A 57,671-nucleotide genomic window follows, 5' to 3' on the forward strand; every position below is an offset into this window, starting at 1 on the left:
AAACGAACAGGCTGGCATATCGAAGGTTTTCGGCTGCCATTACGTGAAAGTAAAGAACTTGAAGCCCATGTGCAATTGGTTGAATTAAAAGACATTCATTTAGTTGGTATGACTCATCGTTATACTCAAGGTATTAATGAATGGAATTTAAAAACTGAGGAATTACGACGTCAGTATTGGAAAAACTTTTTAGATAAAAATAAGCTTGTAGCCCAAAATTTATATGCTATCCATGGCGTTGACACAACTTCTGATGAAGAAGGTCGCTTTCTCTATTCCACGGCATTTGAAGAAAATGCTCTTGAAGTCATACCGCCATTGACTAAAAAACTCATGGTTCCCGCAGGGAATTACTTGCAGATTAAATTTAAAGGCAGCCTTCAAGGTACTGACTACAATGACATTATCTATACTGTTTATGGAAAAGTGCTGGCAGAAATGGACATCGCCCGAGGTTTAGGGGCTGATATTGAACACTATGCGTTAAAATCAGCGCCGACTTATGAGGATTTTGTTAGCTACCCTCATGATTACATCCAAGAACTTAATTACTATATTCCTGTTATCGTATAGAAAATCATAATCTATTTGACTAACAACCCGTTTTTACACGGGTTGTTAATTTAATGATGCATCACTAAGTCGATTAGAACGTCACGTTTAATTTCCCCCAAAACGTTCTACCTGGCTCATTAACAGGGCTATTGGATGAGTACCCAAACCCACTATTTCCCGCCAAGTTCAAATGCTCGCTGTAGGTTTTATCAAAGAGATTATCGACACCTGTGCTTAATTTCATATTTTCATTGATACGATACGCTGCATTCATCGAAAAGACGGTGAACCCAGCACTTTCACTAAAGTCTTTACCGACGACGTTACCTTCATTGATTGCAACTCGATCCTGACGGCTAACCATACGAACTAACCCAGTCGTCGTCCAATCCCCCTTTTCCCATGTTAAACCTAACCGGCTTTCCAAAGGTGGCATTTGAGGCAACGCACGCCCATCCGTTCTATTTCTCCCCCATGAGTATGCAAGGCTAGCGTCCGCTTTCCATTCATCACTCAATTGGTAAGCCATGCCCATCTCACCGCCCATGATCATGGCATTAACGTTCTCGACTTGGCTCATTCTGGCGTTTGTTGGACTATAACGGAATAAAATAAAGTCATCCACACGACCTATATAAGCAGAGACCCATGCATTAGCTTTCTCATCACTGTATTTAGCGCCGATATCTAGCTGAGTTGTTTTTTCTGTTTTGACGTTATCAAAAACATTTTTGTCACCATTGGGTCCCATTTTAGGTGAGAAGAGCTCCCAATAATCAGGGAATCTTTCCGTATATCCCACGCCGGCATACAACATCACCGGGGTCTTCGGTAAGGCATGCTCATAACGAACAAAACCTGCTGGCATAACGGTATTACGACCTGAAGAGCCCACTCCAGTATAATTATCAACCAGCATTCGGTCTAAACGCCCACCCCCGATCACTTTACCTTGCTCACTCGCGACCCAAGTCACTTCACTAAAGAGACCATAGTCTTGGAATTCAGCGTCTTTTTTCCAGCGATTATTGTTATTTTTTCGGTGCTTATTGGTTTGCATGTCAGCGCCAGCGCGCAGTTCATAGTCGCTCCACAACCACGTCCCCATCACACGGCCTCCCATGGTTTCACGATCAACACGCATTTTCATTGGCATGTTCATCATCATTCCATGACCGCCATGCCCACCTCCCATGTGTCCACCACCTGAACCCATACCACTTGTTGGGCTACGTAATGAATAGTTATCCATAATATGGTCTGCGTAGTTGTAATAGACATTCCCTTCGACTTTATCGAGCACATCACCAATGTTGCTCTTTTCAAAACGCAGCCCTAAGCTTTCGCGTTTAAATTGGGAGCCATCCATTCCACGCCCTGCATAGCGTGCTTCACCATCGCCTTTCCCTGCAGAAAGTTCGAGTAGCGTATACTCATCAGGAGTCCAACCCATGGCGACATCTGCGTTCCATTTATCCCATTTCGATGGCACTTTATCCCCATTTCCATCCTTATAGTCATCAGAACGAGATTTATTGCCAATCAGACGTACATAACCCTTTTCATTTCCAAAGCTAATATCCGCGTTGCCATCCCAACGGTGGTTTGATGCGGTTAACGCACTGGCATTACCTTGAATCCCCGCCGCTGTAAAAATAGGTTTTTCACGTTCAAAGCGCACCGTACCTGCAGAGTTTCCAGGTCCCCATAAAACTGTTTGTGGTCCTTTCACCATGGTTAGCAAATCGAAGTTTTCTGGAGAAATATAGGATGTAGGTGCATCCATACGAGAAGGACACGCACCCAACATTTCACTGTCATTTGTCATAATTTTAAGGCGAGAGCCAAACATACCTCGGAAAACAGGGTCACCATTCGTGCCACCATTACGAATTTGAGAAAAGCCGGGGATAGTTTTCAAATAGTCAGAACCATCACTCGCAGGTACGGGCTGTCTTGGTGTTTTTGGCGAGGTTGAAATCATTAAGGGTGAATCCACAGGCGCAGTCACAATCATCACAGAACTATTACTGATAGACGATTGTTTCTCTTCTTCTTTTGCAAAAGTCGATGTGGAAGTGATAGCCGTGACCACCAATACTGCGACAGGTGAAAATTTATAATTCATTGAGTTCATTTTTTGCCTATTTTTATCTGTTTCTGGCCGCTTTTAATTCAATGTACACGTCATCATTAGCTATTTTTTGGCAATAGCTTAACCTCCTGAAAATGAAGCTCAAATTTCAAGATCGGTAACGTGACTTTATGCATTGAAAGCAAAAGCAGTTTTAAATTACGTTAAATAAAGAAATGAAAAATTAATAAGCAGTAGGTGGAGCACGAGCTAAATGTAATGACCACGGACGAAAAAGTCGTAATTGGATACAACGTTCGAAAGGAATAAAGATGGTGAGTGTCGCTAATTGGCGAATTATCGCAGCAACAAATAGAACTAAAAATGGGAAGTGAACTAATAACTGGCAATAACCACAAGCAATATCTTCCATAGGTGATTGCCCGACCCCCGTCATCAGCATGTGATTCATTGCACCACTGTCTTCACAACCTTCAGACAACGGCATTTCATGATGCTGATGCATCGAATGCTCGGCCATTTCCCCCTGCCTCACCGTGCAACTGTTCATCTGTGACATTGATTTTGAAATCAATGGTGCAACAAATAACATCGCAATAGCGAGTAAAGCAAGATAAGCGGCAAATTGTCGAATAACGTGACGTAAATGCAACGGTTTTCCGGTATTTCACAACCAATAGATGGGCGCAGATTGTATCTTAATTGGAGGTCTATTGTTATTATTTTTTGCCATTATTGTTAAGGCGAAACAGAGCTCTCAATTCATATGAAAAAACTAACTTCACCGAGTTAAGAACTGCCCTCTAAGCATCCGTTAGTTTTTATCTATGTGTCATCCAACTCGTTATTTACTTACCGACACACCACCGTCCACATATAATGCCCCCCCTGTCATGAAGCATGCTGCCCCACAGATCGCAACCATATCCGTATTACACCCTAAAGAAAAATGCCAACCCGTATCACTGATTGGCATTTCTCGATCTGACCAAACATTGAACATCGTTAATCATCAATGCCCAAGTGCTTCATTACTTTCCTTCTGGCGCATCTTTCTTCTCATGCAACATCATTAAAGATTGCTCGATACTTTTCTCAATAATGCCTCGGCGCTGATCATTTTCAGGCAGTAGCTTTAACATCATTTGCCAAGCGGAAATCGCTTCAGGGTAACGTGCTTGCTCAAATGCATTGAAAGCAAACAAGCTCAACGCTTTGACGTTAGTCCGGTTTTTAGCAATCAGCTTTTTGAGCAATTCATTGCCTTCTTGGTTATCACTTTGATCAGAAGAACGGGTTAATACCTCAGCATAACCAAGCGCTACGGCATCATCGTCTGGTGATAAACGATAAGCACGACCATAAGCATCGGTTGCCATGGTGGCATTACCTAGCACCATCCCGATACGCCCTAACATCACCCACCCTTCAATATTTTGCGGGTCTTCCTGTAAACGCGTACGCAGCCCAAGAGCCAAACGCTCCATTTCTTCATTATTCAGGGGAAGCTCATTGGCATTTAACGCTCTATCTAACAGCGCTGGTGCTTGCTGGTAAGCGATATTCCAATCTTTAACCTTACTGTAGTTGCCGACTTGGTAATATGCGGCTCCTGCCACACCCAGCGCAATCACGATACCCGGAAGGTATACCCAAGCGCTCGCACGGCTAGCTTCCGGTAATAATGCATCATCGTCATCAGACTGAGCAACTTGACTGGCTCTCACGCGTTTTTTAGAGCGCGCATAAATCAGCCATCCCCCCACCCCGATAGCAACGAAAGGTAATCCCCATAACATCACAGTCAGCGGTGTTAAGGGTGGGTTATATGTCACAAAATAGCCATAACGAGCCACCATATAATCGATGATTTCATCACGACTTTTCCCCTCTTGCATCAGCTCATACACTTTCTGACGCAAGTCGAGTGCTATCATTGAATTCGAGTCTGCAATACTGTTGTTCTGGCATTTTGGACAACGCAACTCTTCCGTCAATTTACGAAATTGTTGCTCTTGCTGCTCATTCTCGAAAGTGAACACTTCCGTAGACGCGAAACTGACGCCAGCACTCAATGCCCACATCATCAAGGCAATCACGTATTTCATTGAGTTGCCTCCTTGCTATAACGGTCCCACAATGGCTTCAATTCGTTTTGCCAAACGCGCTCATCAACCGCGCCAGCATGGCGATAACGAATAATGCCTTGCCCATCAATTAAAAAGGTCTCTGGCGCACCGTACACACCCAAATCAAGCCCAAGCATACCTTGCCCATCGAATAAACTTAGCGCGTAAGGGTTACCCAATTCACGCAGCCAAACAATGGCCTTTTGGCGATCATCTTTGTAATTTAATCCCACAACACGAATACCCTGTGATGCTAGTTGGTTCAAATACTGGTGCTCAGCACGGCACGTTGGGCACCATGTCGCCCAAACGTTCAATAAAATTGGCTGTCCTTGAATAAGGGCTTTTGTGTCATATTCTTGCCCCGGATTCTCCAAAGACTCCAAACGGAACACTGGCACGGGTTTGCCAATTAAAGCCGATTCTAGCAAACGAGGGTCATCCCCTTCTGCATTACGCACCAATTGCCACAACAGCACGGCAGCAATCGCCGCAAAAATAACAAAAGGAATTAAAAATACTTTGCGATTCATACAGATTCCCCTTGTAACTTGCGACGACGATAACGCGGATCAAACAGGCAACACAATGCGCCCACTGCCATTAGCACGCCACCAGACCAAATCCAACGAACAAATGGTTTATAGTACAAGCGTAATGTCCACACATTCGGAGAAATCTCTTCCCCCAGCGCTGCATACAGGTCACGAGTAAAGCCACCATCGATAGCCGCTTCCGTCATCACTGCACGGCTAGTGCTGTAAAAACGTTTCTCTGGGTGTAATGTCGTCAGCACTTTGTCATTTTCTTTTACGGTGATGGTACCAATCACGCCTTGGTAGTTTGGACCATCCGCTTCATGTACCCCGTTGAATACGAAGGTATATGCACGAATAGCAATGCTATCGTCCGGCTTCATTTTCACATCACGTTCAATACTGTAATTTTGACTAAAGGCGATACCCACGATGGTCACTGCCAAACCAAGGTGTGCCAGAACCATTCCCCAATAACTGGAAGTCAATTTGATTTTTTTACTGATGCGCACTTTCATTTCGGCAAAAGCCAAAATCACAATCCAGCATGCCATCATCAAGCCCAATACTGTCAGCGCTTCCACTCTGTCTTGCATTAACCAAGGCAGCAGGAAAGAGAGAATTAGCGTAAGCACTAATGCAATTATCAACAATTTACGGATAGCCGCTGGGCGGTCACGCCCCCAACGTACTAGTGGTCCAATACCTAATAACAAGGCAAATGGCACCATTAACGCGATAAACATAGTGTTGAAGAACGGCTCACCAATCGAAATCGTCCCCAAGCCAATTTGCTTATGGACCAACGGCAGTAACGTCCCTAACAACACCACCAGCATTGCTGCTGTTAGAATCACGTTATTTCCCAGTAGCAGGGACTCCCGAGACCATAATGCGTTATTGACCTTAGAACGCACTTTATGACCCCGTATCGCGAATACTAATAGCGAACCGCCAATCACTAGCACCATAAAGGCGAGAATAAACAACCCACGAGCAGGATCGGAAGCGAAGGCATGCACCGAGACCAAGACGCCTGAGCGGACTAAGAACGTGCCGAGTAAACAGAGGGAGAAGGCAAAGATTGACAGTAACAATGACCACGCTTTAAAAGTGGCTCTCTGCTCTGTCACTGACAATGAGTGAATCAAAGCCGTACCGACTAACCATGGCATGAATGAGGCGTTCTCTACCGGATCCCAGAACCACCAGCCCCCCCAGCCTAATTCGTAATAGGCCCATGCGGAGCCCAACATAATACCCAGCGTTAAGAAGAACCATGCTGCTAATGTCCAAGGGCGAGCAAAACGCGTAAAAGAGCTATCTAAACGCCCGCTGAGTAACGCTGCTATCGCAAAGGCAAAGGCCACTGAGAAGCCGACATATCCCATATACAGTAGCGGAGGATGGAAAATTAACCCAGGATCTTGCAACAGAGGATTTAAGTCACGTCCTTCTATTGGGAATGCGGGTAACGTCCGCGAAAATGGGTTTGAGGTAAAAATAATGAATAGCAAGAAACCGACACTAACCATCCCCATAATGGCCAGCACTCGCGCCACAATATCGAGAGGCATACGGTAACTGCACAGCGCCACCGCGAATGTCCAGCCGCTCATTAATAATACCCATAGCAGCAGAGATCCTTCATGGGCACCCCATGTGGCAGCGACTCGATACCAAATTGGCAATTGCGTGTTGGAGTTATTAGCCACATAAGTGACAGAGAAGTCATTCACCACAAAGGCATTAACCAGAACTAAAAATGCCCCTGCGAGACAAAGAAATAGCAACCATGCTAATGGTCTAGATGCTGCCATTAAGCGGGTATCATTACGTGACACCCCCCATAATGGATAAAAAGAAAGTAATACGGCGATCCCTAATGATAAACACAGCAGGATATTACCAATCTCTGGGATCATGATGCATTGTCCTTATACATTGCAGCAGGACGTTTATGGTTTTCTTGCATAGCTTGCTCAACCTCTGGCGGCGTATAGTTTTCATCGTGTTTCGCTAACACTTCTTTCGCCATCACATGGTTATTCGGCTCTAACTCGCCTTGAACAACGACGCCTTGTCCTTCCTTAAATAAGTCAGGCAAGATACCGTCATAGCTCACATCAATTTCAGCTTCTGCATCATACACAGTAAAAGTCACTTTCAGGGAATCAGGGTCACGCACAACAGAGCCTGGCATCACCATGCCACCAACCCGCAAACGCTGCCCAACTTCAGGTACCTTATGGGTTTCCCGTTTACCATAAATCACTTCGCCTGGAGTATAAAACAGGTCAATACTGGAACTTAAAGCGTATAACACCAATGAAAATGTAAGCCCAACACCTAAAATAATCGATGATACTAACCACAATCGGTTACGGCGACGAATATTCACATCCCCTCCCTGCGCGCTCTGGCGGCTTTTTGTCTTGCTTCACGCGCTTGTTGCTGAACAATTGCGTTAAAAATCATTTTTCGTTGAATGTAGGTATGGATACACAGCGCCACTAACGGCAAAAGGGTTAGCGCAACGGCTAACCAGACATAAAATCCATAACCACCCATGGCGATGAAATCTCCCCAAGAGGAAAAAGCACTATTCATGGTGGTTTCCTCGCTTCATGACCAATTCCAGTACCCAAGGTCGATTTCGTTCTAATATTAACAGTTGGCTACGCAAACGAATTAGCGTTAATGAAATAAACAGGAATAAATATCCTAAAATAGCTAAACGCAATGGTGTACGCATCGCAGGATTAATGCTTTCTTGCATACGCGTAGAAGGTTGATGCAACGTTTGCCACCATTCCACGGAGTAGTGAATAATCGGTAAATTAATCACGCCAATTAACACTAAAATTGCCGCCGCTTTCCCCGCGGTACGGCGATCATCAAAGGCATGCCATAAGGCAATCACCCCGACATAGAGAAATAATAAGATCAATTCAGACGTCAAGCGTGCATCCCATACCCACCAAGCCCCCCACATCGGTTTTCCCCATGTGGCTCCCGTGACTAATGCGATAAAGGTAAATACAGCACCAACAGGTGCCATGGCGGCAATCGCTAACTCCGAAATTTTCATCTGCCACACAAGCCCCACAAAGGCAGTAATCGCCATTGTGGCATAAATGCCCATTGACCACATTGCAGCAGGGACGTGAATATACATGATCCGGTAGCTATCACTCTGTGTTTTGTCGGTCGGTGCAAAACCAAAGCCCCAAACCCAGCCGACAGCCAGAAAGATCACACTTAACACAATAAACCATGGAGCAAGCCGCCCACATAATCGATATAGGTTCATTGGAATCGCTAATTGGTGAAGCTTTTTCCACATAGTTTAATAGCCCCGATTTGTCTCGCAAAAATGCTGTGCTCTAATATTAGCTACAATACACAAAAACCACGTAATTTTATTGATTTATCACAAATACAACTTAGGCTAGTTAGCCAAATGACCAACTAGCCTATTTTCTAGAAGCCAGGTTCGACTTCTCGCATATCCGGTAGTTTATGCGCAATACCCTTATGGCAATCAATACATGTTTTTCCGTCTTTTAAAGCTTGGTCATGCATTTTTGCTGCCACGCTTTTTTGAGCGGTGAAGTCCATATAATCGAAGTTATGGCAATTACGACATTCTTGGGAATTATTATCCTTCATCCGTCGCCATTCGTTCTGTGCCATCTCTAAACGGTGAGCCTCAAATTTTTGAGGTGTATCAATCACGCCAAAAATCTTACCGTATAACTCTTTACTGGCTTTGATTTTTCTTACCATTTTAGGCACAAACTCGTGCGGTACGTGGCAATCAGGACATGTTGCTCTCACACCACTACGGTTCGTATAGTGGATGGTATCCATATACTCCTCATAGACGTTCTCACGCATTTCATGGCAGCTAATACAGAACTCTTCTGTGTTGGCTTTTTCCATTCCGGTGTTAAAACCGCCCCAGAAAATAACCCCACCGACGAAACCGATAATCAACAACGTTCCCAATGCTAAGCGGCTTGGGCGCCACCACCATTGCCAAATCCGGCGGATGAATCCCGGTTTATCACTTTTATTTGTCATGTCTGCCCCTTATTTCCCAAAGCCTTTAGATGGGGTAAAGGTATTATCGATAATCGGCGCAGTATCAGATTGAGGAACATGACACTGTAAGCAGAAATAACGATTCGGAGCCACTTCGCCTAACACTTTACCAGATGCATCCATAAAGTGAGTTGGGCTAATACGTGGTGCACCTGTAGTGCGATAGTTTTCAACACCGTGGCATTGTAAACAACGGTTAGTGTTAGTGGTAATTTGATACCCTTCAACACTATGAGGGATCATAGGTGGCTGGTTCACGTAGTTCAGCGCCATCTTTTCCTGCTCTTTAGGAATATGAATGCCGCTTTCTGGTGTACCTGATACTTCTGGTGATTGAGACAGATCGACTCCATTAGCCGACCAAGCAAAACTGCTCACGACAACGGCCATGCCTGCTATCCAACGGCTTAAAGTTCTTTTCAGGACAGGGTTTTTCATGATTTAGCTCCCGAACTCCATTTTAGTGTTATTTTAAAAACGTCCTCAGAACAAACATCAATACAGCGACCACAAGTCGTGCAGTCTTTCGCTGTGATCTGCGCTGGGGCTTGTTTATCAAGAACCGGAACGCGCAAAACTTGCGGTTCAGGGCAAACGTGGAAACAGTCCATGCAGCGATTACACTGCTCTTTTTTGTGGGCGGTCACCACTAAAGCCCCTTTACAGCCAGCCACACCATACAGCGCGCCTAGCGGGCATAAATGACCACACCAACCGTGTTCCACGACCAATAAATCAAATAGAAACAGTGCAATTAAAACTAAAGCGCCACTGCCAAAACCAAAAATCAGGCTGCGACCCATCAAAGAAACGGGGTTAATCCATTCCCATAGTAACGTTCCAGTTAATGCTGAACCCAGTAAAATAACACCCAGCAAAACATAGCGAATGTAACGAGGGATAGTAGCGGATTGGTTGAATTCGAATTTCCGGCGTAACCATGCCGCTGCATCCGTCACCGGATTAACAGGACATACCCAACTACAGAAAACACGTTTTCCTAACAGGGCATACACCCCGAAAACAATCCCAGCACCGATTAATGCAGAAATTCCCGGTAAGTAACCACTTGCTAAGCTTTCAAGAGTAATTAGCGGATCCGTTAGCGGGATCGTGTCGAGCAATAAACTGCTACTGTAATTACCATGCAAGATCCACACGCCAAACCATGGACCACTTAAAAACATGGCTAATACTAACAGTTGGCTTGTGCGTCTTAGCACCAACCATTTATGGCTTCCCCACCATCCTTTTTTCGCCAGAGCCTCACGTCCGGCATCGTGCTTACGATTTGCCATTGCTTCCCTCCAGCCAACCAAAACGGTAATGGTGACCTAATTCCCCTTTTGCTAGCGATCGCGGTAATACCTTGATTGCCGACTCTTCGAGCACACACGCTTGCTCACACTTACCACATCCAGTGCAGTAATTACTGTTCACAGTAGGTAAGAAACGTGCATGTTTACCCGTTCGATGGTTTTGCTCAAGTTCCAGTGTGATAGCTTCGTCAATGACAGGGCAAACTCGATAACACACATCACATCGTAACCCTTGAAAATTTAAGCAGTTTTCTTGATCGAGTAATACTGCCAACCCCATGCGTGCATCATTAATAGATGCAATATCCTTATCCAAGGCACCACTTGGGCACACTTTGGCACAAGGAATGTCTTCACACATTTCACAAGGATTTTCACGAGCAACAAAATACGGTGTTCCAGCTGCCATGCCTGACGCCAATGTCGCGAGTTTCAACATGTCATAAGGACAAGCCTGCACACATTGACCACAGCGCACACAAGCACTTGCAAAGGCACTTTCATCTAAAGCTCCCGGCGGGCGAAGATGGACTCCACTCGCTCGGGAGGTTTGTTGCTGCAGCCCCAGTACCACACCAACAGCCGCCAGTCCACCCGCTGCGCGAGCAACATCACGCAAAAAACGGCGGCGACTATTCTGGGAACCCGGTTTCTGGGACATACGCAATTACACCTTTTCCAGTTTAACGGCACATTTCTTATAATCCGTCTCTTTCGATAACGGATCCGTTGCATCCAAAGTGAGGTTATTCACTAACTGAGATGCATCGAAGAATGCCATATAAATCAAACCTTTTGGTGGACGGTTACGACCACGGGTTTCCACCGTTGAAAGCACTTCACCACGGCGAGAAAGCACTTTGACTTTATCCCCACGACGCAAGTCTTTCGCTTTTGCATCCAATGGATTCATAAACACCACTGACTCAGGAAAAGCACGGTGCAACTCAGGGACACGGCGAGTCATACTTCCGGTATGCCAATGCTCAAGAACACGCCCAGTCGATAACCATAAATCGTACTCTTCATCTGGCGCTTCTGCCGCTGGCTCAAATGGCAGCGCAAAGATCACCGCTTTACCATCTGGTTTACCGTAGAATTGGAAACCTTGTCCGGCTTTAACGTAAGGGTCATTACCTTCGCTATAACGCCACTGAGTTTCTTTACCGTCCACAACTGGCCAACGAATACCGCGTGCTTTGTGGTATGCATCAAAGTCAGCTAAGTCATGACCATGACCACGACCAAAGCTCGCATATTCTTCAAACAGCCCTTTTTGCAGGTAGAAACCTAATTCACGAGACTCATCATTCAGTTGGTCTGCTGCCAATTCCGTAATTGGGAATTTAGCCACTGACTCGTTAGCAAACAGAATGTCGTACAGAGTTTTACCGCGGTATTCTGGTTTCTTCGCCAATAACTCTTCCGGCCAGACATCTTCTGCTTTAAAACGGCGAGAGAACAACACCATCTGCATTAAGTCAGATTTAGCCTCACCCGGTGCAGGAACTTGTTGACGCCAGAATTGAGTACGGCGTTCTGCGTTACCGTAAGCGCCTTCTTTTTCTACCCACATTGCTGTTGGTAAAATTAAGTCTGCAGACAGTGCACTGACTGTTGGGTATGGGTCAGAGACCACAATAAAGTTACGAGGGTCACGCCAACCAGGCATGCGCTCTTCATTAATATTTGGACCCGCCTGCATGTTGTTATTACACATCACCCAATAGAAATTGAGTTTGCCATCTTTTAAGGCTCGGTCTTGAGCAACCGCATGTAATCCCACTTTTTCAGGAATAGTTCCCGCTGGTAATTTCCAAACGTTTTCGACTTTTTCACGGTGTTTTTCGTTAGTGACCACCATGTCAGCAGGCAGACGGTGAGAGAACGTTCCCACTTCACGCGCAGTACCGCAAGCTGATGGTTGACCGGTTAAGGAGAACGGTCCACAGCCTGGTTGAGAAATTTTACCTGTCAGCAGGTGCAGGTTATACGCTAAGTTATTCGCCCAAACACCACGAGTATGCTGGTTGAAGCCCATCGTCCAGTAAGAAACCACTTTCACGTTTGGATCTGCGTACAGTTTCGCTAACGCTTCTAACTGGTCTTTTGGTACACCGGTCATTTCTGCCGTTTTATCGAGAGTATATTCCGCAACAAACGCTTTATACTCTTCAAACGTCATTGGATCAGACGCATCCGAACCAGGGTTTTTGGCTTGTTTCTCTAATGGGTGCGTTGGACGTAAGCCATAACCAATGTCAGTCACGCCACGGCGTAAGTTAACGTGTTTATCAAGGAAGTCCTGATTCACCGCATTATTTTGAATAATGTAGTTCGCGATGTAGTTGAGGATCACTAAGTCAGATTGTGGCGTAAAGACGATACCGTTATCTGCGAGCTCAAAACTACGGTGTTTAAATGTAGATAACACCGCAACGCGTACATCTGGGTTGGATAAACGACGGTTGGTAATGCGTGACCATAAAATTGGGTGCATTTCCGCCATGTTCGAACCCCACAGCACAAAAGCATCGGCATGTTCGATATCATCGTAACAGCCCATTGGTTCATCCATACCAAAAGTACGCATAAAGCCAACAACCGCAGATGCCATACAGTGACGCGCATTCGGGTCTAAGTTATTTGAACGGAAGCCACCTTTGAACAGTTTGGAAGCGGCGTAACCTTCCCATACAGTCCATTGCCCTGAACCAAACATCCCGATAGCTTCAGGACCTTTCTCTTTCAGGGTCGTTTTAACCTTCTCTTCCATCACATCGAAGGCTTTTTCCCATGTAATTGGCGTAAATTCACCGTTTTTATCGTACTCACCGTCTTTCATACGCAGAAGCGGTTGAGTTAAACGGTCTTTTCCGTACATGATTTTTGGTAAGAAGTAACCTTTAATACAGTTCAAACCACGGTTAACTGGCGCTTCAGGATCACCTTGGCTCGCCACAATACGACCGTTTTGTGTTCCAACTAAGACCCCACAGCCTGTACCGCAGAAGCGACAAGGTGCTTTGTCCCATTTGATGCTTTCTTGCTGACCAACCACTGCTTTCGCAATACTTGGTACGCCAACACCTGCCGCCGCAGCAGCGGCCGCTATCGCATTGGCTTTCATAAAGCTACGACGACTAAGTTTCATACTTTTTCCTCACATTGCTCATCCTGCTGGTGATAAACCAGTGAAACATCCAATACACCATCGATATCACGGATAAAATCGATAGTATCTAAAAGCGTTTTGCTGTCTTCCCCTTCTACAACCACAATTAACTTGCCATTTTCAGGCGAGGAAATAGCCACTTCGCAGTTGGGTTCTTGGTGTAATTCATCTGTCACAGCTGGAATGCGTTCACTTTTGACTTGAACAATCAAACTGCAAACTTGCCAGTTATTGTGCATCTTCATGCTCCATGGTAATGGCTGATACAGGACATCCCGCGACACAAGCGCCACAACCTGTACAGCCCTGCATATCTATTTTTGGCTGATAAATACCGGCCAGTGATGGACGAAAGGCAATCACTTGAGGCTCACAGCTGTCTTCACAGCGACGACATTCAATGGATTTGTACGCCAGACAGTGCTGCCCAATGGAAATCTTGATGCTCCAAGGCTGGGTATCTTGAGGAAGGAATATGGGTTCAGGACAGGCTTCTGCACATGCATAACAAAACGTGCATTCGCCACGCTGAAAATCGACCATGGGATAGCCACCAGGACCTGGTTGCAAAATCGCGGTTTCACAACTCTCGATACACTGGTTACAGCGAGTACACAGTTCAATAAAACGTGCCTCACTACCACTCCAGGGTGGTCGAATTACGGGTGCGGCATTACGCCAAGCCCCCGTTAAAACTCCCCGACGGGTGATATCAACCATGTTTGTTTCCTTTACATTGCCCAACCAAAAACTGCTAAAAGAATCTGATAAACCGTACTTTTTATATGATTATTATCGTAAATATTAATTAGCTAACTATCAAAAATACATACTACCTAGTAGGTAATCTAATTTTCTGCATTATTATAGAAAAAGCAGTCATTCTTTGAGGTTTTACATCATCCGTGAAATGCAAATATCAAGAAATAAGGATTCAGAGCTGTTTTATAATTATTCATTAACATTTCATAAATATGATTTGCGAAATTAAACCTTATTTTTAATAGTCGATTTTATAATTAATGAAAATTAATACCACTAAAGTGGTATATGATGAGCACTTTTGCAAAAAACTATATTTACTTTTTTTGATTTTACGCACGTTTTAATTCAAAAATTGACCAGACTATTTACGAATTATATTGAATTTAGATTAATTTATTATAGATTTCAGTCAGATAAAAAACAACCTCAGGAAAATGACAATCATTCCCATTTAAAATGGCAAATTTACATAATTCTTTTAAAAAACCAAATTAGATATTTTTTATTTATTAAATTCCCGCCATTTTAATTATTTCTCTTCGATTAAAAAGTAAACTCATTTTAATTATTGATCAAAGACAATATTTTTTGTGTGGTTTTTTGCTAATTATATAAGTTGGCGATTGTCTGATAGCAACAGTGCGATTGCTATCAATTATAAAAATAAATACAGCTAATGGGATGGCTGGCTTAAAAACACTCGAGGCCCTTATGGCAAAGATAAGAAATAATGCACTGTACCTACTTAGTGTGCTTGCAGGAATATTTCTGTTTACCTCTGTACAGGCACAAACTGAAACTAAAGATTCCGTAACAACCATTAACGCTCGAAACGAAACTTTCGAGGCAGCTCACCCAGATCAGTACCATTCATGGCGAGCCACCTCTGAGCAGTCACAACGGGAAGATGCGCTGGCTGAAGATCCCCGCTTAGTCATTCTATGGGCTGGGTATCCTTTCTCTCGTGACTATAATAAACCGCGTGGTCACGCTTATGCCATCATCGACGTGCGCGAAACACTTCGTACTGGTGCCCCGAAAAATGCGGAAGATGGTCCCCTTCCTATGGCATGTTGGAGCTGTAAAAGCCCTGACGTCGCAAGGCTCATTCAAGAACATGGCGAAGATGGCTATTTTAAAGGGAAATGGGCGAAAGGTGGCCCTGAAGTTGTTAACGTACTCGGTTGTGCAGATTGCCATAAGACAGACTCACCAGAGTTTGCAAAAGGCAAACCAGAACTCACACTTTCCCGTCCGTACGCTGAGCGCGCAATGGAAGCCATTGGAAAACCATTCGACAAAGCAAGTCGCTTCGACCAACAATCCATGGTATGCGGTCAATGCCACGTAGAATACTACTTCTCAGGTGAAACCAAAGCGGTGAAATTCCCTTGGGATAACGGAACCAAAGTCGAAGACATGGAGGTGTACTACGATAATATTGCCTTCTCTGACTGGACAAACTCCCTTTCTAAAGCCCCAATGCTCAAAGCACAACACCCTGAATATGAAACTTGGAGCGCGGGTATTCACGGCAAGAACAATGTCACTTGTATTGACTGTCACATGCCGAAATTACAAAACGAAAAAGGTGAACTGTACACCAGCCATAAAATTGGCAACCCATTCGATAACTTTGATCAAACCTGCAGTAGCTGCCATACACAAAGCAAGGAGCAACTCCAAAGTATCGTTGCTGAGCGTAAAAAAGCGATTCAGGAGATGAAAATCAAAGTGGAAGATCAGTTAGTACGCGCTCACTTTGAAGCGAAAGCCGCTTGGGATGCCGGTGCAACAGATGCAGAAATGAAAGATATCCTAGCTGATATCCGTCATGCGCAGTGGCGCTGGGATTTGGCTATTGCATCTCATGGTATTCACATGCATGCCCCTGATGAAGGGTTACGTATGTTAGGTGGGGCGATGGACAAAGCCGCAGATGCTCGAACTAAGCTCGCGCGCTTACTGGGTTCAAAAGGCATTACTCATGAAATTGCGATCCCTGATATCTCCACTAAAGAGAAAGCGCAACAAGCCATTGGCTTGGATATGCAAAAAATTAACGCCGACAAACAAGAGTTTTTAAAGACTGTGGTGCCTGAATGGGATGCACAGGCTCGTAAAAACGACCTGTTAGCCAAATAACCACCCACCCCAGTTCGCTGGGGTGCGACAACCAATGGAGTGAATATGGGCGTACTACGTTCGTTATTAACTGCTGGGGTGCTGGCGTCAGGCTTGTTATGGGCAATATCAGCGTCTGCAACACCACAAATGGCTGAAGAAGCCAGCAAGGATGGTCGCTGGCAGGTTACGCAACAGCGTAACCCAGATAATGCCTGCCTAGATTGCCATAAACCTGATAAAGAAGGCATGCATGGCACACATGCCGAGGTCATCAACCCGAATAATAATTTGCCGGTTACCTGTACCAATTGCCATGGCAAACCAGGTCCTAACCACCGTGAAGGCGTCAAGGATGTCATGCGGTTTAATGAGCCAATGTACAGCGTGGAACAGCAAAATAGCGTTTGTTTATCTTGCCACCTACCGGAACAGCTGCAAAAAGCGTTTTGGCCACATGATGTTCACGTTACCAAAGTCGCCTGTGCTAGCTGCCATGACTTGCACCCAAAACAAGACATGATGAAAGAGTTAAACGATAAAGGTAAGGTCAAAATCTGTGTAGATTGCCATTCAGATCAGCGAGATAACCCGAACTTTAATCCCGCTGCGGTCAATGTCCTTAAGGAGCAGCCATGAGTTGTTCTCGTCGTCAATTCATAATCTATTCAGGCGCACTGGCGGCGGTAGGCGGTGTGGCGGGGCATTCCCTCGCCAATACCATGAAGGTTGACGGGGTGCGTTATGGCATGATCCACGATGAAACACTGTGTATCGGCTGTACTGCCTGCATGGATGCATGTCGGGAAGTCAACCAAGTTCCAGAAGGCGTATCACGATTGACGATTATTCGCAGTGAACCAATCGGTCAATTTCCCGATATCAAATATCGTTTCTTCCGCCACTCTTGCCAGCACTGTGAACACGCTCCTTGTGTCGATGTTTGCCCAACCGGTGCCTCATTTATCGATAAAACAACGGGGATCGTGGATGTTAACCCTGACCTCTGTGTCGGCTGCCAATACTGTATCGCAGCCTGCCCCTATCGCGTCAGATTTATTCACCCTATTAGCAAAACCGCCGACAAGTGTGATTTTTGCCGTAAAACCAATCTCAAAAATGGAAAACAGCCCGCTTGTGTGGAAGCGTGCCCAACCAAAGCACTGGTATTCGGCAATTTAGATGACCCAAACAGCGCGGTTTCGTTAATGCTCAATGAAAAACCGACTTATCGATTCAAAATTGCGCTAGGGACTAAACCGAAAATGTACCGTGTTCCCTTTAAATACGGGGAGGTAAGCCAATGACAACCGCTTCCGCTTTCCATTTTGAATCCTTAGTTTGGGACTGGCCAATCGCCGTTTACCTCTTTCTGATTGGTATCTCTGCGGGCCTCGTCGTGCTGGCAGTTTTGATGCGCCAATATGTGCCTAACTCAGCCACCAGCACGAGCACAATCATGCGTACTACGCTGGTTTTAGCACCAACAACCATTATTCTTGGTTTATTGATCCTCATTTTTCACCTAACCCGTCCATGGACGTTCTGGAAATTGATGTTTCATTACAGCCCAACCTCCGTAATGTCTATGGGGGTCATGCTATTCCAAGTCTACATGGCGGTACTCGTCGTTTGGCTCGCTAAAATTTATGAGCAAGAGTTAATCGGATTACAACAAAAATGGCTACCTAAACTGACCATTTTGCCTCGGGTCTTAGGTTGGTTAAGCCGAGTCATGCGCGGGTTAGATATCGCTATGCTGGTTTTGGCGGTTTTATTGGGTGCTTATACCGGGTTCTTGCTATCTGCACTCAAATCCTATCCGCTCTTAAACAACCCGATACTACCGGCACTCTTCTTATTTTCGGGAATTTCGTCGGGGCTTGCCGTCAGCTTATTGGCTATCGCCCTGCGCTACCGTCAAAATATCCATAACCCAGAAACGGCCTTTTTGCATCGCGTAGAAAGTTTTGTAGTATGGTTAGAAATATTTTTACTAGCGGCATTCTTCGTCGGGCTGGCATTAGGCGATGACGGTAAACTACGCTCATTAGTCGCCGCGTTAGGTGGCGGTTTTTGGACGTGGTGGTTCTGGCTGGGTGTTGTGGGAATTGGCTTTATAATTCCTCTAGCCTTAAAGAAATGGCAACAAAAAGGCAGCCAAGCCTTTCGGGTTTTCGTGGTCAGTGGCGCTAGCTTAATTGGCGTATTTTTCCTGCGTTTCTTTGTGCTATACGCAGGGCAATTGACCGTCGCATAACCAAGCTAAATAAAGGTGATACTTGGAAATTTTCCTCCCCGAAATCGGGTTTATCAGTTTGCTGCTGGCGCTGTGTATCACCAGTTATCACACCCTGCTGGGGTTTATTGGCGTTTTCCAGCACGTCCCGAGGCAAATGTCTCAGGGCGTGCTGTGGATCTCTTTGCAGTTCGCCTGTTTGCTCGTCGCATTTTTATGTTTAACTGCCAGCTTTGTTCTCAGTGATTTTTCTGTTGTTTATGTAGCACAGCATAGCCATAGTTTATCGCCACTGATGATCAAAATTGCTGCCGTCTGGGGTGGGCACGAAGGCTCATTATTGCTTTGGGTGCTATTTTTCTCAGGTTGGAGTACCTTATTTGCATGGCGCTACCGCCGCCAAAACAGTGCATTTTTTCCTTTAACCCTCTGCCTTTTAGCCGCCATATGCACCGCTTTATTGCTGTTTGTCGTGTTCTATTCCAATCCATTTGAACGCTTATTTCCTCCTGCGATCGAAGGACGCGACCTCAACCCCATGTTGCAACATTGGGGACTAATTTTACATCCTCCCCTACTTTATCTTGGTTACAGCGGATTCATGTTGGTTGCCGCGTTAGTATTAGCCGCATTAATCGCCCCCCCAATGAAACAACCTGATGACGCAAGTCAGACCATTGCTCAACTGTGCTGGCGCTTTGCTGTTCCTAGTTGGTGTATACTCACTAGCGGTATCATCCTTGGTTCATGGTGGGCATACAGTGAATTAGGCTGGGGAGGATGGTGGTTTTGGGATCCTGTCGAGAATGCCTCTTTACTCCCTTGGCTTTCTGCCACGGCACTCTTGCATAGTTTATCGCTCACTCGACGGACAGGACGCTATCGCCACTGGAGTATGCTACTGGCGATAATGACCTTGATTTTGGCACTGCTTGGTACGCTCATTGTCCGTTCAGGGATCTTAATCTCCGTTCACGCCTTTGCCCTCGATAATGTGCGTGCCGCTCCGCTGTTTTTGCTCTTTAGTTTCTTAAGCCTTGGGGCGCTTTTTATTTATGGCTGGAAAGCCAAATTTCCCCCTCGTGACACCCAACGTAAAATATCGCGAGAAATCTATTTATTACTCACGCTCATCGTGTTTACTGCCGTTTTAGGCATTGTGCTCACTGGCACACTGTATCCAATGATTTATGGGCTACTGGGACTCGGTAAAATTTCAGTGGGTGCGCCTTATTTCAATCAGGCTTTACTGCCTTTTGGCTTAATCATGCTCGTGCTTATCGTGATATCGACATTCGGATATCACCATATCACACACCAAGGCCACCATACATTACGTCAACGCTCCCTTCTTATTTTGAATCAAAAACTCCCCGCAATTGTCTCGCACACTGGCGTTATTCTGTTCGCTATTGGTCTCGCCCTTTCAGCCACACAAAAAACAGAAACCAGCCAAAATATTGCCGTTGGGCAATCTATCTTTGTCGGTGGTTATCAGTTTCAATTTAAAGAATTACAATTGTCTGCCGAATCTAACTACACCACGGAAAAAGCCATTATCCATGTCAGCCAAAATTCAAAAAGTGGCTTTGATATTATAACGGAACGCCGGCTGTATATGGCTCGCCAGCAACTGATGATTGAGCCTGGGATTAGCTGGGGCTGGTTACGTTCTTGGTATGTGGTTCTGGGGGAAAAAACCGGTGATGACCGCTATGCCATGCGCTTTTATGTACAAGAAGGAATTCAGTGGATTTGGGGTGGTGGATTTATCATGTGTATTGGGGTACTGATAGGCTGGTTTAGGGAGCGTAAACATGCTTAAAATCATAGTCACGTTGCTCCTTTTGCTCAGTTCAATGAGCGTGCATGCACAAATTGTAGATACATGGGCATTTAACTCCAGCGAAGAACAGGAAAAATCCTTACACATAGCCTCACAATTACGCTGCCCACAATGTCAAAATCAAAACTTATTAGAATCTAATGCGCCAACCGCCGTCAGTATGCGTCATCAAGTATTTAAAATGGTTGCAGAAGGAAAAAACGAATCACAAATAAAACACTATATGACTGAACGCTATGGTGACTTTGTTTTATATAACCCACCGTTAAAATCCAGCACGCTTTTATTATGGTTACTGCCTTTATTCGCTGGCTTAGTTATTATTTTTATTCTGTGGAAAGCAGTAAAAAATAACAAAAAGACAAATAATACTGTTCCTACATTTATAACAGGATACAATCAGACTCACTCTGATACACAGTTATTAACAGACATAAATAATAAAAAAACATCTCAATATCCCTATTGGAATAGGATGAGTAATGTCGGTCTTGTCATGTTAATCTTCTTTATGATAGCGGGATATTTTTTATTTCCACGATTCAATTCAACACTTGATCTGTATCAACGACAAAATGACCCTATTCAGCAATTTACGCCTCTAGAACAAGAGAGTCAGGCGCTAAAACGCTTACAAGACGATATCCGCCAATCTCCTGAAAACAGTGAACTTTGGGCCGTTTTAGGTGAGTATTACCTCTACCAAAATAGCTATGATAATGCTTTAACCGCTTATGGCTATGCACTCAAATATCGGGGAGAAAATGCGCAACTCTATGCAGCAATGGCGACCGTGATGTATTACCAAGCGGGGCAAGTGGTTACAAATGACACACAAAAAATGATAGACAAAGCATTAAGTCTAGATAAAAATGAAGTGACCGCATTGATGTTATTAGCCTCAGATGCTTTTATCAATGCCAACTACACAACGGCGATTAGTATCTGGCAAAACTTACTTGATAGTAATAATCCTAGACTCAATCGTGCTCAAATTATTGAAGCCATTCACATGGCTAAATTAATGGAAAAAAGTGGAAAGTAATGAATAAAAAATAAAGCTTACTGAGCTTTATTATCTTTCTACATCCTTGATTGATAAAAAATAATAATAAGTTTAAATATTATAATTTAGAAAAAATATCATGACGAATAAGATGCTTGCTATCTCAGTGATTATTCTTATTGCAGGAGGATCGTTTCTTGCAGGAGTAATGACTAACTATACACCTGATTTAGATGTAATTAAGAAGTCAGAGAAGGCTGTCGAAGACCTTTTAAACTTCCCTAAAACAGTCGAATTTAAAGATGTTAAATACCATATAATAAGGGAAACATTAGATCACGGTACGCTTGGCTATGTTTGTGGTCAAGTTCTCGTTTTTGATGCAAAAAACAGCTATACCTATAAACGTTTTATGGTAAAAACCTACCTGAATAAAGACGGCAGAAATATAGTTTCTATTCCGCTATTAGACAGAGACGAAATGGAGTTTCCGCTCAAAGAATTTAATTATTTATGGCGTAAAAATTGCCAAAGTCGATAATTATACTTAATTGAATATTATCTATTACTGATGAAATTAATTATTCTTATCATTATCCTGTTTGTAGCAACATGAAAGTTTTCCTGTCATATTCGCCTCTTGGATAGGTGGACATTTTACCGTGCCATAAGAACAGAAAACACAGCAGTCTCCCTCTAATGGCTTCAATAATACGCCACAGTGAGTACATTCATAAAACCATTGGCAAGCATCCGTTGGCATTTCTTCTACTTTAGAAAATCCGCATTTTGGGCACGTAATTTCGGACATTAATTCAATATTCACTTGGCTCATGTTACATCCTAAAAAATATCCGTTTCTACTGTTCAAATATTTTATCTCATCTCATTAACCTTATTTTTGCGCTAAGTTAGCTTTGCAGTCGCTTCTATCGCCAAAAATAAAATGCGGTTCCAATAGCATTTCCTGCAAGGTTGATATAAAGTTTTCCACTTTTTTTAAAGCACCCTAAATTTTGGAGGCGAGATGTTTATTGGCTTTGACTACGGAACGTCCAACTGTTCCGTCGCAATCATGAAAGATGGCACCCCACAATTGCTACCCCTTGAAGGTAGCCACTTTTATATTCCATCGACCCTGTGCGCACCGACAAGAGAATCGGTTTCAGAGCATTTATTTCGCCATTTGAATATCTCCCCTTCAGATTCTGTAGGGCAGCAGATCCTACGACGCTCTATCGCGTTTAACCAAGATGAAGGCATTGAATTAGAACCCGAAGATATTGTCTTTGGGCAAGCTGCATTGGACCTATACCTTAGCGATCCCCGCGATGTTTACTATGTTAAATCGCCAAAATCTTTTTTAGGGGCATCGGGTTTACACGAAACACAGGTCAGCTTCTTTGAAGATTTAGTGTGTGCCATGATGGCAAATATTAAACACACTGCTGAAGCCTCAACTCAACAAACAATAACTGACACCGTGATTGGTCGCCCGATCAACTTCCATGGTCGTGGTGGCGAGCTTGCCAACCAGCAAGCAGAAACTATCTTATTAAAAGCCGCCAAACGTGCTGGATTTAAAAATATTGCATTTCAATTTGAGCCTGTTGCTGCGGGTTTGGAATATGAAGCGACTCTCACTCAAGACCAAACCATACTCGTTGTGGATATTGGTGGGGGAACTACCGACTGCTCACTGATCCAGATGGGACCGAGTTATCAGGGTAGCCAAGACCGAACCCAATCGTTGTTGGCGCACAGCGGTCAGCGGGTTGGCGGAAACGATCTGGATATTTTCATTGCCTTAAAACAGCTAATGCAGCTATTTGGTATGGAAAGCCAGTATCAGTCAGGGATCAAAATGCCACTGTTGCAATTTTGGAACCCGATTGCGATTAACAATGTTGAAGCACAAAAAGAGTTTTATTCCCGAGCGAACCTCAATGCTTTAATTCGCTTGCAGCAAGAGGCTCAAGAACCCGCACTACTCGCACGCTTACTTGAGGTTTATCATCAAACGTTAGGTTACAGCATTGTACGTAAAGCAGAAGAAGCCAAGATTGCTTTATCCGATGAACCGAATTACTTAGCCAGAATTGCACTGTCGAAAGAGCTGCTCGAAGTGAATATTGGGCGTGACCAACTCATTGATGCGATTGAATCACCAAAAGCCAAAATGATTGAATTAGTGAAAGAAGCGGTCACACAAGGCGGTGTACAGCCCGATGCCATTTTTGTCACAGGGGGGAGTGCTCGTTCACCTATCTTACATCAGGCAATTCAAGAACAACTCCCAAATATTCGAATTGTGCGTGGAGATGACTTTGGTTCCGTAACTGCGGGTCTAGCTCGCTGGGCACAAACCTGTTTTAAATAAGTTTATTCGCCAATGCCGCCTTCGCGGCATTGGATTCTTCGTTACTCTTCGAGCAATCGCCCTTCTTTTAAGTAACAAATTTTATTCGCCATCAGCTGAGCTTCATCTTCGCTATGAGTCACCAGTAATGCCGTTTGCCCTGCCGCACGTAAAATATCTCGGACTTCTTGTCCTAAACGTTTCCGGCTATCAGGGTCAAGGCTAGAAAGCGGTTCATCCAGTAACAATACCGCCGGCTGTGGGGCTAATGCTCTCGCTAACGCGATACGCTGTTGTTGCCCGCCAGACATTTCATGCGGGAAGCGCTCAGCGAGTGTACTCAGTTCCACCAGATTTAAAAGCTGCTGGACCCGAGCTTGCTGCTGATCTTTAGGTTGTTTTCTTAAGCCAAACGCCACATTCTGCGCCGCCGTTAAATGTGGAAACAATGCGTAATCTTGAAAGACCATCCCGACATTGCGCTGTTCAGGGGGTAAGTGTATATGTGGACCCGCAACACATCGTCCGCCCACATGGATAGTCCCTTTTTCAACGGGTTCAAACCCAGCAATAGCACGCAACGCCGTGGTTTTACCACACCCTGAAGCCCCTAATAAACAACCGATCTCACCCGCTGCAATATGCAAAGAGAAACCATTAAGTACATGGTTACGTTGATGTTTATTGCCGTAAGAGACATACACATTATCAAGAACTAAGGTTGAATCTGACACCGAATACGTTCCTTAACATAATGATTTTTATTAAGAAGACTGCTTTGACTGAGACGATGTGAGTTGGCTACGCGCCAATAAAATCACAGGTAATGTTCCCGCCAATACGATCAATAATGCTGCAATTGCCCCTTCCTCATAAGTGCCACGAGCCGCTTCCGCATACAATGAAGTTGCCAATGTTTCAAAATTCACAGGGCGTAAAAGTAATGTGGTCGGCAGCTCTTTCATTGCATCCGCAAATACCAATAGCGCACTGGTAACAAGCGCCGGACGTAATAGCGGAAGGTGCACACGAAAGAATGTTCGCAGCTCGCTTTCCCCTAGCAGCCGTGAGGCTTGTTCCATACTTGGCGGAATTCGGGTTAAACCCGCATCAATCGCACCAATGGAAATTGCCATAAATCGAATTGAGCAGCAGATAACCAATAAAATTCCCGTAGATAACAGCGGTAATCCTCGAAAATCCAATAGTTCCGCAAGAAAATTATCTAGCGCCATACCCGGAGTTAATAAGCCAATCGCCAACACGGTCCCGGGCACCGCATAGCCCAGCGAAGCAACTTTCATTAAGGTTCGACGCCATTCTTGAGACGAACCAGAAATCGCGCTCGCTCTGGCATACCACGCCACAACAATACTCACCAACGTCACAACAACGGTGACACCCACCGCCAGCAATAATGAATTTTGTAATGACTGCAACAGGCTGCTTGAAATTGTCATGCTGTCACTGATGCGTTTAATACTTTCCCATCCCAAGAAAAGAGCTGGCGCTAAAAAGCCTAATACGACGGGTAGCGCGGTGACGCACGTGGCTAATATGGCTCGCCATCCCGTCAATCGTGATGGCAAGATCCCACGCATTTGCCGTCCAGTACTGTAACGCTGATTTTTTCGACCGTAATATTCTAATGCTAACAACAAGATAATCACGGTTAACATCGAGCAGGCGATTTGCGCCGCAGCGGGTAGATCTGAGCGAGTCACCCACGTGGTGTACACCGTCACGGTGAGCGTATTCACACCCAAAAATTCCGATGCACCGATGTCATTAAGCGTTTCAAGCAAAGCAAGACTCGTTCCCACTACTAACGCGGGGCGCGCCATGGGCAATGCCACGCGAAAAAAGGTCCCTGTAGAACTGAGCCCAAGCGTTCGCGCCGCTTCCAATAAATGGGCGGGCTGGCTCATAAACATCGCCCGCATGGTCAGGTAAACATACGGATAAAGCACCAAACCCAGCAGCAAAATGGCGCCCGTCATCGAACGGAGATCAGGAAGGCGGAATTGGCGTGGAGAGTCATAGCCTAATACGCTACGGATAAACTCTTGAATAGGTCCAATAGGGTGTAGCAGGTCTAGCCATGCAAACGCCACAATATAGGTTGGCATTGCAAGAGGTAACAGCAGAGCCCAGCTAAACAACTTACGACCGGGAAAATCAAATGCCGTCACCAGCCATGCACAACCGGCACCAATGGTCATGACCATCGCGCCGACACCCAGCAACAAAACTACCGTATTCAAAGTTGCATCGGGTAACACATAACGCATCAAGTGTTCCCAATGATCTAACCCTGAGCTTGCTGCAAGACCCAATAAAAACAATAAAGGGGTCAGAACGCCAAGCGTAATGACCACCACAGAAAGTGTTAATGGCGAAAAACCAACGCGCGACAACCTGAAGGTGCCGCGCGCAGAGGTTGAGCCAGTATTATTGATCGAATCCAACTTTATCTACCAACTGGCTCGCTTGTTTACGGTATTTCACAATTTCGGTAAGTGGGAGAGTATCCACATTGATTTCACCGATCGCGTTATTGATGGTGGCATCTAATGGCACCCCTTTACGAATTGGGTATTCATAGTTTGCTTGGGCATACAGCTGTTGAGCTGGAACAGAAACCAGGTATTCCATCAGTTTAACGGCTTGCTCTTTATGTGGAGCATTACGCGCGACTGCTGCACCAGTGATGTTGACGTGTGTTCCACCATTGGTAAAGGTAGGCTGAACCACTTTGATAGCATCTCCCCATTTACGTGCGTCAGTGCCCTCTTTGGCATTTTTCATGTGACCCACATAATAAGAGTTAGCTAAACCGACATCACAGATACCGCCAAGAATATCACGCGCAACATCGCGGTCACCGCCTGTCGCTTTGCGTGCTAAGTTAGTTTTCACACCGAGTAACCAAGCTTCCGTTTTTGCTTCGCCGTCGTGGGCAATCATTGCAGCCACTAACGCCGTATTATAAGGATGCTGACCTGCGCGGATACAAATTTTGTCTTTCCATTTTGGATCGGCTAAATCTTCATAGGTGATGCTCTTTAGCGGTAAATCTTTCTCTGCATACAGCACACGAGCACGCATCGATAAGCCAAACCATTGGTTATCTTTGTCACGTAATGAGGCAGGAATTGCATCAGTCAATGTTTTTGATTCAACAGGCTGAGTCACACCTGCTTCAACTAAATCGATAAGGTTCCCAGCGTCCACCGTCATTAATAAGTCAGCTGGCGAATTTTTACCTTCCGCTTTAACGCGCTCTAACATACCGTCTTTGACATAGACAGTGTTGACGTCAATAGCTGTTTCTTTGGTAAAGGCATCCAAAAGTGGCTGGATCAAACCCGGCTCACGCGTGGTGTATAACGTTAGGGAATCTTTTGCCATGGCAGGCAGTGCGCAGGTAACAATAAGCGATGAGGCCAGCGTAACTAAACGAGTTTTATTACGCAAAAAATACAGTTTTTTCAACATTTTGCTATCTTCTCCGAGGTGAAGTGATGCTTGAATTAGTTTATTGAGTATTTTTAACTGGTCGAAAAAAGTATATTGATAATAAATCTCGTTTGCAAACTATTTTCATTCATTAATAATTATCGTTAATAACTATTGAAATTTATTTATATTTTATTGTTTAAGATTCATTTTTAATGAATCGTTTTCCTGCGGGCATAAAAAAAGCATCTTAACGATGCCTAATCAACAAATATGATAATGAAAAGGCTCACGATATTCCATCATGAGCCTTTTCGTCTCTCTAGATTAAGTCACTAATCATACATAAACGTCACGCCAATAACGGACTGCACTTTCCCTGCGGTGACCTGACCTTGAGTTCTAGAATATCGCGCGCTTAGTCCTAAGTTCACCGCTGAACTTCCTACTCGACCTAACTGCACGTTTTGGTTTGCAGGGATAGCATTACCATTGCGAACCATTTGAATTCCTACCCCTTTTGCAGCATTAGCGCCAGACAGTGTATTAGCAAAAATATTGCTGCTCGTATCCGTTGTACCGGTTAAATAATAGGAGATATTTTGGCTCGAAGCGCAATAGATAGATAACGGTACCGGCTGAGCACTTCCCGGATATTCCGGTAAATTGACGACCACATTACGCGAAGAAACATCACAACCACCAATTGGTACGACAACATCATTGTTAGCATACAAATTCCATGTAAAGGTTGATGTATTGACGTTCCCTCCTCCCACTATGTTGGAGCCAACTTGATACATCACCAATGTCGCAAAGTGGGTTCCTCGATTAACCACGACACCACCCGCCGCAGAAATGGGGGTTAAATATAATTGAGTATTCCATGCAGTGTAATTGCCTGATTGAAAATCCTGCTGGTGAGTTGGGCTAGTCAAAGGGAACGTATAGCTTGAGCCATAATATCGTAATGAGCCTCGAAAGTTATTTAATACCCCACCATAAGCGGAACCACGGATCATATTCACTTGGTCACGTCGCGCTGATGGGTCATCGTTCTTACAAAATATTGAATTCGACAAATCGACCACTAAGTTTTGACCAGCTTGAACACTTGGCTGCAAGTTAACATACGCATTGGCGGTCACTGGGCTTTGTGTGTAGCTTAAAACGTTCCCTGTTGAGTCATAACAGGTAAACGCATATGCCGATGAAGCCCCGACAAAATAGATAAATAAGTTAAGAAAAATTAATCTAATCATATATTTTATATTCATAAAATGACTCACAGATAAGTGTAAGTGACATCAATCGCCGCTTGGATAGTGCCTTGTGTCGCACCACCTTTCACCGATATCGCCCTCACCTGTAAAGGAAAGCTAGTTGAAAGCGTTGCATCGCTCACCGATACGCGCTTTTGCGCACCGTTATTTAAATTATTGCCCGATGTATCTTGAAGTTGCAGCTGAATATTTCCTGCCGTGCCCTGATTTTTGTAGTATCCCACCGTGTCGGCAACACCTTTGAATGTCGCCATTACCACCGATGTTCCTACCGGACAATTGACCAAATCTAATGACACCGAATGCCATTCAGATGCAGAACCTGGGGAAACCAAATTGAATGTGTACAGATCGCCCAGTTCCACATTGGCAGTCGATGTTGAGACTGTGCAAGGTTTTGCCACGACACTGCCATTAACAGTTACAGTCACATCAGCCGCTTGCGTGGAAGTGATTGAAGCAGACAGCAACCCCAATAGTAGTGCCGTCGTCACCGTTGATTTATACGTCATCATCGCATCCTTTATTTACTGGAATTCGAGCGTAAACGTTGCCGTTGCTCGAATATGTCCCGCAGTGACTGGCAATTTTGACGCCATTAAACGTGCATTAAAATTGAGTGTATTGGCTTTTCCTGCGACTAATGGCGTCCATACAATGTTATTAGAGTCCGCATTGAGGACTAATGGGTTCTTGGCACTGTCCAAAATTTGAATCCCAGCTCCTGTTGCATTCGAGCTACCCGGTTCTATAGCAAGTAAGCTTTTATTATTTAAATCAGCGATACCAACAAACCCAACTTTTACCGCAGTCACCGCCGAACCACATGGCGTCAGTTCAATACGAAAAGGCACAGTAGGCGTCACTTCCCCTACGGAGTGCAGCTGTTTCACCGCATTGAGCAGTAAATCCACCACTTGATTTTGCGATCCAGGTGCTACCGCACAGGTATTATCCTTCACATTACCTTTAATAATAATGGTGCTATCCGCCGCAAAGGCACTGGTGCACAGGAGCAAAGAGGTCAGTATTGAGCTAAAAAATACTTTCGATTTATCAAACACAATTGGCTCCTTATTGGCACTCGGCACGATACTTACTGAGGATTTCATATTGGCTTTCTTCTGGCAGTGTGTAATTAACCGTACACTGAGCATCAGCCCCTTCCCCCCAACGTGCGATTAATCGACCCGTTAGCGGTAACCCCGTTAAATAAACTTGCCCATCTTCCGCCACAATACTGCCACCACCACTTTCATCAGAAGAGACGACTGAACCAAACGGCACTGGTTTTCCATGTCTCATCAACGTCATGAGAACTTTTATCCCAACTTTAGGTTGGAAATCAGCGCGAACCACAGCACCACGGGTTGGTACCACATTCATGACCGGATCATCCAGATCCACGTTATTCGCCAGTGTATTCGTATTCAGTGCAATACGGTTTTCACGGTACTCGGTGGCATAAGGCAATACAGCATAACCACGCCAGTCTGTCTCAACGCCCGTCTGGTTTTCAACTTTGACATGTCCCGCGCCCGGCGCTTTAACTAGCACGACGGTATCGTTCATCGGTTGACTCAATGTCAGCCCGTTTTCATGCGCTAAGATCCCGCCACTTACGCCGTAATAAACTTGGCGGATATTATCGGCATAGCTATAACCGACGTTGGCATTTCCATAAGCTCCACGATAGTTCAAAGAGGTATACCCTGTTCCCGAAGACTTACCATCGCCGCCCCCTGCATATCCTGCTTGAACGCTATAACTTAAGTTATTATCTTCCAGCAATGTGCCGTAAATACCTGCCGTATTGTTCACTCGTCCTTTTAGATCGTGTGAGACGTTATAACTTGCACTCGCATTACGCCAAATTGATTGGCTATCTGAACGTAACCAATGGCTAAACGGAATATTCACGTTCAATGCCAACATTTGGTCGTTACCTTCCTGCCATGAGTTTTTAGATAAGCTATAACTTAGGCCCCAACTAATACCTTGAATTAGGGTGTTGATACCAACCTGTAACTGTTTATCTGCCTTGTTCGTATTCCAATACGTCTCATGGCTTCCCGTCACATACATGGTGGATTGCTCACCCAATTGTTGCGTTAAGGTCAGCTGAATTTTTTCACGCTTGTTATACGCCAAGTTGTAATAGTCACTGAACTTAGGTGTAACGTAGATAACCCCGTCTTGAGTCGCAAGATTGTACCCTGACATACGCTTATACGTGGTATCAGCAAATGAGTAATACCCTTTCGTTGAATACCGATAACCTGCTAACTGGATAATCGTTCCGGTTTCACTCATTGACTTGTTATACAAGAAACGGATTGACTGACCTTGATGGTTACTGTCATCCGGTAACTTGGCATTCGCATGAGTAATATCGATAGACAATGCCCCAAAAACACCGATATTTTTCCCGATACCTGCGTTAAATGACTGGTAACGATTGGCTAACTGAGTTCCACCATACAGCGTCCAGCCATAGGACAAACCATGCAACAGTGTGGTTTGTAAAAAGGTTGGTTTCTCCTGATTACCACTCCCTGAACGGTAATCACCCACGGTCACGGCATATTGGGTATGCCCTTCACGTTGTAATAACGGCACCGAAGCGTAAGGTACGGTATAGCTTTGTACCGAGCCATCAGCCTCAGTGATCGTCACGTGTAAGTCGCCGCTATTCCCTGCGGCATAGAGATCATTAATCACAAACGGTCCAGGCGGAAACGTATTGCGATAGATCTCATAACCATTTTGCTTAATGGAGACATCCGCTGTACCACGGGCGATCCCACGGATCACTGGCGCAAATCCTTTTTGGCTTTCGGGCAACATATTGTCGTCCGAAGCGAGTTGAATACCACGGAAGTTAACGCTATCGAAAATTTCGCCAGGCGTGTAGCTATCACCAATCGTTAGACGGGAACGAATCACATTGATACCACGCTCAAGATAGGTATTGATATGTTCCCAGCGAGTTTCACTATTTGCTGTGCCTGAGCTGTGGCTCCATGTGGAGTTATCCCGTAATCGCCATGCGCCAAAGTTTAAACCACTTTGTAGATTCAAATAGTTATAGCTACTGTTCTTTCCGTCTTGGTTACGAGCACTGCTTCCCGTCAGGCTATAGTTTAAAATTCCTGCCGTGATCCCTGAATCCCAAAGCTCCGGAGGAATAAAACCTCGTGCTTTGTCTTTCATAAACAGTTGTGGAACAGTGATATATAATCGTTGCAAACCGACATCAAATCTCGCCGTTGAATCCTTCACGGTGGGTGATAATGGTTCACAGGTATCTTTCGGTTTTGTTGTTAATTCTGGAATCGATAGCGTATTGATCCCCATTTTTGCCAGCTCATCAGGGGTAAAACAAGGGGATAATTGTTTATCATTTTTATCCAGAACAAAACGCACATCTCGCGTCAGTAAATACCCGTCATTAAGATAGACATCGACACGGTAAGTACCTTCAGGCACTTCTTGCCCTTGTTCAAATGCAGATAAATCTGCGACTGCCGAAGGGTCATCCGCTAAGAAACGAGGGTTAAAATACAACTCTGCCGTCGCCCATGTTGGATAAAGGCATGCGCCTATCAAGAATGCCAGCGGAACCAAAGGAAAACGGCGCTCGAATCTGCATCCCAAAAATGATCCTTTTTTTGAAATTAATTGCCCTTTTACAGATGCCAGATGTGACATGCTCCCTCCGCTCAACAATGTTGCTCAGCAAATTTTCCAATTTGGAATGATGTTTAATTATTTTCGAGAAATAAAAACGTACGTTTTTACTGCATTTTTCCTGTCATTTTCGGCGTTAGTGCGCCGTAATCATTAATGGTTTGGTAGCTAATGGCACCATTTCCATTGGAAGGAACATTTACTGACGCATCACCAAATGGCGGAACAAGTACGTTATCCAATTTCGCTGATCCGATTTTTAAATCGGTGACAGTCGCAAAATAAGGCGTTGGGTTAACCACAACCAATGAGCTACCTTGGCGCTTAAAACGTAATTCTTCAGCCACTTTATCTGGTGCAATAGAGAGACCTGTAGGACGGTAATACAATTTAATGCGGCTAATAATCGCTAACTGTAACGTGTTTTCGCTCATGTTCGCTTTGTCCATTGCTGGAATCGCTTTCACATTCAGCCAAAACAGTGTTTCTCTATCTTTCGGCAGTTGGTTATTGGTCGCATCAATAATGCGCAGTGTATTTTCTTTAACACCTTTCATCGTGAAAAGAGGCGGTGTAATTGCAAATTGGCTATCTTTTTGACCATTGGCATTTTCGACCCATGACTGGATAAGAAAAACGCCTTTTTCATCATTGTTGGTCACGGCAAGTTGAACCTGCTTTTGATCCGCAGGATAAATCACTCGCGTTGCACCTAATGCAACACCTGCATAAACCTGAGTGGACACGGTCGAACAGAGTAAAAGTAATAAGGCGGTAATGAACTTATATGTTTTTCTGGTTTTCATGTTTACATCTGTCCTTTTTTTACTAAAAAATTAAATAAATATGTCACTGTCTTTTTCGATATTTTTATTCATAAGTCAGTGAGAAGAGTGCTTGTGTATTCGCTTTTCCGCCCATGATGTTCTCGCTTGTCGAGCGATACTTCGCAACAAAATGCAATGTCATATCCCCATCACGCAGATTTGCCACTTTACGTGGAGCACTATTCACCGGAATTAAGGTATTTTTTGAATCAAAAATGGCTACTCCCACACCTCTCGCGGTGTTAGGTCCATCACCGATGGAAAAAATATCTGGGTTCCTTTCATTAGCCACACCGTTGAAGGTTATGGATACATACTCGCTAACTGCATTGCTACACTCTCGGAGGTGAAGATCAAACGCAGTCGGTGCTGAATCTTGACCTGGAGCCTTGAATGCATTAGTGCGCACTTGCCCCATATTCACGACTAAATTACGGTCTGAAGTTTCAACAGTGCAGCCTTCCGCAATTAACTCCCCTTGAAAGCGCATCCCGCCACCAGGAAGTTGGACTTTCCATTTATTTCCAGCTTGCAAAAATGGAGAAAACAGAAGGAGTGAAACTGCCAGCAGCTCTCTCATAAACTTCCACCTTTTGGTTCGTGAATAAAAGCCATCCTTGGCTTATCAAATGGGATATCCCTAATCCTTTTTAATGATTACTCGTATTGAACTGCGAAGGTTGCATCTGCGTTAGCAACACCAGCAGTTGTTGCACCCAGTGCAAAGTAACGTGCTTGGAATGGTAGTACGTTTGCACCATCATTCAGCGTGATAGGGCTGCTGAATGTTGCGCCATCCAGACCCAGAGGTGCGCTTTGACCATCTAAAATTTGGATACCAACGTTAGTTGCCGCACCTGAAGCTGAAGAAGCAACAGATAAAACAGTTGGGTTAGCTGCATTCGCTGCAACACCGGTAAATGCTACTTTTGCAGAAGTTGCAACAGTGGTGTCACAGTCGTTTAATTGAATGTTGAAACCTACAGAACCACTGGTATCACCTAATTTAGCTAATTTAGCAGTACGAACTTGGCCCAGACGAACAGTTTGCTCTACAGAACCAGCATCAACAGCACACGCTGCATTCACTAGCTCACCTTTAAAGTGTACCTGACCGCCGTTAACGGTTGTGGTTGCAGCCATTGCAGCAACTGAACCTAAAGATAAAGCTGAAATAACAACAAGTGCTAGTGATTTAACTTTCATAATATTTCCTTATGTTTATTTATTAAGTACATCTTGATAGAAAAAAATACAGACTTCATGACACCATAATTGAAACGATCGAATTTAATTAAATTACAAAGAGTAATTTAATTAAATTTGAATTGTTTTTAAGATTAAGACGCTATCACTCTATTTTCGAGTTTTTATAGACGCTAGAATCAAATAAATACTTCATTTTCTCAAAAAAAACATCGATATCTCGACTACTCATTTCAAGTGCGTTAAATAATATAATAAGCTTATCAAATGATATATTATTCACGCCGTTTTCATAACGAGATATTTGTTGTTGGCTAACATTAATACGTTTCGCCAATTCACTTCCTGTTAATCCTGTACGCCTACGGTAGTCTTTTAACATCCTGCCAATATTATTTGATAGCTGTTCAGATTCTCGCATTTCAAACCTCTCAGATCATATTTCGCTGATTATTTTTATATATTATCGATAAAGGCAAATACTCTTCAGCTGTTATTAAGTTATAGAATTAGATGAGCGGTTAAAAATTGTTTTTTTCGATCGAAAAGGTAGGATTTGATATACGCAGGCTATCAATCAAGATTTTTAATTCATTTAAATCAATAAATAATCAAATATGAGTAAATATTTAACTATTCAAAATCAGATAGTTATAAAAAAACCAAATTATCGAAATAAAATATTAAAGATATTTGTTTAAATAAAATAAGCCCCATATAACACGGGAAACATGTGAAATAGAAACAATAATTTACAATAAGAACCAATATATAAAAACAAGAATACTAACTATTTAAAAATAAGAATCTCTTGTATCACAATTAATTCGCGTAGCTAAAAATAAAAACCAATCAAAAAAAGATAATCGGTATAGGATTACAAAAAAAACATAAAATAAGCACATTAAAAGAAACAAATCGGTATATTTCACAAATTCCGGAAGCTAAAGCTAAATAATCTCGAAGAAAAACATAAAACTGAATTCATTATAGCTGAATATAGGAATATTCCTAGCAACAGAAAAATAAATATGTAAATAATTATTACCACGGGCTTCTTACCTTTAATTCGAGTTTTCCATCATAAGATTTAATTAAATTTTAAACATTTTATAACTTAAATAATTAAACTTTCCTAAAAAACATCAGTGAGCGTATTCATGAATTATCATATCTTTATTTAATCGTTTATTTACCTCAAATCGTTAAGCTAATCACTCACGATACACATTAAAAATAGTTTAGATATCGTAATGTATTTGTTCAGCATAAATACTAAGTAATATTGAATAGATTATTTATAAAGTGCCTAGGAAAGCCGGCTCGTCAATGCCATATGCATTTAGTCGCTAACATTAGAGGATGACTGGATAAGAAAAGCAGTAAAGATGTTCGGCTTAGCAGAAGGGAAATCGACATCATTTAGACAAAATCGTTGATGTGCCTTTAGAGGGAAAAATAAACCACCCCCTATAGGGGTGGTTAAAATGTAAAATCATTAGGATGCAACACTTGCCTTCTCTAAAATGACTGGAATATTTTTATACGCCGGAATACCACATTGAGGATCAAAGTTATCGAGCGCTATCAAGTTATTTGCTTCTGGAAAATAAGTGGCAACACAACGATCAGCCATATCATAGATAACCACTTTTAGATTATCTAAACGACGTTTAGTCCTCTTTTGCTGTTTATCCAAGGCAATAACATTGACCCTATCACCCGCAGATAATTTTTGTTTTTTTGCCTGAGCTTCACTGATAAAGATGACGTCTCTCTGACCAAAAACGCCACGATAGCGGTCATTCATTCCATAAATTGTCGTATTGTACTGGTCATGGCTACGTATAGTTGCCAACACTAATTCGCTATGTGTCGCAGACTCCGGATCCTCAATAACACCTTCTGTTGTTATAAAGTTTGCCTTACCTGATTGCGTTAACCACCTACGTTGAGCCGCTGCATTTGTTAAATGAAAACCGCCAGGAATTCGGATTCTTTTATTGTAATCTTCAAAACCTGGTAACACGGCTTCCATTGCATCACGAATTTTATCGTAATCATCAATGAAATCATCCCACTCGACTTTTGAGTTAGGGATTGTTGCTTTGGCAAGACCAGCAACAATTGCACATTCTGATTTTAAATATGGGCTAGCCGGTTTTAGTTTGCCATGTGAAGCATGTACCATTGACATAGAATCCTCAACTGTAATGCTTTGTGGACCTGACTTTTGAATATCAACTTCTGTACGACCTAATACCGGAAATAAAAATGTATGCTTTGCCGTCAACAAATGTGACCGATTAAGTTTGGTTCCAATATGAACAGCCATATCAAGTTTTTTCATTCCACTGTAGCACGCATCTTTATCCGGCATAGCAACAGCAAGGTTTCCCCCCATACAGATCAATGCATTTACTTTTCCTTCAGAGATTGCTTGCATGCTAGCCACGGCAGCGTGACCAAAAGCGATAGGAGGTTTAAAACCAAAGCGTTGCTCAATTTTATCGATAAAAGATTGGCTTGGTTTTTCGGTTATTCCGACGGTACGGTCGCCTTGCACATTAGAATGCCCCCTTAATGGACAAATTCCCGCACCATCCCGACCAATATTACCTTTCAATAATAAAAGATTGATGAGTTGCTGAATATTTTGAGTGCCATGCTGATGCTGCGTAATTCCCATGCCATAACAAATAATGGTGTTTTTTGCTTCAATATAAAGTTGAGCAATTTGCTCTATTTCATCGCGAGTCATGCCACTCACAGATAAAATATCATCCCAAGAAGTAGACAACACATCTTGCTTAAGTTTATCGAAACCAACGGTATGGGTACTTATAAATTCATTATCTAATATAGGCGCTTGACCTTTTGCTACCGCCGCATCGTGATACTCAATAATAGTGCGAATGACACCTTTAATTAATGCAGTATCTCCACCGATCCTAACTTTATAGTAATATCCCGCTAGAGGTGTGGACTCTAGCGTCAACATTTCAATTGGATCTTGCGGATAAGTAAATCGTTCTAATCCTCTTTCTTTCAAAGGATTAATTGCGATAATTTTGGCACCTCGTTTTGATACCTCACGAAGTGAACTGAGCATACGAGGATGATTAGTCCCTGGGTTGTGCCCAATACAAATCACTAAATCAGCCTTGTCAAAATCTTCAAGTAATACCGTCCCTTTACCCACACCTATTGAAGCTGCGAGACCAACACTTGTCGGCTCATGGCACATATTTGAGCAATCCGGAAAATTGTTAGTTCCATATTCTCTGGCAAAAAGCTGATATAAAAACGCCGCTTCATTTGACGTTCGACCTGAAGTATAAAACTCAACAGAATTAGGATCTGAGTAACTTGATAACCGCTGACCTATTTGAGCAAAAGCATCGTTCCATTCAATTTTTTCATAGCAATCTGTTTGCGCATTATATTTCATTGGATGAGTTAGACGACCTTCATTTTCCAAGTCGTAATCATCCCACGTTAACAGCTCACTCACTGTGTGTTTCGCAAAAAACTCAAGTGTCGTTCTCTTTGCTGTGGCTTCCCATGCCATCGCTTTTGCACCATTCTCACAAACATCAAATGATGCACTATGTTTAGGATCTGGCCACGCACAACCAGGACAGTCAAAACCTTGAGGTTTATTCATTTCAAACATAGTAATAATGTCGGGTACAACATCCATCTGCTCGCGTATAGCTTCAGCGACAGCTTTAACTGCCCCCCAACCTGCTGCAGGTCCAGTGTAATCTTCGATTTTTTCTTTCATTTTCATTACTCTTTTAAATTTAAATGTAACAAGAAATAAACTTTATTTTATTGCAGTGTCATTATGATTAATATTGAGCGACTAATTCCGACTTATCTTTTTATGAATATAATTCAAAAATAAAATCTTATTTCATAGATAACATATCAAATAGGATTAGTAATAATAAGGAATTATCATCCATTAATACTTTTTAATTTACTTGTTGCAGATAAAAATTCCAAAAAATCATTAAAATTATTAAATATCAATTAATTAAAGACCATTACTGCACTCACATTCTTACTTTATTTAAAAAACAGGACACTTTAACAATAAAATATAATCCAATTAATGAAGTGTTAAATAACAAAATGAACAGTTAGAAATTATATGGTTGAGTTTAAGCAGAAACTGCCGTATTCGTCATCGAACAAAGATATCGATAGCCAATTTTAGGTAACACGGGCGAATTACCTTATAGTTGAATAGGTAGACGTTAATTGAACGAAGAAGGGTTAAAATCAGTTGATTCACTGAATTTTAGGCATAAAAAAAGACATCTTTTGATGTCTATTGATTGCGCCATCTTGAGAATGGTACGCCCTACAGGATTCGAACCTGTGACCTACGGCTTAGAAGGCCGTTGCTCTATCCAACTGAGCTAAGGGCGCATTATGTGCGCAGACAGCCTATCTGGCTGATGGCGTTGAATTATACGGTTGCTGAGCGCCGAGTCAATGGGTTTTCACTACTAAAATAACGATATGGTTACTTTATATAACAGATAGACCTGACATTACGAACAAGTTCTGACAAAATAGAGCCATCCCCCGCGTCTCATATATGGATTAAGTTACAGATGTTAGCAAAAATTATTGATGGGAAAACGATTGCGCAAGCAATTAGACAGGAAGTTGCTCAAAAAGTACAAACTCGTATTGCCAATGGTAAACGAGCACCGGGTCTTGCCGTGATTCTGGTAGGCGCTAACCCTGCGTCTCAAATTTACGTTGGCAGCAAACGACGTGCCTGCGAAGAAGTTGGCTTTCTATCTCGCTCTTATGATTTACCAGACACGACCACTGAAGCCGAGCTTCTCAAACTTATCGATGACTTAAACCAAGACACTGACATTGATGGTATTTTAGTTCAATTACCACTCCCAGCGGGTATTGATAACGTTAAAGTGATTGAGCGAATTCACCCTGACAAAGACGTAGACGGCTTCCATCCATATAACGTAGGTCGTTTATGTCAACGAGCGCCTCGCTTACGCCCATGCACACCAAGAGGGATTGTGACCCTACTTGAGCGTTATGATATTAATACTTACGGTTTAAATGCCGTTATCATTGGCGCATCAAATATTGTTGGTCGTCCAATGAGCCTTGAATTATTATTAGCAGGCTGTACCACCACCGTTACCCACCGCTTCACTAAAGATCTCGAACAGCATGTCCGCAATGCAGATTTGCTCGTTGTCGCCGTCGGTAAACCTAATTTTATTCCGGGTGAGTGGATCAAACCAGGCGCTATTGTTATTGATGTGGGTATTAACCGCTTAGAAAATGGCAAGGTGACCGGTGATGTTGATTTTGATGAGGCGTCAAAACGCGCTGCATGGATCACTCCAGTACCGGGCGGTGTTGGACCAATGACCGTGGCAACTCTGATCCAAAACACGTTACAGGCGTGCGAAGAGTACCACGATATTTAATGTAATTTGGAGTCACAATGGATATTTTTCATCTTGATGGTCATCCCCACATTGAGCTATGCGACCTATTAAAAATTGAAGGTTGGGCTGAAAGTGGCGCAATGGCAAAAGCAATGATTGCTGATGGCTTAGTGCAAGTTGATGGCGTTGTTGAAACGCGTAAACGCTGCAAAATTGTCGCAGGAAAAATTGTTTCCATGGGAAGCGAACAAATCACAATTCAAGAGTAGTTTCCACTACATCCTTGATAAAGGTAAGCTGAGCCCCACTCAGCTTACCTTTTGTTACTCAATCAATAAGCCCACTTACCGATTGTTTTTGTTGGGGATAATGGCACATTTGTGAATTCTTGTAATTGCCGATATTGCGCTTCATTCTGGACCATATTCGGGTTTCCTGTTTCCCGTAACGCTAATACGATATTTTCCATCGATAGTTTATTTCCTGCCTTTCTCCACTGCATGCATGCCGCTAATACCCCTGTTCGGCCAATGCCCGCTTTACAATGAATAACGGGAAGCGGTTTATTTTCTCCATCTATTGCTACTCCTTGATTTTTATAGAGTTCAAATAAGCAACCTTTATTGATGATTCTAATGAGCTGGTTTAATTTAACTAACTCCTCCGTTGTCACCGTTCCCCCATCATCCCAATTAGTCACATGGAGCACAGGGATTGAATGCTTTTTATAGCCATTAAAAATATCCATTTTATATTGGCACAACTCTAATGATTTTTTTTCTGCATTGATTTGTTTAGGTACTACTTTATAGTCTTTTTTTTCTCGCCTAGTGGTAACTTCAATGGCGCCATATTTTTGATTACTCATAAAGTAAGGTGGCAGCTTATCTTTTTGAAAAACAGAACCGTGGATCTCTTTCTTTGATGCTAAAACAACTAATATCGGAGTCTTGTTTGCCATAAGCATAGATAAATGGTTTTCAATGGCTTGAGCATTATCTTGGGGGTACTGGCAGCGGATGGCTAAATTTTCACTCCCCACTTGTAGCCGATTAGCAAAAAGGCTCACAATAGATTTATCAGCGCTCCGTATTGATATTTGCGTGTGTTTCGCACTCCCAATATTCGGATACCGTTGTCCTCTATCTTGAGTGTCATATTCAATGTTTTTTTCATTTATCGATAACTGTGTTTTTTCTTTCAATTTATCAAATTCAGACTGTTTGGGAACAAGAGATATATTCAGTTTTAATTTAGGGCGCTTATTCAATGAGACTTTAGGATTTACCACAACCGAGCTAGTTTGTGGCGTATTTTTGACTGCATTAAGCTCAGTCAAAACTGGGTGATTGACTGCTACGGAAGTCGATGGAGTCGCAACTGCTTGTATCATTGCAGGGCGAGTTGACGTTATCGGGAACATAATTATCCTTACTATGTCATTAAAAGAATACAACTCGATTCATTGAACAGTATTCATTCCTTCTCCTTACCTCGCTTGCACATTTAGCGGTTGAATTCATGAAAAAAACCCACCAAAAACAGATCATTTTTAGTGGGTTTTATTCTTATTTGTTAGCCTGATTAACCTGAATTCTCTAAATTATTCGAATTGTAGCAAGGCGACAATCCCTAGGAGCATACATAAGTATGCGACCCGAGTAGCCGGATGACAACAACACCACCACAGCGCGAAATATAACAAAGAACAATATTCTAAATAGTTCGTGTTGTGGCTAGGCGGCTAACAAGGATATCTCGGGGAGCATACATAAGTATGTGACCCGAGTAGCCGAGTGACGCCAACAACGCCACAACGCGAAATATGACGAATATTACTTGCGACGCCACGTAGTGCCAGCTGATGAATCTTCCAACACAATCCCCATCGCCGTCAGCGCATCACGTGCCTGATCCGCCAGCGCCCAATCTTTGCTTTGACGCGCGTCGTTACGCTGTTTAATCAGTGCTTCGATTTTTGCCACTTCGGCATCGTCTTCGCTTTGTGCCCCACCTTGTAAGAAAGTTTCTGGGTCTTGTTCTAACAGCCCCAACACTTTCGCCAGCTCACGTAATTGCGCTGCCATACCGTTTGCGGCGTCCATATTTTCTGTTTTCAAGCGGTTCAATTCACGCGCCATATCAAACAGAGCTGAATAGGCTTCAGGTGTATTGAAATCATCATTCATCGCTTCGCAGAAACGACTTTTGTATATTTCACCACCAGCAGGTGTCGCTAATTTATCTGTACCGCGCAATGCGGTATATAGGCGCTCTAATGCCGTGCGAGCTTGCTTTAAGTTCTCTTCGGTATAGTTCAGCTGGCTACGATAATGACCAGAAAGTAAGAAATAACGTACGGTTTCCGCATCGTAATATTCCAATACATCACGGATAGTAAAGAAATTATTGAGAGATTTAGACATTTTCTCTCTATCAACCATGACCATGCCGGAGTGCATCCAATAGTTCACATACGGACCATCGTGAGCGCAGGTAGACTGAGCAATTTCATTTTCATGGTGTGGGAACATTAAATCGGAACCGCCACCGTGAATATCAAAATGGTTACCCAGCGTTTTGCTGTTCATGGCCGAACATTCAATATGCCAGCCAGGGCGACCTAAGCCCCAAGGAGACTCCCAGCTTGGCTCGCCTTCTTTTGACATTTTCCATAACACGAAGTCCATTGGATTACGTTTTACATCAGCCACTTCAACACGGGCACCCGCTTGAAGCTGGTCTAAATCTTGGCGAGATAATAAGCCGTAATTTGGATCAGTTTTGACCTCAAACATTACATCGCCATTATCTGCAACATAAGCATGACCGCGCTCAATCAAGCTTTCAGTTAGCTCAATGATTTCATGAATATGGCGAGTAGCACGCGGTTCGCTGTCTGGACGTAGGATATTTAATGCATCAAAATCTTTATGCATTTCCGCTAACATGCGCGTCGTTAACTCTTCCACGCTTTCATTATTTTCAGCGGCACGTTTAATGATTTTGTCATCAATATCCGTCACGTTGCGCACATAATTCAGGTCATAGCCTAAATAGCGTAAATAGCGGCTAATTGCATCGAAAGCCACAAAGGTACGACCGTGACCAATATGACACAAATCGTAAATGGTGATGCCACACACGTACATCCCAATCTTTCCAGCATGGATGGGTTTAAATTCTTCTTTTTGACGACTCAGTGTATTGAAAATCTGTAGCATCTTTTTATTTCCATTTTATTAGTACGTGTATATCTATCATACATCAGATTATCGCGATGTTGAGGATAAAATATCCAGATTCAACCTACGAAAATAGCACGGTATTGAATCGCGATCACCCGAAGAAAGCAAGGTTAACACTTGACTTTATCGCCTTATTTATAGGTCACTGTTATGGATTAACCTATTTTGCAAATACACTGTTGCTTCAAGTCAGGTTTTATCTGTGATATAAACTTGCTGATCTTAACGCTTTCGCAAGTTAGCGCACAAAAAACAATTATTCAGGATAGCTATTATGGTTACATTTCATACCAATCACGGTGACATCGTTATCAAAACTTTCGCAGACAAAGCACCAGTAACTGTTGAAAACTTTCTAACTTACTGCCGCGAAGGTTTCTACAATAATACCATTTTCCACCGTGTTATTAACGGCTTCATGATCCAAGGTGGTGGTTTTGAGCCTGGCATGAACCAAAAAGACACTAAAGCGCCTATCAAAAACGAAGCTAATAACGGACTGAAAAACAGCCGTGGCACATTAGCAATGGCTCGTACTAACGATCCACACTCAGCAACAGCACAATTCTTCATCAACGTTGCTGACAATGACTTCTTAAACTTCCGTTCAGAGCGCCCAGATGGTTGGGGTTACTGCGTATTTGCTGAAGTCGTTGAAGGTATGGACGTTGTTGACAAAATCAAAGGCGTTTCGACCGGTCGCAGTGGTTTCCACCAAGACGTACCTCGCGAAGACGTTGTGATTGAAAAAGTGACTGTCAGCGAGTAATCCCTGAATTTATGTCCACTTATATCATTGCAGATTTGCATTTAAGTGAAGATGAACCGGCGATCACCGCCGGTTTTCTGCATTTTATCGAACAGCAAGCCATCCATGCCGACAGCCTGTATATTCTAGGCGATTTCTTTAATTATTGGATTGGTGATGATGATGAAACACCCTTACACCAACAAGTAGCTCAAGCACTAAGGCAGCTAAGTGAACGTGGTATTCCTTGCTATTTCATTCACGGAAATCGCGATTTCTTAGTGGGTCAACGTTATGCTAAACAGTGCGGCATGACCATCCTCCCCCAAGAAACGCTGCTTGAACTTTATGGTCAACGTATTTTGATTATGCATGGAGATACGCTATGCACCGATGATGCGGCTTATCAAAATTACCGTAAAAAAGTTCATACCCCTTGGATCCAACGCCTTTTTCTCACTTTACCTTTATGTATTCGTCGCCGTATCGCACAAAAAATGCGCCGTAATAGCCAATATGCCAGTAGCATGAAATCCGAAGCGATTATGGATGTGAATTCCCTCGCCGTCATTGATGCATTAAACCGCCATCAAGCGCAATGGATGATCCACGGTCACACTCATCGCCCTGCAATTCATGAAATCAACCTAGAGGGTCATCTCCATTTTAGGGGGGTATTAGGTGCATGGCACAGCGAAGGTTCCGCTTTTGTAATTAATGAAAACGGTATTGAGCTTATTTTCTTTCCTTTTTAGTTTTCGTTCCTTGTTAAAGATGCGCGGGTGAATTCTTGCACTTGAGCCTAATCGTTTGCTTATTTTATAGTCACGCAAACGTTTTCCTTGATCGATTACCGTGATATGATCGGGACAATTCACATTTCCACCCTTAGGGTGACATTTTTCAATACAGGGATCACACCACATGACTGCCCAAGTTCCTGCTCAATCTGCGGCAAAAATCGCCATTGTTATGGGTTCTAAAAGTGATTGGACAACGATGCAACATGCTGCTGATGTACTGACAGAGCTGCAACTGCCTTTCCATGTTGAAATCGTTTCTGCACACCGCACGCCAGATAAACTGTTCTCCTTTGCTGAAAATGCCAAAGCAAACGGTTTTGATGTCATTATCGCAGGGGCTGGCGGTGCGGCCCATTTACCTGGCATGTTAGCTGCAAAAACACTGGTTCCTGTCCTTGGCGTGCCGGTACAAAGTGCCGCATTAAGTGGTGTTGATAGCCTGTATTCTATTGTGCAGATGCCAAAAGGTATTCCTGTTGGCACCCTTGCTATTGGTAAAGCCGGTGCCGCTAACGCCGCACTGCTAGCTGCACAAATTTTAGCCACTCATGATAGTGCGCTATTCAATCGCTTATCCGCATGGCGAGAAGCACAAACCAACGACGTATTAAATAACCCAGATCCGAGGGAAGCGTAATGAAACCGGTTTGTGTCCTTGGTAATGGTCAATTAGGCAGAATGCTGCGCCAAGCAGGGGAACCGCTGGGAATTTCAGTTTTCCCTGTAGGACTAGATGCGGAACCTGAAGCCGTTCCTTACCAACAAAGCGTGATCACCGCTGAAATTGAACGTTGGCCTGAAACACCTTTAACTAAGGAGCTAGCTCGCCATAATGCGTTTATTAACCGAGATATTTTTCCTCGTTTAGCGGACCGATTCCCACAAAAAAGCCTATTCGATACATTAAATTTATCGACGGCACCTTGGGCGCTATTAGAATCTCCAGACCAATGGACAGAATTATTTGCCACTCTGGGTGATTTTTTGATCGTAAAACGCAGAACGGGTGGCTACGACGGTCGTGGCCAATGGCGTGTTCGCCCTGGTGATGAGTTAAATCTTCCCGCAGAAATTTATGGGGAATGCATCGTCGAGCAAGGGATCCCATTTGATGCTGAAGTCTCCGTGATTGGTGCCCGCAGCCAATCCGGTCAATCGGTTTTCTATCCCATCACACATAACCTTCACCAAGAAGGTATTTTACGCACCAGCGTTGCGTTCCCAAATGCGAATCCTGTCCAGCAACAACAAGCACAAGCGATGCTCAGCTCCGTCATGGATGAGCTCGGCTATGTCGGTGTAATGGCTATGGAGTGTTTTGTGGTTGGCGATAAACTGCTGATCAACGAAATCGCCCCTCGTGTTCATAATAGTGGGCACTGGACTCAAAATGGGGCCTCAATCAGCCAATTCGAGCTCCATTTACGCGCGATTCTGAATCTTCCGATGCCGACGCCAGAAGTTTTCAGCCCTGCTGTGATGGTCAATTTAATTGGCACTGATGTTAACCAAGAATGGTTAAATCTGCCTTTAGTCCATTTACATTGGTATGAGAAAGAAGTGCGCCCTGTACGTAAAGTGGGTCACTTAAATCTGACTCATAGCGATGTCCATCAGCTCGAAAATACCCTCGATAATTTGATCCCAATGCTGCCAAATGAGTATAAAAGTGGCATTGAGTGGGCAAAAACAAAATTAGGCTGGTACTCTCGCCAAAAATAGGGAAAATAGCGCTATTCGTGCCTGAAAGTGATATTTCGGGCATTGTGCTATTTTTGCCCTACTTTTATAGTGATTACTTGTGAGTGATGACTAACTCACTAGGGCGCCACTGGAGTGCATATGCCAGAAACACAAGCCTCACCGTTTAGTCCGTTATACCAATGGTCGATTCTTATTCTCCTCGGACTGGTTTATTTCCTTGCTACTGCCACCACCTTCACCTCATTAGGCGTAGTATTACCGAGTATGATCGGCGAATTAAAGTGGAGTTGGACTGAGGCAGGCTTTGGTTTTACTTTACTCGGGTTAACCTGCGGTTTAGCGAGCTTTCTACCCTCATTGCTAATACGTAAAGTCGGTGTTCGTCTCACGCTGCTTTTAGGTATGCTGGTGTTCTGCTCTGGCTTTTACAATCTCTATTCAACGGAAACCATCAGCACCTATTTCTTAGGGACAGCGTTGATTGGTATCGGATTTACGTTACTCGCCACTGTTCCTGGAACCTATGTTCTCTCTCGCCTGTTTGAAAAACAGTCTCTCGCATTCGGTTTGTACTTCACGATTGGCGGGCTAGGTGGCGTAGCCGGTCCGTGGATCTATTTTTATGCCTCGAACCAATTAGGCTCTTGGCGTATGCATTGGGTACTCTGTGCCGTTTATCTTAGTATTGTCACACTCATCACTATCTTAGCGCTCAGAGAAGGCAAAAAAGAGCAAGAACACGCCAAAAACGTGATGCAAAAACAAGTTAGTAGCTCAAGTAAACCTATTTACCGTACAGCAGAAGTTTGGACCGTGCGCCGTGCCCTACGCACTTGGCAATTCTATTTAATCGCCGCAACGTATACTTCTTTTCTATGGTGCGGAATTACGGTAAACAGTTTTGCGGTCGCGCACATTGAAGAACGCGGATTTGGCATGACGGTCGCCGTTTCACTGCTTAGTACCATGGCATTTGTGAACGCTTTTTCTCGCTTTCTCGGTGGTGCCGCTGGGGAATGGTTAGAACCTAAACGCTTACTGATTGGTAGTTTGATTATCATGGTACTGGGCGTTATCGCACTGAGTATTTCCACGTCATGGTTCTGGCTGATTTTATTCGTGATTTGCGTTGGTGTTGGCTATGGAATGACCTTCTTAGCATCCAGCGTATTACTCTCCAATTATTTTGGTCGCGGTCCTTACTTAGAGTTATTCTCTGTCGTCAATTTAATCTCGACTATCGCTTGTTTAGCACCGTTTATTGCCGGCGCTATTAAAGATATTACCGGCAGTTTTACCCCCGCCTTCTTAATCATTGCAGCCCCTGTCATTGTGATTCTATTTTTCACTTTAATGATGAAGCCACCTGCTTTAGCAGTGCAAAAAGATTAATCTCTAAAAAGAAAAAAGCTCGGGGCAACCCGAGCAAATTATTGAACCAAGGGAAAAACAAGGATCCATGTACATATTCAACTTCTTACTGGCATGACCGACTACAAATTACTTTAATAATTCAGGTACTTTCAGCAGGATAAATTCATTGTCATCTGCTTGATTAGGCTCACGGCTAGAAGAGAATGGATAGTTATTGTCATTCCCGACAATAATGTGTTCGCCATCAACAATATCCACGTTTTCAATCGTAAAGAATGGGAAAGTAAACACGCCATTATTCAATGGTTTCTTGGCTAATTGATTAGAATCTTGGATGTTCATCAAATCAATATAAGCTTGCTTATCGACTGCGCCACCGACATTTTTATCTGAAAACTCAATGCGATAAACGCGTTTAAATTTCGCTAAATTGCTAAAGCAATTTTCTTTATTTGTTGCGTTTTCTGGGCACCCTTTATCTGCAGTGCCTTCACCATTATCACGCTCGATGATCAAGCCATGAGTATCATCAATCAGATTAAAATCACCGATAGCATTTTGGTTATCTTCAAAAACATATAACCAACTGCGCCCCGTCCAGTCTTGCTGTCTCACGTCAAATTCCAGAATACGCGCCGCTTTTTTGCCATTCACGTTTTCATAATCTTGCTTAGCTTCTTGCCACAAAGCCCCTTCCAACATGGGGTACAATTTAGTGCCATCTGGTGATGATGCCATCCCCTCAAAACCTTTTGAACGATTAACTTGGAACGTGACTTTCTCTGTCGGTTTACCCGGCGTTGTTAACGTGTAATGGTCCGGTGAAACCACTTTTTTGCCTTCAACTTGTGTTTCAAAAAGCGCTAAAACCTTGCCTTCTAGATCCATTTTAATCAGGTATGGTCCAAACTCATCCCCAACCCACAAAGCACCATTCGAAAATTGGAAACTTTCAGGATCAAAATCACTGCCCGTCAAATAGCGCTGCTGGCTGCTTTCATTAATAATATGAAATGGAATGATTTTATCCGGATCATGGAAAAAGACAGTTTTCAGCGGGTTTACTTTTCCACTTTTAAAATCAATATCATATTGGGTTAAATACAACATAGAATCCGGTGAATTCATTTTGTTACCAAAACCATTGTCCGTTAACACCCAATAAGTGCCATCTTCCATGCGCTTAATACCCGAGTGTCCTTGTAACGGCTGCCCGTTAATAGGAATAAATTTACCTGTTGGACGACCATCTGATTTGCCTTCCACTTTACCCAGCGTATCAACACACGTTCCAGTGGTGTATTTACCACTTTTTTGCATATCCGAAGGGGCATCTTTCGGTGTAGGAACTGTCGTATCGACGGATAAAACAGCATGCCCAGCGAGTGTAGCGGGTACTTGTTTTTGAACTAATGATTGTTGAGCAACCCCTACGGTGCTAAATGAGATTAAACCAAGAAATAAAGAAAGAGATGTCAGCGTGAGTTTTTTCCGATTAAGGCGAGCCATTGTTATTTTCCTATTTTTCATGCCATCAATAATTGATAGCTGAATAATAACCATGGCAAATGAAGGTTTTGTGAAGGATTAGAGACAGTTAGTTTAATGGGCATCCATCATGAGATGCCCATTAAACAACGGAGCCGTATTATCAACTATTAGACAAACGGCGATGTTGGCTACCAGTACCCAATAATCGCAGCCCTAACCAGCCACCGCATACAGATAATAAGAACCCTGCGCAAAGAGGTAGCAATACCCACAACCGCCATTCTGGTTGCCATGGAAAATCAAACACTTTAGTTTGCAATAACCATAGCGCGACTTCAGCACCAAATGCAGCGGCGAGCCCAGCCATTCCCCCCAGCAAAGCAAATTCGCTCCATAAAGTACGACGCATCAGTTTTTTGCTCGCCCCCAGAGTCCGGTATACCACTAACTCTCGCTCACGCTGGCTCATTCCCACTTGAATTTGCGCCAATAACAGCAATAAACCACAGAAAATGACCAGAACAACCATCACTTCCAACGCTTGGCTCACTTGCTGCAAAATCTGCTGAATTTGCGTGATAATCGCACCGGTATCTAACACATTAATCGTTGGATATTGATGACTCAGCTGAGTTAATAACTGCCCATCGCCATCATAATGGAAGCTACTCAGCCAGGTTTCCGGCATCGGTGATAACGTTTCTTCCGCAAAAATAAAATAGAAATTCGGGCGTAGACTTTCCCAATCAACTTTACGGATGCTGCTCACTTTGGCAGTAAAAATCTGCGAACCTGCATTGAAAGTTAGCTTATCACCGATTTTTAATCCTAACTCCTTAACCACCGTTTGCTCGATAGATACCTCACCTGCTTTAGGTGGCCAGCTCCCTTGTTCCAATTCATTGGCAGGTGGTAATGTTGACTGCCAGGTTAAACTTAACTCCCGTCTTACCGTATTATTATTAGGATCACGAGTATCTGCCCATTCAATCGCAGATTGGTCATTAATTTCAGACAAGCGAGCTAATACCACCGGATTAAATTCGGTCGGTGTTACTTGATACTGTTTTAATAACTGTGTCACCGGATCAAGCTGAGACTGAGTCATATTGATCAGGAAATAATTTGGACTATCCGCTGGAAGTTGCTGCTGCCAGCGATCCAATAGATCCCCACGAACCAAGATCAATAGCGCCAGCAACATAAACGATAATGAAAATGCGCTCATTTGCGTGATGGTTTGCAGTGGTTGACGCAGTAAACGACTCACGGACAAACGTAGACTTAGCTGACGAAATTGTATTTTCCTCAGTAGCCATAATCCCAGCCAGCCAATCAGTGCTAGCAATACCGCAACCACAACAATACCCAGCAAAATTGACCATAATAATGGATTTACTCCTGCAAACAGGAATAATCCTCCGACGACAATTAGTGTCACTACCGGCAGATAATAATATAGCGGCCAAATTGGTGATTTGGCATCTTCACGTAAGACGCGAGAAGGCTGAGTGCCCATCAATTGGTAGTAAGGTCGAATCCCGACAATGATCGCGATGATAAACAACGTTGCTATCGACCAGATCCATGGCCAGAAACTCGCGCTCGGCAAGGCTTTTGGTAACATTGCCGACAAAATTTGCATTAAGATCCCTTCAAACGCGAGTCCTAGCAAGGAACCGAGTAATGCCGCCGCGATCAATATCACTAACCATTGACCGATGATCCACTTACGCAGTGCATTGCGCCCTGCGCCCAGCGTTTTTAAAACCGCGATCAATTGATGGCGGCTTCGGCAATAATGGGTCATTGACACCACAACGGCGGCAATCGCCAGTAATAATGTTAACAACACCGATAACAGTAAAAATTGCTGAGCTCGCTTAAAGGTTTTCCCCACCGCACCACTATCATCATCCAAGGTATACCAGCGCTGATCGCTCCTGAGCTGAGTATCATATTTCTCTTTGAAAGTGTCTATCGCTTGACGTGAGCCTGCAAACATATCTCGATAAGTTAAGCGGCTACCGATTTGAATCGCCCCCGTTGATGGCGCATCCTCAATCGAAATCAGCACTCTTGGCGCAATTTGAAAAGGGTTAAAACCGCTATCCGGCTCCTGAACTAATGTGCCTGAAATGGTCAACGTCCCATCGCCAATATCAATCTGTTCACCGACCTTTAAATTGAGTAATTCCAATAAGCGCGGTGCAACTAAAATATGCCCTTTGGTGGGTTTCAGACCCGCAGGCTCGGTGACCAAGTCACCGTATAACGGATAACTCGAATCCGCTGCTTTTACTAACACCAACTGAGGTCGCCCTTCTTCATCCTCAGTCGAATACGCCATGGTTGAAAACGAAATTTGTTGGCTCAATGTGAGCCCAGCCTGTTGCGCCGCCGCTAACCATTCAGGGTCGCTTGGATGGGAGGAACGCAGTACCAAATCACCTGCCAGTAATTCTTGGCTTTGGTAACTCATACTGTTTTCTATACGATCACTGATCCGCCCTAATGCCAGTACGCAAGCCACCGCTAACGTGAGTGCCAACCAAACAATCAACAATGATGGCGTTTTCCATTCGCGCCAAAACCAGCGCCAAATCATGACTCTTCCCTCAACAGCCCATCAACTAACCGTAATCGTCGCTGGCAACGAGCGGCTAATTGATTGTCATGGGTGACTAAAATCAGTGTCGTCCCATGTTCTTTATTCATCGCAAATAATAAATCGGCAATCTTATCTCCCGTATGGCGGTCAAGATTTCCCGTCGGCTCATCAGCAAACAAAATTTGAGGTTGCCCATTAAATGCTCGCGCTAAAGCTACACGCTGCTGTTCTCCACCCGACAGCTGAGCAGGCATATGTTTTAAGCGATTTCCTAACCCCAAATCCGTGAGCAAACTGACCGCTTGTTGATGGCTTTTTGTTTCAGATTCGCCTCGTAGCAAAGAAGGGAGTTGCACATTTTCAAGTGCATTCAACGTTGGAATTAACATGAAAGATTGAAAAACAAAACCGACACTCTGTGCTCGTAGCCGTGCGCGCGCCTCTTCATCCATGGTGGTGAGATCTTGGTCCAGCAGTTTTACGGTTCCGCTAGTACCATCATCCAGCCCAGCAATAATGCCTAACAATGTGGATTTCCCTGATCCAGACTCGCCAATTAAAGCAATTGTCTGACCAGACTCGACAATTAGCTCGACTCCTTGCAATATAGTCAGTTCATGTTCACCTTGACCAACACGTTTAATGAGATGATGAACTTCAAGAATATTTTGCGCCGACATATATTGGTTTTTCTCCTATTAGTCACTGCAAGTGGTCAAACACTCGCAGCAACGAAACTATTAATTCTCGGTGATAGCCTTAGTGCGGGCTATCGAATACCTGCCGAGCAAGCGTGGGCAACATTGCTTGCCGAACGTTGGCAAAAACAGTCGCCACCGATTTTAGTGGTCAATGGCAGCATTAGTGGTAACACTGCCTCTCAGGGTTTAGAGCGTCTCCCCACTCTGCTGGCACAGCACAAACCCGATTGGGTGCTGATTGAGCTTGGGGCTAATGATGGCTTACAAGGGCTATCTGTTGAACAATTAGCCATTACATTACAACAGATTATTGACCAAATAGAGCAAAATGGTGCTAAACCGCTCTTAATGCAAATTCGAATCCCACCAAACTACGGTAAACGTTACACATCGAGCTTTGAAAAAGTGTACCCTTCCCTGGCTGAAAAAAACCAGCTTCCGCTGATCCCATTCTTTATGGAAAGTGTGATCACCAAACCGGAATGGATCCAGCCTGATGGCATTCACCCGACAGAACAAGCTCAACCTACTATTGCAGATTTTATGGAAAAACAACTAGCACCCTATTTGTTTGTAAAATGAATTTGTTTGTAAAACAAACGTTATCCGTTAAAGAACAGCGGAAATTCTATTAATTGAATTTCCGAATCGTTCTAAATAAATCATAATGAACCAATATGATAGCGAAAATTCAGCCCATAGTAGGTAAAGTTATGCAAAAAACGGTATTAGTGACAGGGGCGTCAAGTGGCATTGGTTTGTGCGCGGCACAGACATTAAAATTGCGCGGTTATCGCGTCATTGCCACCTGTAGAAAACAGGCTGATATTGAACGATTACAAGGCATTGGCTTCGAAACTGTATCCCTCGACTTAGACGATCCAACGAGCGTCGAAGCTGCCGCTGAGCAAATTTTAGCGCTCTGCAATGGAAAACTTTTCGGATTATTCAATAACGCAGGCTTCGGGGTATACGGTCCATTGCATACCGTAAGCCGCCAGCAACTGGAATCTCAATTCTCCAGTAATTTTTTCGGCGTTCACCAATTGACCTTTCTTCTGCTTCCCGCCATGCTGCCGCACCATGAGGGGCGTATTGTGCAAACTAGCTCTGTAATGGGCATTATTTCCACACCGGGTCGAGGAGCTTATGCCGCCAGCAAGTATGCATTAGAAGCTTGGTCAGATGCCTTGCGTTTAGAATTAAAGGGCTCGGGTATACATGTCAGCTTAATTGAACCAGGTCCAATCCACAGTGCATTTACCCAAAATGTAGCACAAACTCAACAAGATAAACCCGTTCAAAACCCAGGTATTGCAGCAAAATTCACGCTATATCCTGAAGATGTCGTCAAAAAACTGATTTTAGCCTTAGAGAGCCCACATCCCCGTGTACGCTACTCTGTCACATTATTAACCGTTTTTGTGCGTATACTAAAACGTATATTACCCGATAAACTGATGGATAAAGTTCTCGCGGGTCAGGGCAAGAAAGATTGAAAAAACAGAATTAAGCCCCCATTTCATTGACATGATTAATAACGAATTTTAAAGAGACTGTTTATGCTAGCTAACGCACAAATTATTGATATTAACGAAACCAACCTACATCAAACTATTGAACAATCCATGAGCATGCCAGTCATGTTCTATTTCTGGTCACCACGTAGCCCGCAAAGTCTAGAATTTACGGGAATGTTAGAGCGTATCGCCCAAGACTATGCGGGTCTGTTTATCCTCGCTAAAGTCAATTGTGATGAAGAACAAATGATCGCCAGCCAGTTTGGCTTAAAAGGCGTTCCGACGGTCTATATCTTACAAAATGGTCGCCCGGTTGATGGTTTCGAAGGTCCACAACCTGAAGATGTGGTCCTGCAAATGCTGTCTCGTGTATTACCTAGCCCTGAAGAGTTAAAAGCCGCGCAAGCCGCGGAATTAGTCGCGGAAGGTAAACTTCAAGACGCTCTACCGTTATTGAAAGAAGCTAATCAACTCGCCCCAAAAAATAGCGATATCACCCTGTTGTTAGCAGAAGTACAAATTGGTCTACATTTAATTGATGATGCTGAAGCTTTATTAGCGACGGTACCAATGCAAGATAAAGACAGCCGTTATCAAGGGTTGGTCGCTCAAATCGAATTAGCGAAAAAAGCGGCTGATACCCCAGAAATTCAGCAATTAATCCAAGAGTTCAATCAAGATCCAGAAAATACGACATTAGCCGTTCAACTGGCATTAAAACTTCACGAAGTTAATCGCAACGAAGAAGCGCTAGAGATGTTACTGACATTTTTACGTAAAGATTTAAACGCTGGTGAGGGCTCAGTAAGAAAAACCATGATGGATATCATGTCAGCAATGGGAACCGGTGATGCACTTGCGAGCAAGTTCCGCCGCCAAGTTTATTCATTACTTTACTAGTTAAGGATTACCTATGGATTTGTTCGCGTCTGGTGCTATACCGATTATTATCTTTGTCGCTATTGCCATTATTATTGTTACAACCTGCGTAAAAACAGTACCGCAAGGCTTCCAATGGACCGTTGAACGTTTTGGTCGCTATACCCGGATTTTACAGCCAGGTTTACATATCATTGTGCCATTTATGGACAAAATTGGTCGTCGTATCAATATGATGGAACAAGTCCTTGATATTCCATCCCAAGAAGTTATTTCCCGAGATAACGCCAACGTTACTATTGATGCCGTTTGCTTTATTCAGGTGGTTGACCCGGTGCGCGCTGCGTATGAGGTGAGCAACCTTGAATTATCCGTGCTCAACCTCACCATGACGAACATCCGTACCGTATTGGGTTCAATGGAGCTCGATGAAATGCTATCTCAGCGTGATTCGATTAACAGTCGTCTATTACATGTGGTCGATGAAGCTACGAACCCATGGGGGGTGAAAATCACCCGTATTGAAATCCGTGATGTGAGACCGCCAAAAGAGCTAATCAGCGCGATGAACGCGCAAATGAAAGCGGAACGAACCAAACGTGCGGATATTTTAGAAGCAGAAGGTATCCGCCAAGCCGCTATCTTAAAAGCTGAAGGTGAAAAACAGTCACAAATTCTACGTGCAGAAGGGGATCGTCAGTCTGCATTCTTACAAGCCGAAGCTCGTGAAAGAGCCGCAGAAGCAGAAGCCAAAGCGACTCAAATGGTTTCTGACGCCATTGCAGCCGGTAATATGCAAGCCATTAACTACTTCGTTGCGCAAAAATACACGGATGCCTTGACAAGCATTGGTTCAGCGGAAAACAGCAAAGTGATCATGATGCCATTAGAAGCCAGCAACTTAATGGGCGCGATTGGCGGGATCACCGAGCTCATCGGCGAAAGTAAAAAAGTCGGTGCAACCCAAAAGCAGGCTAAAGAATGATAGAACTTATCAGCACACATCCCACATGGTTTTGGCTATGTTTAGGCGGGTTACTGCTGATTGGTGAGCTCCTTGGCACAGGCGGCTATCTACTCTGGTCAGGTATTGCCGCTGTGACGGTTGGGATACTCACTTTCCTATTGCCATTTCTCGGTTGGGAGTGGCAAGGTATCTTGTTTGCAGTGTTCACGGTCATTTCTGCCATTTTATGGCGAAAATGGCTTAGCCACCGCAAAGCCAGCAGCGCCGATGATGTCAACCAAATCAGCCACCAGCTAATTGGCGTTAAAGCGCGCTTACTCACTGATACTGAAGAGGGATTCAGCCGTGTTCGCTTAGCTGATGGTAGCTGGCGAGTTTACAGCGAAACCCCCTTAAAAGCAGAAGCCGAAGTGGAAGTGACCGCGGTGGATGGAATCACCTTAAAAGTTAAGCCTTACTATGGTGACAACAGCCACGCGCCAGATGGTCAATAATTGGGCAGTCTGCTCCATCATCTCCGGGGCAGACATCTACTAATTCTTGTAACGTATCGCGGATGGCGGACAGTTTTAAAATCGTCTGTTGAATTTCATCAATCTTCGCGATTGTCGCACTTTTCACATCTGCGCTGTGACGGCTTGGGTTACGAAATAGTCCCAGCAATTCGCCACATTCTTCCAGCGTAAATCCCACATCTTTCGCTTGTTTCAGCAGCATCAGTTCATCAAGATGTCTATCTTGATAATATCGGTAACTATTGTCACCACGTTCCGGTGGGGTGATCAGCCCTTTGTCTTCATAAAAGCGAATTGCTTTAGCTGTCAGACCGGTTTTTTTGGCAATTTCACTAATATTCATAATTCCCCTTGACCTTACCCTTGAGGGAAGGTTTAACCTTAACTACATAGCGGATTATAGACTGATTTTGTGTACAAATTATAGCCCCGCATTATGAAAGGGCTCGGAGAATCAAAAATGAAAATAATATTATCCTTGCAAGGTCTGAGCTGCATGCACTGTGTCGGTTCCGTGACAAAAGCGCTGCAAGCGCGCTCTGATGTTGAGTCAGTCAACGTCACCATCGACTACGCCGTTATTGAAAGTAGCGCAAGCCCTGAGTCACTGATTAAAACGATTGAGGATGCGGGCTATGAAGCCGCTGAAGCGACCACAGCAAATGTTGAGCTCGCACTATCAGGTTTAAACTGCATGAAATGTGCAGGAAAAACGCAGCAAGCACTAGAGGCAGTTGAAGGCGTTGCCGCGGCTGTCGTCGATACTCAACAAGCCAAGGTTTATGGCACAGCCTCAGCCGCAGATTTAATTGCAGCGGTAGACGCTGCTGGGTTCAAGGCTGAACTTGCTCAATCAGGTATTAGCTCCCCAAAAACTGAGCCGCTGAAAACATCAATTGAACAGCCGGAAACGGGTTCAGCGGCAGTTTGCGATATTCCGGCA

Annotated in this window: 57 protein-coding genes and 1 tRNA gene (2 of these 58 cut by a window edge); 22 read left to right on the forward strand and 36 right to left on the reverse strand. The window is 43.7% G+C overall.

Annotation, left to right across the window (positions count from 1 at the left end):
- Window positions 1–573 carry the 3' portion of a helix-turn-helix domain-containing protein gene (locus PR766_RS09670; RefSeq protein WP_006661122.1) on the forward strand. Its footprint begins 312 nt before the window's first position, so 573 of the gene's 885 nt are visible here — the last part of the coding sequence; the start codon falls outside the window, past its left edge; its stop codon occupies window positions 571–573.
- A gap of 73 nt (window positions 574–646) precedes the next feature.
- Here the strand turns inward: PR766_RS09670 and PR766_RS09675 are convergent, their stop codons facing one another.
- From PR766_RS09675 to napF, 16 genes are all read right to left on the reverse strand, one after another.
- Window positions 647–2,692 carry a TonB-dependent copper receptor gene (locus tag PR766_RS09675; RefSeq protein WP_154636227.1) on the reverse strand — a complete coding sequence of 682 codons (2,046 nt, stop codon included), beginning with the start codon at window positions 2,690–2,692 and terminating at the stop codon, window positions 647–649.
- Window positions 2,693–2,873: 181 nt separating this feature from the next.
- Window positions 2,874–3,302, reverse strand: a complete 429-nt coding sequence (locus PR766_RS09680; protein WP_036975188.1) for a DUF2946 domain-containing protein — start codon at window positions 3,300–3,302, stop codon at window positions 2,874–2,876.
- A gap of 192 nt (window positions 3,303–3,494) precedes the next feature.
- Window positions 3,495–3,653: a hypothetical protein gene (locus tag PR766_RS09685; RefSeq protein ID WP_154629623.1), complete on the reverse strand. Its 159-nt coding sequence runs from the start codon at window positions 3,651–3,653 to the stop codon at window positions 3,495–3,497.
- 28 nt (window positions 3,654–3,681) lie between these two features.
- On the reverse strand, window positions 3,682–4,758 hold the full coding sequence (locus PR766_RS09690; protein WP_006660707.1) for a cytochrome c biogenesis protein CcmH: 1,077 nt from the start codon (window positions 4,756–4,758) through the stop codon (window positions 3,682–3,684).
- Complete coding sequence (dsbE, locus tag PR766_RS09695) at window positions 4,755–5,312, reverse strand: thiol:disulfide interchange protein DsbE (RefSeq protein ID WP_006660706.1); 558 nt, start codon at window positions 5,310–5,312, stop codon at window positions 4,755–4,757. The genes PR766_RS09690 and dsbE overlap by 4 nt, the downstream gene beginning before the upstream one ends.
- The gene (locus tag PR766_RS09700) at window positions 5,309–7,240 is read right to left on the reverse strand and encodes a heme lyase CcmF/NrfE family subunit (RefSeq protein ID WP_006660705.1); all 1,932 of its coding nucleotides are present in this window, start codon (window positions 7,238–7,240) and stop codon (window positions 5,309–5,311) included. The genes dsbE and PR766_RS09700 overlap by 4 nt, the downstream gene beginning before the upstream one ends.
- Entirely contained in the window at window positions 7,237–7,716 is a 480-nt protein-coding gene (gene ccmE / locus PR766_RS09705; RefSeq protein WP_006661119.1) for a cytochrome c maturation protein CcmE, read from the reverse strand. The genes PR766_RS09700 and ccmE overlap by 4 nt, the downstream gene beginning before the upstream one ends.
- Window positions 7,713–7,925 (reverse strand): heme exporter protein CcmD, encoded by a 213-nt coding sequence (gene ccmD, locus PR766_RS09710; protein WP_154636226.1) that lies wholly within the window; start codon window positions 7,923–7,925, stop codon window positions 7,713–7,715. The genes ccmE and ccmD overlap by 4 nt, the downstream gene beginning before the upstream one ends.
- Window positions 7,918–8,661: a heme ABC transporter permease gene (locus PR766_RS09715; protein ID WP_006660701.1), complete on the reverse strand. Its 744-nt coding sequence runs from the start codon at window positions 8,659–8,661 to the stop codon at window positions 7,918–7,920. Before PR766_RS09715 ends, ccmD begins: the two co-directional genes overlap by 8 nt.
- Window positions 8,662–8,798: 137 nt before the next feature.
- Window positions 8,799–9,401: a cytochrome c-type protein NapC gene (gene napC / locus PR766_RS09720; RefSeq protein WP_006660700.1), complete on the reverse strand. Its 603-nt coding sequence runs from the start codon at window positions 9,399–9,401 to the stop codon at window positions 8,799–8,801.
- A 9-nt stretch (window positions 9,402–9,410) separates the two neighbouring features.
- The gene (napB, locus tag PR766_RS09725; RefSeq protein ID WP_006661117.1) at window positions 9,411–9,860 is read right to left on the reverse strand and encodes a nitrate reductase cytochrome c-type subunit; all 450 of its coding nucleotides are present in this window, start codon (window positions 9,858–9,860) and stop codon (window positions 9,411–9,413) included.
- Window positions 9,857–10,720, reverse strand: a complete 864-nt coding sequence (napH, locus tag PR766_RS09730; RefSeq protein WP_006660698.1) for a quinol dehydrogenase ferredoxin subunit NapH — start codon at window positions 10,718–10,720, stop codon at window positions 9,857–9,859. The genes napB and napH overlap by 4 nt, the downstream gene beginning before the upstream one ends.
- Window positions 10,707–11,402 (reverse strand): ferredoxin-type protein NapG, encoded by a 696-nt coding sequence (napG, locus tag PR766_RS09735; RefSeq protein WP_006661116.1) that lies wholly within the window; start codon window positions 11,400–11,402, stop codon window positions 10,707–10,709. Before napG ends, napH begins: the two co-directional genes overlap by 14 nt.
- A 6-nt stretch (window positions 11,403–11,408) precedes the next feature.
- Entirely contained in the window at window positions 11,409–13,895 is a 2,487-nt protein-coding gene (gene napA / locus PR766_RS09740; RefSeq protein WP_006660696.1) for a nitrate reductase catalytic subunit NapA, read from the reverse strand.
- Entirely contained in the window at window positions 13,892–14,155 is a 264-nt protein-coding gene (gene napD, locus PR766_RS09745; protein ID WP_036952105.1) for a chaperone NapD, read from the reverse strand. Before napD ends, napA begins: the two co-directional genes overlap by 4 nt.
- Window positions 14,145–14,636, reverse strand: coding sequence for a ferredoxin-type protein NapF (napF, locus tag PR766_RS09750; RefSeq protein WP_006661114.1), 492 nt, complete (start codon window positions 14,634–14,636; stop codon window positions 14,145–14,147). Before napF ends, napD begins: the two co-directional genes overlap by 11 nt.
- 756 nt (window positions 14,637–15,392) lie before the next feature.
- On the opposite strand from napF, the gene nrfA reads away from it, so the two are divergent.
- The 7 genes from nrfA (at window position 15,393) to PR766_RS09785 (ending at window position 22,437) form a co-directional block, all read left to right on the forward strand.
- The gene (gene nrfA, locus PR766_RS09755) at window positions 15,393–16,826 is read left to right on the forward strand and encodes an ammonia-forming nitrite reductase cytochrome c552 subunit (protein WP_006661113.1); all 1,434 of its coding nucleotides are present in this window, start codon (window positions 15,393–15,395) and stop codon (window positions 16,824–16,826) included.
- Window positions 16,827–16,871: 45 nt separating this feature from the next.
- Window positions 16,872–17,444, forward strand: coding sequence for a cytochrome c nitrite reductase pentaheme subunit (nrfB, locus tag PR766_RS09760; protein WP_006660692.1), 573 nt, complete (start codon window positions 16,872–16,874; stop codon window positions 17,442–17,444).
- Window positions 17,441–18,112 carry a cytochrome c nitrite reductase Fe-S protein gene (gene nrfC / locus PR766_RS09765; RefSeq protein ID WP_006660691.1) on the forward strand — a complete coding sequence of 224 codons (672 nt, stop codon included), beginning with the start codon at window positions 17,441–17,443 and terminating at the stop codon, window positions 18,110–18,112. The genes nrfB and nrfC overlap by 4 nt, the downstream gene beginning before the upstream one ends.
- Window positions 18,109–19,065, forward strand: coding sequence for a cytochrome c nitrite reductase subunit NrfD (nrfD, locus tag PR766_RS09770; RefSeq protein WP_154636225.1), 957 nt, complete (start codon window positions 18,109–18,111; stop codon window positions 19,063–19,065). Before nrfC ends, nrfD begins: the two co-directional genes overlap by 4 nt.
- 22 nt (window positions 19,066–19,087) lie before the next feature.
- Window positions 19,088–20,869 (forward strand): heme lyase CcmF/NrfE family subunit, encoded by a 1,782-nt coding sequence (locus tag PR766_RS09775; protein WP_154636224.1) that lies wholly within the window; start codon window positions 19,088–19,090, stop codon window positions 20,867–20,869.
- Complete coding sequence (nrfF, locus tag PR766_RS09780) at window positions 20,862–21,935, forward strand: heme lyase NrfEFG subunit NrfF (RefSeq protein WP_006661110.1); 1,074 nt, start codon at window positions 20,862–20,864, stop codon at window positions 21,933–21,935. Before PR766_RS09775 ends, nrfF begins: the two co-directional genes overlap by 8 nt.
- Before the next feature lie 100 nt (window positions 21,936–22,035).
- Window positions 22,036–22,437 (forward strand): hypothetical protein, encoded by a 402-nt coding sequence (locus PR766_RS09785; protein ID WP_006661109.1) that lies wholly within the window; start codon window positions 22,036–22,038, stop codon window positions 22,435–22,437.
- 36 nt (window positions 22,438–22,473) lie between these two features.
- Here PR766_RS09785 and PR766_RS09790 read toward each other — a convergent pair whose 3' ends face one another.
- Entirely contained in the window at window positions 22,474–22,731 is a 258-nt protein-coding gene (locus PR766_RS09790; protein WP_006660686.1) for a GDCCVxC domain-containing (seleno)protein, read from the reverse strand.
- A 192-nt stretch (window positions 22,732–22,923) separates the two neighbouring features.
- On the opposite strand from PR766_RS09790, the gene yegD reads away from it, so the two are divergent.
- Window positions 22,924–24,276: a molecular chaperone gene (gene yegD, locus PR766_RS09795; protein WP_154636223.1), complete on the forward strand. Its 1,353-nt coding sequence runs from the start codon at window positions 22,924–22,926 to the stop codon at window positions 24,274–24,276.
- 41 nt (window positions 24,277–24,317) lie between these two features.
- Here yegD and PR766_RS09800 read toward each other — a convergent pair whose 3' ends face one another.
- The 13 genes from PR766_RS09800 to PR766_RS09860 form a co-directional block, all read right to left on the reverse strand.
- Window positions 24,318–24,989 (reverse strand): ABC transporter ATP-binding protein, encoded by a 672-nt coding sequence (locus PR766_RS09800; protein ID WP_006661106.1) that lies wholly within the window; start codon window positions 24,987–24,989, stop codon window positions 24,318–24,320.
- A 30-nt stretch (window positions 24,990–25,019) separates the two neighbouring features.
- Complete coding sequence (locus PR766_RS09805) at window positions 25,020–26,723, reverse strand: ABC transporter permease (RefSeq protein ID WP_036961708.1); 1,704 nt, start codon at window positions 26,721–26,723, stop codon at window positions 25,020–25,022.
- Window positions 26,707–27,753, reverse strand: a complete 1,047-nt coding sequence (locus PR766_RS09810; RefSeq protein WP_154636222.1) for a Fe(3+) ABC transporter substrate-binding protein — start codon at window positions 27,751–27,753, stop codon at window positions 26,707–26,709. The genes PR766_RS09805 and PR766_RS09810 overlap by 17 nt, the downstream gene beginning before the upstream one ends.
- A 296-nt stretch (window positions 27,754–28,049) precedes the next feature.
- Complete coding sequence (locus tag PR766_RS09815) at window positions 28,050–28,976, reverse strand: fimbrial protein (RefSeq protein ID WP_392397800.1); 927 nt, start codon at window positions 28,974–28,976, stop codon at window positions 28,050–28,052.
- 23 nt (window positions 28,977–28,999) lie between these two features.
- Entirely contained in the window at window positions 29,000–29,512 is a 513-nt protein-coding gene (locus PR766_RS09820; protein WP_006660680.1) for a fimbrial protein, read from the reverse strand.
- Window positions 29,513–29,524: 12 nt separating this feature from the next.
- Entirely contained in the window at window positions 29,525–30,109 is a 585-nt protein-coding gene (locus PR766_RS09825) for a fimbrial protein (protein ID WP_226890306.1), read from the reverse strand.
- Window positions 30,072–32,708 carry a fimbrial biogenesis usher protein gene (locus PR766_RS09830; RefSeq protein ID WP_154636221.1) on the reverse strand — a complete coding sequence of 879 codons (2,637 nt, stop codon included), beginning with the start codon at window positions 32,706–32,708 and terminating at the stop codon, window positions 30,072–30,074. The genes PR766_RS09825 and PR766_RS09830 overlap by 38 nt, the downstream gene beginning before the upstream one ends.
- Before the next feature lie 86 nt (window positions 32,709–32,794).
- Window positions 32,795–33,493, reverse strand: coding sequence for a fimbria/pilus periplasmic chaperone (locus tag PR766_RS09835; protein WP_006661101.1), 699 nt, complete (start codon window positions 33,491–33,493; stop codon window positions 32,795–32,797).
- A 64-nt stretch (window positions 33,494–33,557) separates the two neighbouring features.
- Window positions 33,558–34,094 carry a fimbrial protein gene (locus PR766_RS09840; RefSeq protein WP_006661100.1) on the reverse strand — a complete coding sequence of 179 codons (537 nt, stop codon included), beginning with the start codon at window positions 34,092–34,094 and terminating at the stop codon, window positions 33,558–33,560.
- Window positions 34,095–34,171: 77 nt separating this feature from the next.
- On the reverse strand, window positions 34,172–34,720 hold the full coding sequence (gene fimA / locus PR766_RS09845) for a type 1 fimbrial major subunit FimA (protein ID WP_006660675.1): 549 nt from the start codon (window positions 34,718–34,720) through the stop codon (window positions 34,172–34,174).
- A gap of 145 nt (window positions 34,721–34,865) precedes the next feature.
- A complete protein-coding gene (locus PR766_RS09850; protein WP_006660674.1) occupies window positions 34,866–35,141 on the reverse strand; it encodes a helix-turn-helix domain-containing protein in 276 nt (91 codons plus the stop codon).
- 1,077 nt (window positions 35,142–36,218) lie between these two features.
- A complete protein-coding gene (locus PR766_RS09855) occupies window positions 36,219–38,507 on the reverse strand; it encodes an FdhF/YdeP family oxidoreductase (RefSeq protein ID WP_006661099.1) in 2,289 nt (762 codons plus the stop codon).
- A gap of 576 nt (window positions 38,508–39,083) precedes the next feature.
- Window positions 39,084–39,160 (reverse strand) — tRNA-Arg (locus tag PR766_RS09860).
- A gap of 188 nt (window positions 39,161–39,348) precedes the next feature.
- Here PR766_RS09860 and folD point away from each other — a divergent pair.
- Both folD and ybcJ read left to right on the forward strand, forming a co-directional pair.
- The gene (folD, locus tag PR766_RS09865) at window positions 39,349–40,206 is read left to right on the forward strand and encodes a bifunctional methylenetetrahydrofolate dehydrogenase/methenyltetrahydrofolate cyclohydrolase FolD (RefSeq protein WP_006660671.1); all 858 of its coding nucleotides are present in this window, start codon (window positions 39,349–39,351) and stop codon (window positions 40,204–40,206) included.
- A gap of 17 nt (window positions 40,207–40,223) precedes the next feature.
- A complete protein-coding gene (gene ybcJ, locus PR766_RS09870; protein ID WP_006661098.1) occupies window positions 40,224–40,436 on the forward strand; it encodes a ribosome-associated protein YbcJ in 213 nt (70 codons plus the stop codon).
- A gap of 62 nt (window positions 40,437–40,498) precedes the next feature.
- On the opposite strand, the gene PR766_RS09875 is transcribed toward ybcJ, so the two are convergent.
- The gene (locus PR766_RS09875; RefSeq protein WP_230086793.1) at window positions 40,499–41,590 is read right to left on the reverse strand and encodes a protein-tyrosine phosphatase family protein; all 1,092 of its coding nucleotides are present in this window, start codon (window positions 41,588–41,590) and stop codon (window positions 40,499–40,501) included.
- Window positions 41,591–42,002: 412 nt separating this feature from the next.
- Window positions 42,003–43,391 (reverse strand): cysteine--tRNA ligase, encoded by a 1,389-nt coding sequence (gene cysS, locus PR766_RS09880; RefSeq protein WP_154636220.1) that lies wholly within the window; start codon window positions 43,389–43,391, stop codon window positions 42,003–42,005.
- A gap of 298 nt (window positions 43,392–43,689) precedes the next feature.
- Here cysS and ppiB point away from each other — a divergent pair, with 298 nt between their 5' ends.
- The 5 genes from ppiB to PR766_RS09905 all read left to right on the forward strand — a co-directional run bounded on the left by ppiB (window position 43,690) and on the right by PR766_RS09905 (window position 48,062).
- Window positions 43,690–44,184 (forward strand): peptidylprolyl isomerase B, encoded by a 495-nt coding sequence (gene ppiB, locus PR766_RS09885; protein ID WP_006659258.1) that lies wholly within the window; start codon window positions 43,690–43,692, stop codon window positions 44,182–44,184.
- A gap of 11 nt (window positions 44,185–44,195) precedes the next feature.
- Window positions 44,196–44,918, forward strand: a complete 723-nt coding sequence (lpxH, locus tag PR766_RS09890) for a UDP-2,3-diacylglucosamine diphosphatase (RefSeq protein WP_036961661.1) — start codon at window positions 44,196–44,198, stop codon at window positions 44,916–44,918.
- Window positions 44,919–45,087: 169 nt separating this feature from the next.
- Window positions 45,088–45,603, forward strand: a complete 516-nt coding sequence (gene purE, locus PR766_RS09895; protein ID WP_006661096.1) for a 5-(carboxyamino)imidazole ribonucleotide mutase — start codon at window positions 45,088–45,090, stop codon at window positions 45,601–45,603.
- Window positions 45,603–46,688 carry a 5-(carboxyamino)imidazole ribonucleotide synthase gene (purK, locus tag PR766_RS09900; RefSeq protein WP_036961657.1) on the forward strand — a complete coding sequence of 362 codons (1,086 nt, stop codon included), beginning with the start codon at window positions 45,603–45,605 and terminating at the stop codon, window positions 46,686–46,688. The genes purE and purK overlap by 1 nt, the downstream gene beginning before the upstream one ends.
- A 120-nt stretch (window positions 46,689–46,808) precedes the next feature.
- Window positions 46,809–48,062 (forward strand): MFS transporter, encoded by a 1,254-nt coding sequence (locus PR766_RS09905; protein ID WP_036968113.1) that lies wholly within the window; start codon window positions 46,809–46,811, stop codon window positions 48,060–48,062.
- A 108-nt stretch (window positions 48,063–48,170) separates the two neighbouring features.
- Here the strand turns inward: PR766_RS09905 and PR766_RS09910 are convergent, their stop codons facing one another.
- From PR766_RS09910 to ybbA, 3 genes are all read right to left on the reverse strand, one after another.
- Entirely contained in the window at window positions 48,171–49,553 is a 1,383-nt protein-coding gene (locus PR766_RS09910; protein ID WP_154636219.1) for an esterase-like activity of phytase family protein, read from the reverse strand.
- A gap of 142 nt (window positions 49,554–49,695) precedes the next feature.
- Window positions 49,696–52,143: a putative ABC transporter permease subunit YbbP gene (gene ybbP, locus PR766_RS09915; protein WP_006659264.1), complete on the reverse strand. Its 2,448-nt coding sequence runs from the start codon at window positions 52,141–52,143 to the stop codon at window positions 49,696–49,698.
- Window positions 52,140–52,826, reverse strand: coding sequence for a putative ABC transporter ATP-binding protein YbbA (gene ybbA / locus PR766_RS09920; RefSeq protein WP_006659265.1), 687 nt, complete (start codon window positions 52,824–52,826; stop codon window positions 52,140–52,142). Before ybbA ends, ybbP begins: the two co-directional genes overlap by 4 nt.
- Between ybbA and tesA the strand changes: the two genes are divergently transcribed.
- The 5 genes from tesA to PR766_RS09945 all read left to right on the forward strand — a co-directional run bounded on the left by tesA (window position 52,794) and on the right by PR766_RS09945 (window position 56,707).
- Window positions 52,794–53,429, forward strand: a complete 636-nt coding sequence (gene tesA, locus PR766_RS09925) for a multifunctional acyl-CoA thioesterase I/protease I/lysophospholipase L1 (protein ID WP_036968103.1) — start codon at window positions 52,794–52,796, stop codon at window positions 53,427–53,429. The two genes, ybbA and tesA, sit on opposite strands and share 33 nt — an antisense overlap.
- 131 nt (window positions 53,430–53,560) lie before the next feature.
- The gene (locus PR766_RS09930) at window positions 53,561–54,346 is read left to right on the forward strand and encodes an SDR family oxidoreductase (RefSeq protein ID WP_006661092.1); all 786 of its coding nucleotides are present in this window, start codon (window positions 53,561–53,563) and stop codon (window positions 54,344–54,346) included.
- A gap of 63 nt (window positions 54,347–54,409) precedes the next feature.
- Window positions 54,410–55,267 (forward strand): co-chaperone YbbN, encoded by an 858-nt coding sequence (locus PR766_RS09935; RefSeq protein ID WP_006659268.1) that lies wholly within the window; start codon window positions 54,410–54,412, stop codon window positions 55,265–55,267.
- A 13-nt stretch (window positions 55,268–55,280) separates the two neighbouring features.
- Window positions 55,281–56,231 carry an SPFH domain-containing protein gene (locus PR766_RS09940; RefSeq protein ID WP_154636218.1) on the forward strand — a complete coding sequence of 317 codons (951 nt, stop codon included), beginning with the start codon at window positions 55,281–55,283 and terminating at the stop codon, window positions 56,229–56,231.
- Complete coding sequence (locus tag PR766_RS09945) at window positions 56,228–56,707, forward strand: NfeD family protein (protein WP_036975243.1); 480 nt, start codon at window positions 56,228–56,230, stop codon at window positions 56,705–56,707. Before PR766_RS09940 ends, PR766_RS09945 begins: the two co-directional genes overlap by 4 nt.
- On the opposite strand, the gene cueR is transcribed toward PR766_RS09945, so the two are convergent.
- The gene (gene cueR / locus PR766_RS09950) at window positions 56,661–57,071 is read right to left on the reverse strand and encodes a Cu(I)-responsive transcriptional regulator (protein ID WP_006659271.1); all 411 of its coding nucleotides are present in this window, start codon (window positions 57,069–57,071) and stop codon (window positions 56,661–56,663) included. The two genes, PR766_RS09945 and cueR, sit on opposite strands and share 47 nt — an antisense overlap.
- Window positions 57,072–57,188: 117 nt before the next feature.
- Here cueR and copA point away from each other — a divergent pair, with 117 nt between their 5' ends.
- Window positions 57,189–57,671, forward strand: the 5' end (the start) of a protein-coding gene (copA, locus tag PR766_RS09955) for a copper-exporting P-type ATPase CopA (protein WP_036961642.1). 2,256 nt of this gene lie beyond the right edge of the window; only the first 483 of its 2,739 coding nucleotides appear in the window; its start codon is at window positions 57,189–57,191; its stop codon lies beyond the right edge, outside the window.

The sequence above is a fragment of the Providencia sp. PROV208 genome (genome assembly GCF_028479465.1).
In the GTDB taxonomy this organism is placed as follows: Bacteria; Pseudomonadota; Gammaproteobacteria; order Enterobacterales; family Enterobacteriaceae; genus Providencia; species Providencia alcalifaciens.

Excerpts from the sequence above, each read along its gene's own strand:
- PR766_RS09675 (WP_154636227.1), bottom strand. The coding sequence starts at position 2,692 with ATGAACTCAATGAATTATAAATTTTCACCTGTCGCAGTATTGGTGGTC.
- PR766_RS09685 (WP_154629623.1), bottom strand. The coding sequence starts at position 3,653 with ATGTTCAATGTTTGGTCAGATCGAGAAATGCCAATCAGTGATACGGGT.
- PR766_RS09690 (WP_006660707.1), bottom strand. The coding sequence starts at position 4,758 with ATGAAATACGTGATTGCCTTGATGATGTGGGCATTGAGTGCTGGCGTC.
- dsbE (WP_006660706.1), bottom strand. The coding sequence starts at position 5,312 with ATGAATCGCAAAGTATTTTTAATTCCTTTTGTTATTTTTGCGGCGATT.
- PR766_RS09700 (WP_006660705.1), bottom strand. The coding sequence starts at position 7,240 with ATGATCCCAGAGATTGGTAATATCCTGCTGTGTTTATCATTAGGGATC.
- ccmD (WP_154636226.1), bottom strand. The coding sequence starts at position 7,925 with ATGAATAGTGCTTTTTCCTCTTGGGGAGATTTCATCGCCATGGGTGGT.
- PR766_RS09715 (WP_006660701.1), bottom strand. The coding sequence starts at position 8,661 with ATGTGGAAAAAGCTTCACCAATTAGCGATTCCAATGAACCTATATCGA.
- napC (WP_006660700.1), bottom strand. The coding sequence starts at position 9,401 with ATGACAAATAAAAGTGATAAACCGGGATTCATCCGCCGGATTTGGCAA.
- napB (WP_006661117.1), bottom strand. The coding sequence starts at position 9,860 with ATGAAAAACCCTGTCCTGAAAAGAACTTTAAGCCGTTGGATAGCAGGC.
- napH (WP_006660698.1), bottom strand. The coding sequence starts at position 10,720 with ATGGCAAATCGTAAGCACGATGCCGGACGTGAGGCTCTGGCGAAAAAA.
- napG (WP_006661116.1), bottom strand. The coding sequence starts at position 11,402 with ATGTCCCAGAAACCGGGTTCCCAGAATAGTCGCCGCCGTTTTTTGCGT.
- napA (WP_006660696.1), bottom strand. The coding sequence starts at position 13,895 with ATGAAACTTAGTCGTCGTAGCTTTATGAAAGCCAATGCGATAGCGGCC.
- napD (WP_036952105.1), bottom strand. The coding sequence starts at position 14,155 with ATGCACAATAACTGGCAAGTTTGCAGTTTGATTGTTCAAGTCAAAAGT.
- napF (WP_006661114.1), bottom strand. The coding sequence starts at position 14,636 with ATGGTTGATATCACCCGTCGGGGAGTTTTAACGGGGGCTTGGCGTAAT.
- nrfA (WP_006661113.1), top strand. The coding sequence starts at position 15,393 with ATGGCAAAGATAAGAAATAATGCACTGTACCTACTTAGTGTGCTTGCA.
- nrfB (WP_006660692.1), top strand. The coding sequence starts at position 16,872 with ATGGGCGTACTACGTTCGTTATTAACTGCTGGGGTGCTGGCGTCAGGC.
- nrfC (WP_006660691.1), top strand. The coding sequence starts at position 17,441 with ATGAGTTGTTCTCGTCGTCAATTCATAATCTATTCAGGCGCACTGGCG.
- nrfD (WP_154636225.1), top strand. The coding sequence starts at position 18,109 with ATGACAACCGCTTCCGCTTTCCATTTTGAATCCTTAGTTTGGGACTGG.
- nrfF (WP_006661110.1), top strand. The coding sequence starts at position 20,862 with ATGCTTAAAATCATAGTCACGTTGCTCCTTTTGCTCAGTTCAATGAGC.
- PR766_RS09785 (WP_006661109.1), top strand. The coding sequence starts at position 22,036 with ATGACGAATAAGATGCTTGCTATCTCAGTGATTATTCTTATTGCAGGA.
- PR766_RS09790 (WP_006660686.1), bottom strand. The coding sequence starts at position 22,731 with ATGAGCCAAGTGAATATTGAATTAATGTCCGAAATTACGTGCCCAAAA.
- yegD (WP_154636223.1), top strand. The coding sequence starts at position 22,924 with ATGTTTATTGGCTTTGACTACGGAACGTCCAACTGTTCCGTCGCAATC.
- PR766_RS09810 (WP_154636222.1), bottom strand. The coding sequence starts at position 27,753 with ATGTTGAAAAAACTGTATTTTTTGCGTAATAAAACTCGTTTAGTTACG.
- PR766_RS09815 (WP_392397800.1), bottom strand. The coding sequence starts at position 28,976 with ATGATTAGATTAATTTTTCTTAACTTATTTATCTATTTTGTCGGGGCT.
- PR766_RS09820 (WP_006660680.1), bottom strand. The coding sequence starts at position 29,512 with ATGATGACGTATAAATCAACGGTGACGACGGCACTACTATTGGGGTTG.
- PR766_RS09825 (WP_226890306.1), bottom strand. The coding sequence starts at position 30,109 with ATGAAATCCTCAGTAAGTATCGTGCCGAGTGCCAATAAGGAGCCAATT.
- PR766_RS09830 (WP_154636221.1), bottom strand. The coding sequence starts at position 32,708 with ATGTCACATCTGGCATCTGTAAAAGGGCAATTAATTTCAAAAAAAGGA.
- PR766_RS09835 (WP_006661101.1), bottom strand. The coding sequence starts at position 33,493 with ATGAAAACCAGAAAAACATATAAGTTCATTACCGCCTTATTACTTTTA.
- PR766_RS09840 (WP_006661100.1), bottom strand. The coding sequence starts at position 34,094 with ATGAGAGAGCTGCTGGCAGTTTCACTCCTTCTGTTTTCTCCATTTTTG.
- fimA (WP_006660675.1), bottom strand. The coding sequence starts at position 34,720 with ATGAAAGTTAAATCACTAGCACTTGTTGTTATTTCAGCTTTATCTTTA.
- PR766_RS09850 (WP_006660674.1), bottom strand. The coding sequence starts at position 35,141 with ATGCGAGAATCTGAACAGCTATCAAATAATATTGGCAGGATGTTAAAA.
- PR766_RS09855 (WP_006661099.1), bottom strand. The coding sequence starts at position 38,507 with ATGAAAGAAAAAATCGAAGATTACACTGGACCTGCAGCAGGTTGGGGG.
- folD (WP_006660671.1), top strand. The coding sequence starts at position 39,349 with ATGTTAGCAAAAATTATTGATGGGAAAACGATTGCGCAAGCAATTAGA.
- ybcJ (WP_006661098.1), top strand. The coding sequence starts at position 40,224 with ATGGATATTTTTCATCTTGATGGTCATCCCCACATTGAGCTATGCGAC.
- PR766_RS09875 (WP_230086793.1), bottom strand. The coding sequence starts at position 41,590 with ATGTTCCCGATAACGTCAACTCGCCCTGCAATGATACAAGCAGTTGCG.
- cysS (WP_154636220.1), bottom strand. The coding sequence starts at position 43,391 with ATGCTACAGATTTTCAATACACTGAGTCGTCAAAAAGAAGAATTTAAA.
- ppiB (WP_006659258.1), top strand. The coding sequence starts at position 43,690 with ATGGTTACATTTCATACCAATCACGGTGACATCGTTATCAAAACTTTC.
- lpxH (WP_036961661.1), top strand. The coding sequence starts at position 44,196 with ATGTCCACTTATATCATTGCAGATTTGCATTTAAGTGAAGATGAACCG.
- purE (WP_006661096.1), top strand. The coding sequence starts at position 45,088 with ATGACTGCCCAAGTTCCTGCTCAATCTGCGGCAAAAATCGCCATTGTT.
- purK (WP_036961657.1), top strand. The coding sequence starts at position 45,603 with ATGAAACCGGTTTGTGTCCTTGGTAATGGTCAATTAGGCAGAATGCTG.
- PR766_RS09905 (WP_036968113.1), top strand. The coding sequence starts at position 46,809 with ATGCCAGAAACACAAGCCTCACCGTTTAGTCCGTTATACCAATGGTCG.
- PR766_RS09910 (WP_154636219.1), bottom strand. The coding sequence starts at position 49,553 with ATGGCTCGCCTTAATCGGAAAAAACTCACGCTGACATCTCTTTCTTTA.
- ybbP (WP_006659264.1), bottom strand. The coding sequence starts at position 52,143 with ATGATTTGGCGCTGGTTTTGGCGCGAATGGAAAACGCCATCATTGTTG.
- tesA (WP_036968103.1), top strand. The coding sequence starts at position 52,794 with ATGATGAACTTCAAGAATATTTTGCGCCGACATATATTGGTTTTTCTC.
- ybbA (WP_006659265.1), bottom strand. The coding sequence starts at position 52,826 with ATGTCGGCGCAAAATATTCTTGAAGTTCATCATCTCATTAAACGTGTT.
- PR766_RS09930 (WP_006661092.1), top strand. The coding sequence starts at position 53,561 with ATGCAAAAAACGGTATTAGTGACAGGGGCGTCAAGTGGCATTGGTTTG.
- PR766_RS09935 (WP_006659268.1), top strand. The coding sequence starts at position 54,410 with ATGCTAGCTAACGCACAAATTATTGATATTAACGAAACCAACCTACAT.
- PR766_RS09940 (WP_154636218.1), top strand. The coding sequence starts at position 55,281 with ATGGATTTGTTCGCGTCTGGTGCTATACCGATTATTATCTTTGTCGCT.
- PR766_RS09945 (WP_036975243.1), top strand. The coding sequence starts at position 56,228 with ATGATAGAACTTATCAGCACACATCCCACATGGTTTTGGCTATGTTTA.
- cueR (WP_006659271.1), bottom strand. The coding sequence starts at position 57,071 with ATGAATATTAGTGAAATTGCCAAAAAAACCGGTCTGACAGCTAAAGCA.